Origin of the sequence: Providencia sp. PROV252 (assembly GCF_033676005.1) — a bacterium.
GTDB lineage: Bacteria > Pseudomonadota > Gammaproteobacteria > Enterobacterales > Enterobacteriaceae > Providencia > Providencia vermicola.
Window position 1 is genome coordinate 403,701 of record NZ_CP096294.1, and the last position, 57,671, is coordinate 461,371.

At 42.8% G+C, this 57,671-nt stretch carries 49 protein-coding genes, 1 tRNA gene, 3 rRNA genes and 1 riboswitch (2 of these 54 cut by a window edge); of the genes, 25 read left to right on the forward strand and 28 right to left on the reverse strand.

Translation table 11 applies throughout. The features are described 5' to 3' along the window. On the forward strand, positions 1-1,131 hold the 3' portion of the coding sequence (locus M1F05_RS01780) for a sulfatase-like hydrolase/transferase (RefSeq protein ID WP_206086822.1). Its footprint begins 429 nt before the window's first position; 1,131 of the gene's 1,560 nt are visible here — the last part of the coding sequence; the start codon falls outside the window, past its left edge; it ends in the stop codon at positions 1,129-1,131. Between the two features lie 124 nt (positions 1,132-1,255). Beyond that, positions 1,256-1,975 carry an oligogalacturonate-specific porin KdgM family protein gene (locus tag M1F05_RS01785; RefSeq protein WP_206086821.1) on the forward strand — a complete coding sequence of 240 codons (720 nt, stop codon included), beginning with the start codon at positions 1,256-1,258 and terminating at the stop codon, positions 1,973-1,975. 179 nt (positions 1,976-2,154) lie between these two features. Here M1F05_RS01785 and M1F05_RS01790 read toward each other — a convergent pair whose 3' ends face one another. The 11 genes from M1F05_RS01790 to agaR form a co-directional block, all read right to left on the reverse strand. Next, the gene (locus M1F05_RS01790) at positions 2,155-3,222 is read right to left on the reverse strand and encodes a glycoside hydrolase family 105 protein (RefSeq protein WP_206086820.1); all 1,068 of its coding nucleotides are present in this window, start codon (positions 3,220-3,222) and stop codon (positions 2,155-2,157) included. A 17-nt stretch (positions 3,223-3,239) separates the two neighbouring features. Next, complete coding sequence (gene kduD, locus M1F05_RS01795; RefSeq protein ID WP_206086819.1) at positions 3,240-3,995, reverse strand: 2-dehydro-3-deoxy-D-gluconate 5-dehydrogenase KduD; 756 nt, start codon at positions 3,993-3,995, stop codon at positions 3,240-3,242. A 67-nt stretch (positions 3,996-4,062) separates the two neighbouring features. Beyond that, positions 4,063-4,893 (reverse strand): 5-dehydro-4-deoxy-D-glucuronate isomerase, encoded by an 831-nt coding sequence (kduI, locus tag M1F05_RS01800; protein WP_206086818.1) that lies wholly within the window; start codon positions 4,891-4,893, stop codon positions 4,063-4,065. A 37-nt stretch (positions 4,894-4,930) separates the two neighbouring features. Continuing rightward, positions 4,931-6,103: an N-acetylglucosamine-6-phosphate deacetylase gene (gene nagA / locus M1F05_RS01805; protein ID WP_206086817.1), complete on the reverse strand. Its 1,173-nt coding sequence runs from the start codon at positions 6,101-6,103 to the stop codon at positions 4,931-4,933. Next, the gene (gene agaF, locus M1F05_RS01810; protein WP_206086816.1) at positions 6,100-6,531 is read right to left on the reverse strand and encodes a PTS galactosamine/N-acetylgalactosamine transporter subunit IIA; all 432 of its coding nucleotides are present in this window, start codon (positions 6,529-6,531) and stop codon (positions 6,100-6,102) included. The genes nagA and agaF overlap by 4 nt, the downstream gene beginning before the upstream one ends. A 62-nt stretch (positions 6,532-6,593) precedes the next feature. Continuing rightward, positions 6,594-7,481, reverse strand: a complete 888-nt coding sequence (locus M1F05_RS01815; protein WP_206086815.1) for a PTS system mannose/fructose/sorbose family transporter subunit IID — start codon at positions 7,479-7,481, stop codon at positions 6,594-6,596. Beyond that, positions 7,471-8,241 (reverse strand): PTS N-acetylgalactosamine transporter subunit IIC, encoded by a 771-nt coding sequence (agaW, locus tag M1F05_RS01820; protein WP_094962833.1) that lies wholly within the window; start codon positions 8,239-8,241, stop codon positions 7,471-7,473. The genes M1F05_RS01815 and agaW overlap by 11 nt, the downstream gene beginning before the upstream one ends. 48 nt (positions 8,242-8,289) lie before the next feature. Further along, entirely contained in the window at positions 8,290-8,784 is a 495-nt protein-coding gene (agaV, locus tag M1F05_RS01825; protein WP_206086814.1) for a PTS N-acetylgalactosamine transporter subunit IIB, read from the reverse strand. A gap of 34 nt (positions 8,785-8,818) precedes the next feature. Further along, the gene (locus M1F05_RS01830; protein ID WP_206086813.1) at positions 8,819-10,003 is read right to left on the reverse strand and encodes an SIS domain-containing protein; all 1,185 of its coding nucleotides are present in this window, start codon (positions 10,001-10,003) and stop codon (positions 8,819-8,821) included. A gap of 8 nt (positions 10,004-10,011) precedes the next feature. Next, complete coding sequence (gene kbaZ, locus M1F05_RS01835; protein ID WP_206086812.1) at positions 10,012-11,295, reverse strand: tagatose-bisphosphate aldolase subunit KbaZ; 1,284 nt, start codon at positions 11,293-11,295, stop codon at positions 10,012-10,014. 51 nt (positions 11,296-11,346) lie between these two features. Further along, positions 11,347-12,123, reverse strand: a complete 777-nt coding sequence (gene agaR, locus M1F05_RS01840) for a transcriptional repressor AgaR (RefSeq protein WP_206086811.1) — start codon at positions 12,121-12,123, stop codon at positions 11,347-11,349. Positions 12,124-12,650: 527 nt separating this feature from the next. Between agaR and M1F05_RS01845 the strand changes: the two genes are divergently transcribed. The 6 genes from M1F05_RS01845 (at position 12,651) to M1F05_RS01870 (ending at position 20,244) form a co-directional block, all read left to right on the forward strand. Further along, positions 12,651-13,886 (forward strand): anaerobic sulfatase maturase, encoded by a 1,236-nt coding sequence (locus M1F05_RS01845; RefSeq protein WP_206086810.1) that lies wholly within the window; start codon positions 12,651-12,653, stop codon positions 13,884-13,886. Between the two features lie 23 nt (positions 13,887-13,909). Beyond that, a complete protein-coding gene (locus M1F05_RS01850; protein WP_318825969.1) occupies positions 13,910-15,517 on the forward strand; it encodes a sulfatase in 1,608 nt (535 codons plus the stop codon). A 63-nt stretch (positions 15,518-15,580) separates the two neighbouring features. Next, on the forward strand, positions 15,581-17,047 hold the full coding sequence (locus M1F05_RS01855; protein WP_206086808.1) for a DUF2264 domain-containing protein: 1,467 nt from the start codon (positions 15,581-15,583) through the stop codon (positions 17,045-17,047). Between the two features lie 115 nt (positions 17,048-17,162). Beyond that, entirely contained in the window at positions 17,163-18,017 is an 855-nt protein-coding gene (locus M1F05_RS01860) for a tagatose bisphosphate family class II aldolase (protein ID WP_206086807.1), read from the forward strand. Between the two features lie 88 nt (positions 18,018-18,105). Then, entirely contained in the window at positions 18,106-18,684 is a 579-nt protein-coding gene (locus tag M1F05_RS01865; protein WP_206086806.1) for a DJ-1/PfpI family protein, read from the forward strand. A 258-nt stretch (positions 18,685-18,942) separates the two neighbouring features. Further along, complete coding sequence (locus M1F05_RS01870) at positions 18,943-20,244, forward strand: uracil/xanthine transporter (RefSeq protein WP_206086805.1); 1,302 nt, start codon at positions 18,943-18,945, stop codon at positions 20,242-20,244. A 54-nt stretch (positions 20,245-20,298) separates the two neighbouring features. Here the strand turns inward: M1F05_RS01870 and thiH are convergent, their stop codons facing one another. The 13 genes from thiH to M1F05_RS01935 all read right to left on the reverse strand — a co-directional run bounded on the left by thiH (position 20,299) and on the right by M1F05_RS01935 (position 32,544). Further along, a complete protein-coding gene (thiH, locus tag M1F05_RS01875; protein WP_206086804.1) occupies positions 20,299-21,420 on the reverse strand; it encodes a 2-iminoacetate synthase ThiH in 1,122 nt (373 codons plus the stop codon). Beyond that, positions 21,417-22,187 carry a thiazole synthase gene (locus M1F05_RS01880; protein WP_206086803.1) on the reverse strand — a complete coding sequence of 257 codons (771 nt, stop codon included), beginning with the start codon at positions 22,185-22,187 and terminating at the stop codon, positions 21,417-21,419. Before M1F05_RS01880 ends, thiH begins: the two co-directional genes overlap by 4 nt. 2 nt (positions 22,188-22,189) lie before the next feature. Beyond that, positions 22,190-22,390: a sulfur carrier protein ThiS gene (gene thiS, locus M1F05_RS01885; RefSeq protein WP_206086802.1), complete on the reverse strand. Its 201-nt coding sequence runs from the start codon at positions 22,388-22,390 to the stop codon at positions 22,190-22,192. Beyond that, entirely contained in the window at positions 22,378-23,136 is a 759-nt protein-coding gene (locus tag M1F05_RS01890) for a HesA/MoeB/ThiF family protein (RefSeq protein WP_206086801.1), read from the reverse strand. The genes thiS and M1F05_RS01890 overlap by 13 nt, the downstream gene beginning before the upstream one ends. A gap of 74 nt (positions 23,137-23,210) precedes the next feature. Next, the gene (gene thiE, locus M1F05_RS01895) at positions 23,211-23,876 is read right to left on the reverse strand and encodes a thiamine phosphate synthase (protein ID WP_206086800.1); all 666 of its coding nucleotides are present in this window, start codon (positions 23,874-23,876) and stop codon (positions 23,211-23,213) included. Next, complete coding sequence (thiC, locus tag M1F05_RS01900; RefSeq protein ID WP_206086799.1) at positions 23,860-25,845, reverse strand: phosphomethylpyrimidine synthase ThiC; 1,986 nt, start codon at positions 25,843-25,845, stop codon at positions 23,860-23,862. Before thiC ends, thiE begins: the two co-directional genes overlap by 17 nt. Positions 25,846-25,992: 147 nt before the next feature. After that, a riboswitch (TPP riboswitch) is annotated at positions 25,993-26,104 on the reverse strand. After that, the gene (locus M1F05_RS01905) at positions 26,105-27,091 is read right to left on the reverse strand and encodes a hypothetical protein (RefSeq protein WP_318825970.1); all 987 of its coding nucleotides are present in this window, start codon (positions 27,089-27,091) and stop codon (positions 26,105-26,107) included. Between the two features lie 139 nt (positions 27,092-27,230). Next, a complete protein-coding gene (locus M1F05_RS01910) occupies positions 27,231-27,893 on the reverse strand; it encodes an HAD family hydrolase (protein ID WP_206086797.1) in 663 nt (220 codons plus the stop codon). An 18-nt stretch (positions 27,894-27,911) separates the two neighbouring features. Then, positions 27,912-28,928, reverse strand: a complete 1,017-nt coding sequence (locus M1F05_RS01915) for an ABC transporter ATP-binding protein (protein ID WP_206086796.1) — start codon at positions 28,926-28,928, stop codon at positions 27,912-27,914. Continuing rightward, positions 28,928-29,752, reverse strand: coding sequence for an ABC transporter permease (locus M1F05_RS01920; protein WP_206086795.1), 825 nt, complete (start codon positions 29,750-29,752; stop codon positions 28,928-28,930). Before M1F05_RS01920 ends, M1F05_RS01915 begins: the two co-directional genes overlap by 1 nt. Then, positions 29,742-30,644 carry an ABC transporter permease gene (locus tag M1F05_RS01925; protein WP_206086794.1) on the reverse strand — a complete coding sequence of 301 codons (903 nt, stop codon included), beginning with the start codon at positions 30,642-30,644 and terminating at the stop codon, positions 29,742-29,744. The genes M1F05_RS01920 and M1F05_RS01925 overlap by 11 nt, the downstream gene beginning before the upstream one ends. After that, complete coding sequence (locus M1F05_RS01930) at positions 30,644-31,459, reverse strand: alkaline phosphatase family protein (protein WP_206086793.1); 816 nt, start codon at positions 31,457-31,459, stop codon at positions 30,644-30,646. The genes M1F05_RS01925 and M1F05_RS01930 overlap by 1 nt, the downstream gene beginning before the upstream one ends. Positions 31,460-31,491: 32 nt before the next feature. Next, positions 31,492-32,544: an ABC transporter substrate-binding protein gene (locus tag M1F05_RS01935; protein ID WP_206086792.1), complete on the reverse strand. Its 1,053-nt coding sequence runs from the start codon at positions 32,542-32,544 to the stop codon at positions 31,492-31,494. A gap of 265 nt (positions 32,545-32,809) precedes the next feature. On the opposite strand from M1F05_RS01935, the gene nudC reads away from it, so the two are divergent. The 6 genes from nudC (at position 32,810) to M1F05_RS01965 (ending at position 37,397) form a co-directional block, all read left to right on the forward strand. Continuing rightward, complete coding sequence (nudC, locus tag M1F05_RS01940; RefSeq protein ID WP_206086791.1) at positions 32,810-33,601, forward strand: NAD(+) diphosphatase; 792 nt, start codon at positions 32,810-32,812, stop codon at positions 33,599-33,601. Between the two features lie 92 nt (positions 33,602-33,693). Further along, complete coding sequence (hemE, locus tag M1F05_RS01945) at positions 33,694-34,758, forward strand: uroporphyrinogen decarboxylase (protein ID WP_206086790.1); 1,065 nt, start codon at positions 33,694-33,696, stop codon at positions 34,756-34,758. A gap of 117 nt (positions 34,759-34,875) precedes the next feature. Beyond that, positions 34,876-35,547 (forward strand): deoxyribonuclease V, encoded by a 672-nt coding sequence (nfi, locus tag M1F05_RS01950; RefSeq protein ID WP_206086789.1) that lies wholly within the window; start codon positions 34,876-34,878, stop codon positions 35,545-35,547. Positions 35,548-35,621: 74 nt separating this feature from the next. Then, positions 35,622-36,209, forward strand: coding sequence for a YjaG family protein (locus M1F05_RS01955; RefSeq protein WP_206086788.1), 588 nt, complete (start codon positions 35,622-35,624; stop codon positions 36,207-36,209). Positions 36,210-36,408: 199 nt separating this feature from the next. Further along, the gene (locus tag M1F05_RS01960) at positions 36,409-36,681 is read left to right on the forward strand and encodes an HU family DNA-binding protein (RefSeq protein ID WP_206086787.1); all 273 of its coding nucleotides are present in this window, start codon (positions 36,409-36,411) and stop codon (positions 36,679-36,681) included. 89 nt (positions 36,682-36,770) lie between these two features. After that, a complete protein-coding gene (locus M1F05_RS01965) occupies positions 36,771-37,397 on the forward strand; it encodes a DUF1481 domain-containing protein (protein WP_206086786.1) in 627 nt (208 codons plus the stop codon). Between the two features lie 210 nt (positions 37,398-37,607). On the opposite strand, the gene purD is transcribed toward M1F05_RS01965, so the two are convergent. Both purD and purH read right to left on the reverse strand, forming a co-directional pair. After that, positions 37,608-38,891: a phosphoribosylamine--glycine ligase gene (gene purD / locus M1F05_RS01970; protein WP_206086785.1), complete on the reverse strand. Its 1,284-nt coding sequence runs from the start codon at positions 38,889-38,891 to the stop codon at positions 37,608-37,610. 17 nt (positions 38,892-38,908) lie between these two features. Beyond that, positions 38,909-40,498, reverse strand: a complete 1,590-nt coding sequence (gene purH, locus M1F05_RS01975; protein WP_206086784.1) for a bifunctional phosphoribosylaminoimidazolecarboxamide formyltransferase/IMP cyclohydrolase — start codon at positions 40,496-40,498, stop codon at positions 38,909-38,911. Between the two features lie 285 nt (positions 40,499-40,783). On the opposite strand from purH, the gene M1F05_RS01980 reads away from it, so the two are divergent. From M1F05_RS01980 to aceK, 9 genes are all read left to right on the forward strand, one after another. Beyond that, positions 40,784-40,942, forward strand: a complete 159-nt coding sequence (locus tag M1F05_RS01980; RefSeq protein WP_184957435.1) for a hypothetical protein — start codon at positions 40,784-40,786, stop codon at positions 40,940-40,942. A gap of 356 nt (positions 40,943-41,298) precedes the next feature. After that, a 16S ribosomal RNA gene (locus M1F05_RS01985) occupies positions 41,299-42,838 on the forward strand. A gap of 132 nt (positions 42,839-42,970) precedes the next feature. Further along, positions 42,971-43,046, forward strand: a tRNA-Glu gene (locus M1F05_RS01990). Between the two features lie 338 nt (positions 43,047-43,384). Beyond that, positions 43,385-46,291: ribosomal RNA gene (locus M1F05_RS01995) — 23S ribosomal RNA — on the forward strand. A 142-nt stretch (positions 46,292-46,433) separates the two neighbouring features. After that, positions 46,434-46,549, forward strand: a 5S ribosomal RNA gene (rrf, locus tag M1F05_RS02000). Together the 16S, 23S and 5S rRNA genes with 1 tRNA gene alongside form the textbook arrangement of a ribosomal RNA operon. A gap of 820 nt (positions 46,550-47,369) precedes the next feature. Next, positions 47,370-48,299 carry a homoserine O-acetyltransferase MetA gene (gene metA / locus M1F05_RS02005; RefSeq protein ID WP_206086207.1) on the forward strand — a complete coding sequence of 310 codons (930 nt, stop codon included), beginning with the start codon at positions 47,370-47,372 and terminating at the stop codon, positions 48,297-48,299. A gap of 363 nt (positions 48,300-48,662) precedes the next feature. Continuing rightward, the gene (aceB, locus tag M1F05_RS02010; protein ID WP_206086208.1) at positions 48,663-50,261 is read left to right on the forward strand and encodes a malate synthase A; all 1,599 of its coding nucleotides are present in this window, start codon (positions 48,663-48,665) and stop codon (positions 50,259-50,261) included. Between the two features lie 56 nt (positions 50,262-50,317). Continuing rightward, complete coding sequence (aceA, locus tag M1F05_RS02015; protein WP_206086209.1) at positions 50,318-51,625, forward strand: isocitrate lyase; 1,308 nt, start codon at positions 50,318-50,320, stop codon at positions 51,623-51,625. Positions 51,626-51,730: 105 nt separating this feature from the next. Continuing rightward, positions 51,731-53,470 (forward strand): bifunctional isocitrate dehydrogenase kinase/phosphatase, encoded by a 1,740-nt coding sequence (aceK, locus tag M1F05_RS02020; protein WP_206086210.1) that lies wholly within the window; start codon positions 51,731-51,733, stop codon positions 53,468-53,470. A 67-nt stretch (positions 53,471-53,537) separates the two neighbouring features. On the opposite strand, the gene M1F05_RS02025 is transcribed toward aceK, so the two are convergent. Further along, positions 53,538-54,179, reverse strand: a complete 642-nt coding sequence (locus M1F05_RS02025; protein ID WP_206086211.1) for a bifunctional 4-hydroxy-2-oxoglutarate aldolase/2-dehydro-3-deoxy-phosphogluconate aldolase — start codon at positions 54,177-54,179, stop codon at positions 53,538-53,540. 26 nt (positions 54,180-54,205) lie between these two features. Continuing rightward, positions 54,206-56,032 carry a phosphogluconate dehydratase gene (edd, locus tag M1F05_RS02030; protein ID WP_375084293.1) on the reverse strand — a complete coding sequence of 609 codons (1,827 nt, stop codon included), beginning with the start codon at positions 56,030-56,032 and terminating at the stop codon, positions 54,206-54,208. A gap of 349 nt (positions 56,033-56,381) precedes the next feature. Here edd and M1F05_RS02035 point away from each other — a divergent pair, with 349 nt between their 5' ends. Continuing rightward, positions 56,382-57,161: an N-acetylmuramoyl-L-alanine amidase-like domain-containing protein gene (locus M1F05_RS02035; protein WP_206086213.1), complete on the forward strand. Its 780-nt coding sequence runs from the start codon at positions 56,382-56,384 to the stop codon at positions 57,159-57,161. Positions 57,162-57,619: 458 nt separating this feature from the next. Next, a protein-coding gene (locus M1F05_RS02040; protein ID WP_225820633.1) for a helix-turn-helix domain-containing protein crosses the window boundary here: on the forward strand, positions 57,620-57,671 show its 5' portion. 218 nt of this gene lie beyond the right edge of the window; 52 of the gene's 270 nt are visible here — the first part of the coding sequence; the start codon lies at positions 57,620-57,622; the stop codon falls past the right edge of the window.

Consider the following 57,671-nt stretch of genomic DNA (forward strand, 5'->3'; position numbering starts at 1 on the left):
GGTTATATTGGTAAATGGCATTTAGATGCGCCATACGCCCCTTTTATTGAAAGTTATAACAACCCGATGGAAGGGCGTTATTGGAATGAATGGGCAGCGCCAAATCGCCGCCATGGCTTTGATTTTTGGTACTCCTATGGGACATATGACCTGCATATGAAGCCAATGTATTGGGCTAACGATACGCCACGTGAAAAACCTGTTTATGTCGACCAATGGGGACCAGAACATGAAGCGGATATGGCCATAAAATTCTTACAGAATAAAAATGGGCAATATCGTGACAATACAAAGCCATTTGCGCTGGTTGTTTCAATGAACCCCCCACATTCACCGTATGACCAAGTTCCACAAAAATATCTCGATGTCTATAAAGGAAAAACATCACAAGAGTTAAATACTCGGCAGAATGTTAAATGGGATACGGAATACCAAGAAGGTTACGGCCCTCAATATTTTAAAGAATATCTGGCAATGGTAAACGGCGTCGATGAACAATTTGGTCGTATTGTTGATGAGCTTGAAAAACAAGGGCTTGCAGATAATACACTAGTCGTTTTCTTTTCGGATCATGGGAGTTGTCTTGGTGCAAATGGCCAACCGACGAAAAATAACCCATATGAAGAATCGATGCGTGTTCCGATGATGTTCCGCTTGCCAGGTAAAATTAAACCAGGACAAGATGATGCATTAATGTCAGCACCAGATATCTATCCAACGATCCTAGGCTTATTGGGGTTAGAGCAGTGGATCCCTGGCTCAGTTGAAGGCAGTAACTTAGCTGAGCGTGTCGTTACTGGTGAAGGTGAAGTCGCCAATTCTCAACTTTATTTATTTATTCCTTATGGTGAACCTTCGTTTGGTAAACGTGGCGTAAGAACGAAAACACATACATTGGTTATTGACCGCCAAGATGGACAACCTTTGAAATATACGCTTTATGATAATGTAAACGACCCTTATCAAATGAAAAATGTGGCAGACGAAAATAAGCCAATTATTGATGAATTAATTAAAGATGAGCTCATACCATGGTTAGAAAAAACGGGTGATTCTTGGAGACCAACAGAATTCATTACAGCAACAACAAATAAATTAAATAAAAAAGTTTCAGCTTGTGAAGTTAAATAAATCATTTTTTGCCACCTAATAAACTAGGTGGCATTAATTTAAAAAAATGAAAATATTATTCTCTAATAAAACAGGGAATCACTATCCTCGTGCTTAAATAGTACACAGCTTTGGAATAAAGATAATGAAAAAATTAATTATTGCTAGTGCAGTATTACTTTCAATTTCATCACAATATGCTCTTGCAAATAACTATAAAACAACAATTGAGTATCGCCATCAATATTTAGATGCATCAGGAAAAAGTGGAGATAGAATTAAGGCTTTTTTGGATACAGGGAAAAATATTGGATTTGAACTAGATGCTCGTTATGGGAATAAAGATGGTGCCTATGATGCAATGAAAATTGATGGCTCCGAATTCTCAGCATTTTATTATAAAAAATTGAACCCAAATTTAGTGGGACTAGTTGGTGCTTCTCTTGATTTTGATAAATTAGGTCTAGTGTATGTTCCTTATGTTCGTTTAAATTATACATTCGATAATGGCATTCGTTTACAAGGCCGTTATAAATGGAAAGTATGGGATTATGGTCAAGCAGGAGAGAATGGCAGTAATTATCACTCTAAGATCCAAGAGTTTGATAGTTGGATCGGCTACAAATGGGGTAATTTAGATTTACAATATCAGTTAGATTTAATGTGGGAAATGGCTGACAACGCTCAACCTCTTTATAATGATAAGAAATTCGATTATCAACACAATGTTCGTCTTCGTTATGATATCAAAGCTGATGATGGTGCTTTGTGGCGCCCATTTGTTGAAGTGGGTAATGTAAAAGAAAATAGATTTTCAAGTGACCGACAAACACGTTTCCGTGTGGGTATTCAATATACCTGGTGATATCACTTTCTATTAAATAGCTATATGCCCACGAGTGATCGTGGGTTTTTTTATTGCTGGCTATGTAAATAAAAGTGGAAGAATGATACGAAAAACAGTAAGAAAAATGGCCAATAAATTGGCCAAAAATAAATTAATGAAATGACAACTTGAGCAATGGTAAATTGGGTTGTAATAAATTAAATTTTGAGTTGAATAACTTCACTTGCTGCTAATAAATAGGCTCCAGCGCCATAATCCATATTATGGTCATACTGGACATCTCGTGGGTTGAATGCTGGAAGCTGCACCCAACCTAACATCCCATTGGGATGAATACAGCTTTGTAGTGCGCACCATGATTTTTCGAGCAAAGGCAGGTAGTGTGTTTCTTTCAGTAAACCTTGGTTTAAGCCCCACGCTAAGCCATAGCAAAATAATGCAGTGGCACTACTTTCGGGAGCTGGAAAGCTTTGGGGATCCAGCAAACTGGTACGCCAGAAACCATCTTCTTGTTGGTATTGAATGACAGTTTCTATTAGCTGAGTAAATAAATCCACATACTGCTGACGAGCAGGAAAATCATCAGGTAAAGATTGTAAGATGCGCGGGATAGAAGCTATAACCCAGCCAATACCTCGACTCCAAAATACTTTTTCACCATTTTTTTCACGCAACTCACCACCTTTGCCATCAGGAATATAGCGATAATCACGATAAATTAAGCCAGTTTCAGGATCTCGTAAATGTTCTATCGCATCCCAATAAGCAGTATGCATATAATCTAAATAACGGCTGTCATTTGTATGTGCAGATAATGCTGCAAAAGCGGGAGGAGCCATGAAAAGAGCGTCACACCACCACCAGTCCTCTCGACCTGGTTTTGGCTCAACTAACATAAGGTTGAATGCGTTAATAGTGGGCTCAAGGACTTCTGGATGATCAAATTGTGAGCTTACGGCTAAATAGGCTTGGGTACAGACATGGTCATCGGCAAATCGCGGGTTAGGTCCTGTACGAAATCCTGTATGTAATGTGTAATCCAATACACCAGCGAGATATTCGTTATCCTGTGTTGCTTGCCATGCAGCAGCAACACAAGACCACAGAACACCACGTTCCCAGTCCGTATCTTTAATAAAACGGGTTTTGCCACTACGACGAAGCACACTGCGTACTTGGTTTTTTGATTGATAACGGTAAACCCGTTTCATATCGTCTAAAACTGTATTACGTTGTAATGGTTTTGGTAATGATGATTGTTCCATTCTTTTCTCCAGATGGGTTAGCGAGCTAACCAGCCACCATCAACCGCAATGGTATAACCATTAATATAGTCACTTGCTTTGGAGGCTAAAAAGATGGCAGGTCCCGCCAAATCCTCTGGTGTTCCCCAACGGCCTGCTGGAATACGTTCTAAGATAGCTGCGTTGCGATCTGCATCAGCGCGCAGTGCCGCCGTGTTGTCTGTTGCCATGTAACCTGGGGCAATTGCATTCACATTGATATTGTATTGGGAAAGTTCAGTGGCAAGTGCTCGAGTGAGCCCCATGACAGCTGACTTACTTGCCGTGTATGATGGAACTCGAATACCACCTTGGAACGAGAGCATTGACGCAATGTTAATAATTTTCCCGCCATTACCTTGTTTCACGAATTGGCGCGCAACGCGTTGAGATAAAAAGAATAAGGTTTTTTGATTAATATTAATCACATCGTCCCAATCTTTTTCACTAAACTCTAATAAGTCTTCACGGCGAATAATACCTGCATTATTGACAAGGATATCAACATGGCCCATGGCGGATACTGCATCATCAACCAAAGTTTGTAACCCATCTTGTTCCATTAAATTCATGATAATATAGTGAAATTTACGGCCTAAAGCTTCAACTTGAGCACGTGTTTCAGGGGCATCTTGGATACCAACCCCGACAATATCCGCGCCTGCTTGGGCTAAACCAATTGCCATCCCTTGACCTAAACCGGTATTACATCCAGTGACAATCGCAACTTTTCCTGTTAAATCAAATAAGTTCATCTGTGCCTCACTTACGATGTGACAGTACTGCCACATCGTTTTTTATTATGTTAAAAAGATAAAAGGGTTATTTCAGATCTTTCATCGCGACATGGTCCATATCGTGGAATACCTGGTTTTCCCCAACCATTCCCCATATAAATGTATAAGCCGCAGTTCCCACGCCTGAGTGAATAGACCAGCTTGGACTAATGACGGCTTGTTCATTACGAACAACAATGTGACGTGTTTCGGAAGGCTCACCCATATAATGGAAAACAACGTTGTCTTCTTTCATATTAAAATACAGATACACTTCCATACGGCGCTCATGGGTATGGCATGGCATGGTATTCCATAAGCTACCGGGTTCGAGTACTGTCATGCCCATTGATAATTGGCAGGTTGGTAAAATAGATGGGTGTAAGAATTTATAAATGGTTCGAACGTTACAATTTTCAACATTACCCAATTTTTCTGGTGAAGCTTGTTCGATAGTAATTTTGCGTGTTGGATAGGTATGGTGTGCAGGAGCACTGTTGATGTAAAAACGTGCAGGGGTAATGGCATCGTTACTGATAAACTCGACAGATTTAGCACCCATACCAATATAAATAGCTTCTTTTGGTGCGATATCATAAGTTTCGCCATCAACGATAACTTGACCTGCCCCCCCAATATTAATTGCACCTAGTTCACGACGCTCAAGAAAGAACTCAACGCCTAATGCTTTTCCTGCCATAAGAGCGAGTGGCTTTTGTGTTGGAACAATGCCGCCCACAATAATGCGATCGATATGGCTATAAGTGAGATTCATTTCCCCTTCACGGAACAAGTTCTCGATCAGGAACTGTTTGCGTAAGCCTTCAGTATCAAGTGTTTTTGCATGCTCACTGTGAATTGGTTGACGAATTTCCATTATAAATACCTCATGATTTACTGATAGGTAACCAACCTTAATGGTCGGTATCCCCGAATACAGAGTGAACGTGTTCACCTCTGATGAATGTGTCTGTTAGATAAAAATTATTATCAACAACGGCAAAATTAGCTTGAGCCCCAACTCGGATGTAGCCAAATTGGTCATCAATTCCAAGGTATTGAGCGGGGACCGATGTGGCCATTTGTACAGCTTCCCACTCAGGAACATGAGCGAGTTGCACCATATTGCGCAGTGCGTTATCAAGGCTGCACGTACTACCAGCAAGAGAACCATCTGCAGTGCGAGCTTGCCCTTGGGTGACTTTCACCGTCTGTGCCCCTAGGGCATAATCACCATCTGGTAGCCCTCCAGCTCGCATGCAATCCGTGATTAACGCTAGCTGTTGGTAACCTTTCATTCGATAAGCCAACTGCATCATGACAGGGTGAACATGAATGCCATCGGCAATCAGTTCCGCAAGGACATCGTGGTACAACACTGCGCCACAACAACCAGGCTCTCTATGATGTAAACCCGTCATGCCGTTATAAAGATGCACGCCACAATCTGCACCATGTGAAAATGCGAGGCGGGTTTGTATAAAATCGGCAGCAGTATGTGCAACACTGGTTTTAATACCGTGTTGTACTAACCAATCAATAACCTCAATAGCGCCTTCTGCTTCAGGTGCAACAGCTACACGCAAAAGGGTGTGGTTAGCACATTGCACAAGGTCTTCCAACTCATGAATGCTCGGCGCCTTTAAGTACTTAACAGGATGTGATCCTCGATGACGTTCAGTGAAGTAAGGGCCTTCTAAAAAACTGCCGACTAATTGGGCGCCTGATGTTTGCGGCTTGGTGATAAATTCACACACTTGGATTAGTGCGCGTTTGATATCATCCATGGGGGCGGTGACGGTCGTTCCCACCCAAGCCACAACACCTGTTTTGACTAATGCATCAGCAATGGTTTGCAACCCTTGTTGGCTTGCATCCATGACGTCTGCACCAGCACGGCCATGAATATGGATATCAACAAATCCTGGTAGTAAGGAGCGGCCTTCAAGACGAATGACTGGGCAGTGTTCGGGGGCGGTATCCGTAATTTCCTGTATAATACCGTTACACACTCGAACATATTGCTGATAGCGAATTCCCTCTGGAGTAAAGGTGCGATCCGCTAAAATGGCATATTGCTGCTTCATAGGCCATCTTCTTCAAATTCAGGTGCTGATATCATAGTCAGTTGCTGACGTAGGTCTTGAATACTGCTAGTGCCAATATCGTGTAAGATAGAAAGAAGTTCTTTTGTATCAACGCCTTCACGCTCTAATGCCGCATTGACGATCATCGGCAGATTAACGCCAGCTAAAACTTCAACGGATTTATCTTCCATCATAATTGCCATAGCGCGATTACAAGGGGTTCCACCAGGAAGGTCGGTGAGAAAAAGCACATGTTCACAATTCATGGTGTCCATTGCTGCTCGCATTTGTTGTTCCAATTCGTTGGGAGAAAGGGTCTCAACAAAATCAATAAACACCATATTTTCCTGTTCACCTGCGATGGCTTTAACTGCGGAAGCCATGCCACTTGCAAAATTAATGTGTCCAGAAACAATCAAACCAATCATTTACAACTCCTTGCTGGTGGGTAATTTAGTTACCCACCTAAAAACAATTTAATACGATTCTGTTACATCACACCAAGTACATGGCCAATAACACCGAAGGCTAAGACAGAGAAGATAAGTACTGGCGGTTTTGCCCAGAAACCAGTCCCTTTCACCATTTTGAACATCAAAAAGACAAGGCACAGAGGGAGCAAGTTAGGCATGATTTTGTCGAACAAGGCGGTTTGTAGTTCGACCACCTTGCCACCCACCTCGACTGCGGCGGTGGTTTGTACCTTTATGAAAGTGGCGGAAAGTGCTCCAATCACAAAAATACCCATGATGTTAGCGGCTTTAGCCAGTTTTTCTGTTGCATCGCTCATGTTAACCATCGCTGCAGTACCTGCGCGATAGCCCATGAACATCAAGCCGAAATAGACAAAAAAGTGAACAATTTGGTACAAAAAGAAGAAAACGAATGGGCCAGCAATTGAGCCTTCCATTGCGATAGATGCACCTAACGCTAAAGTCAGTGGCATCAATGTCATATGGTCGATAGCATCGCCAATTCCACCTGTTGGGCCCATACCCGCTACTTTCATGACGTTAACAGTAGAAGGCTTCTCTTTGTTTTCTTCCATGGCAACAGCAGTACCAAGTAAGAAAGTAAATAATTTTGGACTCGCATTAAAAAACTGTAAGTGGTTTTTCAGTGCGGTTGCATAATCACGTTTGTTATTACCATGAATTTTGCGTAGTGCTGGGATGATGGAGAATGCAAATCCTCCCCCCTGCATACGTTCAAAGTTAAAGTTACCCTCCATAAATAGCCCGCGAAAAGCACAACGCCATAGATCGCCTTTCGTGATGACTTTGCGGACAGTGGTATCTTGATACTCATCAATGCCATCAACGTAGGATTCCGCTGGTAAGTTTTTGGTTTCTACTGCAGTTTTGTTATCAGATACCATCTTCAAAATCCTCATTTTGTTGTGAGTTATTCTTGTTGTTGTTACCGCTGAAGAAGTAATACAGTGCCGCTGCAGATGCACCGAGTATTGCTACGGCCATAATTGGTAGTTTGAGATAAGTGGTCATAACGAAACCAACAAAGAACACGCCAGCCACTTCTTTTGACCACATGATTTTTAACAGCATAGCGAAACCAATTGCTGGAACCATTTTCGCCCCAATACCTAAGCCTTCGAGGAGCACTTTTGGCGTGTTTTCATCAATCCACTGTGCTGCGTGTTCACCAAAGTAAACTGTTACAAAGGCGACGATCGCATAGAGTAAAGAACGAACGGTAATTGTGGCGATTAATAATCGGGAGATCCCAGCTGCATCCGCTTTTTCCGCGTAGCGATCAGCTTTCCCCATGGTGAATGCGGTGATAGCGAAAAACCCGATAATGATCATTTGCATGAGAACGGCAATTGGCATTCCGATCCCCATAGCTACCGCTGGTGACTGGTTAGTCATGATGGCAAATGCAACAGCAGCGATAGTTCCTAAAGTGACATCAGGTGGCTGAGCCCCAGCATTTGGAACAAGCCCAAGCCAAGCTAATTCTAATGTTGCACCTGCAATTAAACCGACTTGCATATCACCCATAATCAGGCCAACTACAGGCCCTGTGATCAGCGGGCGGTGGATATTGAGTGCAACGTCATACTTATCTATACCGCAAAAGAAGGCCCATAAAGCCACAAGAGAAGCTTCATAAATCATAATAGTTTTCCTTAAACGCCTTAGTGTTAAGTTGTTATTTCACTCTGCCTATGCTGATGCGAGAGTCAGAACATTAACGGGGGTTTGATCGGGAGTATTTTGAATCGTGCAAGCTACTCCTTTGTTAACAAGCCGACGAAATGCATCTAAGTCGCTTTCATCCACTGACACCGTTTTGGCAATTTGGCGCTTTCCTTCATGGAAATGCATATTACCGACGTTGCAGTGAGTGATAGGAACGCCGCCTTCGACAAGACGAGCAACATCTGTTGGGTTATTGCAAAGAATAAAGATTTTTTGACGAGGAGATGCTTTGTGAATGACATCAATGGTTTTTTCAATAGAGAAAAACCGGACGGCATATTCTCCACCCGCGGAGGCTTTCATTCCTGCTTGCATAAAAGCGGCGTTAGGGCCATCCGCAGCATCGTCATTAGCAACAAGAATTAAATTTGCTTCAGTGTGTTTACCCCAAGTGATTCGAATTTGCCCATGTAATAAACGCTCATCGATTCGGGTCCAGACAATATTTGGTGCGTGCATATAATTGCTCTCTTATTATTAGCTATATTTATCATTAAGAAGGTATGACGCCATCTTCTTGATATGAGAACGGGTAAATAGTGACACCTTGAACAACTCGATTAATTTCTCCAGTTGGAGATGGGTTATCAGGTGTATTCCCCAGTGCAATGGAACTATGGAATGCAAAGGCCTGTGCTAACATTAAATAAGGAAAAAACAGGGCTGAGTCTGAGCATTTCTCCATTTTTTTAATATAAACAAAACTTTCTTCTATTTGTGTGTCATCAGAAGAGGAGGTGACCGCGATCACTTTTGCTGAAGCATTATCGTGAATTACCTCTCTTAATAAGTCAGTTTCATACTGTCTGGTGTATTTATCGTTTGACAGAAACAGCACGACCAACGTTTCTTTATTGACGATAGATTTCGGTCCATGGCGAAAGCCTAAAGGAGTATCGAAGTTAGCAACGACCTTACCAGCCGTTAATTCCAACATTTTTAAGGCGGCTTCTTGTGCTAATCCTTGTAGGCCACCACTACCTAAATAAATGACTCGTTTAAATTTACCTGCATAATCTTCTCGGATACGACGGTTAAATTGGGTATAACTGTCGTGATAATCTTGGAAATAAGGTTTAATTTCGTTTAAATAGAAGGATTCGGTTAAGAAGATACACAGTGCAGCCATCATCATGGATGAAAAGCTTGACGTCATTGCTAATGAACGGTCATTTGACTCTTCAGGCATTAAAATGGCTAATGCATGGGTATTATTTTGGCAATAACGATATAGCTGTCCTTGTTCGTTACAGGTTAAAACTAAGTGATAACATTGAGTTAAGCATTTTTCTGCCACATCGAGGGCGGCAACACTTTCGGGGCTATTGCCCGAGCGAGCAAAAGAAATGAGTAACGTTGGTACGTCTTCCGCTAAATATTCTTTTGGGTCGGCAACTAAATCCGTGGTGGCAATGGCATCTACGCGACGTTTTAAATGGCCTGTTAGAACAGGGGCAAGAGCGCGCCCTGCAAAGGCTGATGTTCCAGCACCTGTCATGATAATCCGTGCGTTTGATGCCTGAAGTACTTTAGCTAAAAATGCATCAATTTCAGCGCGTTGCTTTTGTATTAGCTGGTTTGTTTTTTCCCAACACTCAGGTTGTTGTTCAATTTCTTTTGCTGTCCAGAATGCGTTTAGCTTTTCGAGTTCAGGTGTTTGATAGCTTAAATATTCCATGTCAAACCTCAGTGACTAAATTTACATGCATCGGCATATACCGAAAGTACGTCGCGAATTTTTGCAAAAATAAAGGACTTCGCTGAGCCGTCGATCATGCCTTCTCTCAATTGTTGGAATTGATGCGGCATGTATTGGCTTAAAAGTGGTAAAGGGATCGGTTTTGAAGATAAGTTAGCCATCAGTGTTTCTATGGCTTGGTTAATTTCTTTATCAGGCCAGTAATAACGAATTCGGTCACTAAAGCTATAAACGCGTGCAAACGCTTGCTGCTGGGCATCACCATGGTAGTACTTTTGCCAAAATTCGGGCTCACGGCACATCAGCTGTTCCATTTTCTCTTTTAAGTGGGAACACTGTTCCGTCGGGAACATTTCATCCTCAATTTCACATAGAGAATAGAGTGCTTCTCGCATAGCAAATGTTAAAGCAGGGCCAACTTTTAAAATGGCAAAGTGGTCTTGAACGAGCTGCTTATAGGCATCTGGTGTTTGGTAATCGGTTGAGTGTGCTTCAAAAACGAGGTGAGGATAGTCATTAACAACTTTACTCAAGGCTTGTGCTTTTTGGGGTTGGTAATCAATAACATGAATATGGTCAAACTCCACGCCAGGTTGAACGACTAGGCCAATAACACGTGTCCAGCAATCACTGATACCTGCTTTTTCGAATGCTTTCGCATGGCAGTCTAATGTTTTCTTCGCGGCTTGTGGGGCTGTCACTTCAACGCCTTCAAGATCTTCAGTTGCTCCACCAGGTACAGGAACTTCTGTACCAATAACATACACGATATCGCTGTAACCGAATTTTTCTTTGGCGGTCTTTTCTGCAATAACGGCGAGTCGGGCGGCACGTTGTGCAACAATTTCATCCGTGAGTGGAACGGGATCATCTGCACAGGACATACTGCAATCAAGGTGGATTTTCTTGAACCCTGCGGCAACGTAATGCTCAATTAAGACATCCGCATTATTCATGGCATCAGCGGCATTAAGCCCTTGCCAACGATTAGGACCTAAATGGTCACCACCAAGAATTAACTTATTCAGAGGGAAATTGATTTTTTCTGCTTTTTCAACTACATAATTGAAAAAATCAGCCGGAGTCATACCCGTATAGCCACCAAATTGGTCAACTTGATTCGATGTGGCTTCAATTAAAAGAAAGGAATCATTATCCAGCGCTTGGTGCAATGATGCTTCAATCACAAATGGGTGGGCTGAGCAAACAGAATAAATACCATTCTGTTTACCAAGTTTATTTTGCTGAACAATCTTTTCTAAAGGATGCATTAATACTAACTCCACAATCAACACGGTTGTATTGTTAATGGAGTTAGCGAATTATTGCTCTTTATCGACGATGACTACTTCAATTTTATGGTTTTTCAACTCTTGGACATATTCTTCAGGAATGCCAGAGTCTGTCACCAAAACATCAATATCAGCGAATTCACGGATCATATGACAACTGCGCTTACCAAATTTCGTAGAATCAGCAACCGCAATAACTGTTTCCGAGATTTCACACATTAACCGGTTAAGGCTAGCTTCCTGTTCATTGTGTGTTGTGATACCAACGCGTAAATCGAATCCATCAACCCCAAGAAAAACCTTGTCAAAACGATAATTTCTGAGGCTATTTTCTGCTTGTGAGCCAGAAAACGATAAAGCATTTTTGCGCAATGCGCCGCCAGTCATTAGTACATCAACGCCTGCGGCTGTTGCTAACTCCATTGCGACATCTAAACCGTTAGTCATGACAACGACGTTATCCCGCGACTTTAAGTGTGTCGCAATTTCCCGTGTCGTTGTCCCCGAGTCTAAAATGATCGTGTCGCCATCATTAATGAGCGCGGCGGCGGCTTCCCCTATTAATGTTTTTGTGCCCGCATTCTGCCCACGCTTTTCGTGGATGCTTAGTTCAGCAATAAACCCAGTATTCGGAATTGCTGCCCCATGGGAGCGGACCACATAACCATTCTTTTCAAGAAAGCTTAAATCGCTACGGATGGTGACACTTGAAACTTTAAATATTTCGGCTAAATCTTCGACTCGTGCTTTACCTTGTTGGTTAATCATGTCGAGGATTTCCATACGCCGTTCAACTGCCGCTTTCACTTTCGTCTCCTTACGAAGCCAAATGATTTGTTTTCATTTGATTTCGAATTAAGTTTACTACGCTAAAAAATACCGACAACGAAAAAAAACAAAACTTTTGATCTCTTTCACAAAGTTTCGATTTGCGTGTTGTTTGCTTACGGATATTTTCAAATTTTAAATATCATATCTTCGAATAAGAAAGTATCCAATCAATAAAGTATCAATAATTGTACTTTTACTGAGCAAACTCGGTGTTTTGCATAAATATTAGCAATATTTGCAAAAAATTCGCGGAATATAAGCTCAAAAATCGGCATAAAGTGTGAAGGTGATATTTAAATTTCGAAAGGAAGAGAAGTTTCTTTAAATCAAAAACAAAAGTCAGCGGTTTACTGTATGTTATTTATACTCTCTTCAATTGTTCTAACTCAAACTACTTTCTTTCAAATTCTTTCATTTTGCTGTTTTGTGATTTCAATCTCTTTTGATTTTTCGTGTTTTGGGTAATGCTATAAAAATAACCTGACTGTTTCGGATTAATTTAAATGCCTGCAAACCAACCCACTTACTTTCATATGATGGCGAAACCCACGAGTTATCGCTGCAATATTAAATGCGAATACTGTTTTTATCTGGAAAAAGAAAATGTGTTTCACGAGCAACCTGCGCAAGACCAACATGACGTTATGCCTGATAACGTGCTACGTCGTTATATCAAAGACTATATCCAGTCCCATGCAGGTGAGCAGGTCGATTTTTCATGGCAAGGTGGTGAGCCAACACTTGCAGGGCTCGAATTCTTTGAGCGAGTTGTAAAATATCAAAAGCAATATGCCCAAGGAAAAACCATCACAAACAGTGTGCAAACTAATGCGATAGCGATTAATCGGCAATGGGCGCAGTTTTTTGCAGATCATCATTTTTTAATCGGTGTATCTATTGATGGTTTAGAAGCAGTTCATGATAAATATCGAATTTCCGTTAATGGCAACCCAACTTTTGAGCGTGTTAAAAAAGCAATTCAGCTTTTGATTGAATATGGTGTTGAATTTAATACCTTAACCGTTGTTAATGACCAAAATTGGCGGAAAGGGAAAGAAACGTACCGTGCTTTGAAAGCATTGGGTTCCACGTTTTTTCAGTTTATCCCTATTGTTGAGGTGGATAGGCGCTTTCCTCATATCCAAGGTGGCCATTATGCACCTGGGCCAAATGCCGTAATGGCACCTTTTTCAGTGCCCGCTGAAGGTTATGGGCAGTTTATGGCTGATGTTTTTGATGAATGGATCCATCAAGGAGATATTGGCAAAGTTTATATTCGTCTATTTGATAGCTTATTAGGGACTTGGATGGGCTATCCAGCATCAACCTGTGTGCAATCTAAAACGTGTGGGCAAGCGCTGATTATTGAATCTAATGGGGATGTCTATTCCTGTGACCACTATGTGTACCCCGCAAATCGATTAGGTAACGTACAACAACACTCCCTTTCTCGTATTGTCTCCTCTAAGCAGCAAGTCCGTTTTGGGCAAAATAAATATGACAAGCTAACTAATCTTTGCCAGCGCTGTGAGGTTCAAAGCCTTTGTTATGGTGGTTGCCCTAAGCACCGGATCACGGCGATAGAAGGTGAAAAATATCGCCATAATTATTTATGTCATTCATATAAAAAGATTTTTCATCATACCGCTTTAGGTATGCAGTTAATGCGCCAAGCGATATCACGTGGCGCTTTAGCCAGTGATGCACTGGGTGCAATACAGCATGCTTACAAGCAATAATCATATTATCTGGAGATATTTTTGTGAGATTACCTTCTATGAAGAGAAGCCTGCTAGCTGGATTGATAGCAGCGAGTAGCCTAGTGCCTCCCATTGCGGCGAATGCGGGCGGGACACCAGAAAAGCCGAATGTTTTATTGATTATCATGGATGACTTAGGAACAGGGCAGCTCGATTTTGTGCTTGATAGTCTTGATGTCAAAGAACTTGCACAGCGCCCGTCACCACAGCGTTATCAGGGTGATATTAATCAGATGGTGGAAGCAGCAAGAGTGGCAATGCCAAATGTTGCGGATATGGCTGCTGGTGGAATTAAGATGACCAATGCATTTGTTGCTCATCCTGTTTGTGGCCCATCACGAGCGGGTATTTTTACTGGGCGTTCTCCTGCGAGCTTTGGCACTTACAGTAATGATGATGCGATGTTAGGTATTCCACAAGACATCAAACTATTACCGGCACTATTCCAAGAAAATGGTTATGCCACAGCTAGTATCGGGAAATGGCATAATGCGAAGGTCTTGAAAAAACCTAAAATTGCATCAGAAAAGCAAACTCGTGATTATCACGATAATATGATTTCGACACCAGAGCCTGGTTTTTCACCTCATGAAAGAGGTTTCGATTATGCGTATAGTTTCTATGCATCGGGAGCGGCACTTTGGAACTCTCCGGTAATGTGGCGAAATGGTGAAAATGTGCCAGCGTCTGGCTATACCACGCATTTACTAACGGATGAAACTATTAATTTCATTGATGGGCACAAAGATAAACCTTTCTTTATCAATCTTTCATACAGCGTACCACACATCCCATTAGAAGAAGCCTCGCCAGCGAAATACATGGATAAATTCAACACGGGTAATGTTGAAGCCGACAAATATTTTGCTGCATTAAATGCGGCTGATGAGGGAATTGGCAAAATTATCAACACGCTAAAGGAAAATGGTGAATTAAATAATACGCTAATTTTCTTTATTTCTGACAATGGCGCGGTGCATGAGTCGCCAATGCCAATGAATGCGATGGATAAAGGCTTTAAAGGACAAATGTTTAATGGTGGTGTACGTGTTCCATTTGTCGCTTATTGGCCAGGGCATATTCCAGCGGGTAAACAGAGTGATGCGATGGTCTCTGCGATTGATATCTTACCAACTGCATTACAAAACGCAGGGATCTCCATACCTGATAGCATGAAGGTTGAAGGCAAAAATATTATGCCACTCTTAATGGGTAAAACAGAAAAGTCACCACATGACTACCTGTATTGGACAGGGCCAGGGACGAAACATTACAGCGAAGAAAACCAAGATTTTTGGCATGGCTACCATGAATGGATCACTTATCAACGCAAAGAAATTCCAAACAACCCAAATTTAGAAAAACTATCGAAAGGTTCATGGGCGATCCGTGATGGGGAATGGGCACTTTATTTTTATGATGATGGTTCTAACCAGCTTCAATTATTCAATGATAAACAAAACCCAGCCGAATCGAATGATTTAGCGGCGCAATATCCAGAAAAAGTAAAAGAGTTAAAATCTGCTTATTATCAATGGGTTAAAGATAAGCCTAAACCCGTTGTATGGGGGCAAGATCGTTACCAAGTTCTGATTGAATCAGCAAAATAAACACAAGATTTTATTTTAATCTGCGCGCAAGGATGCGCCTGTTTGCATCATAGAGAAATACGTATGACAATACCGACTGAACGCCCAAAGCTGCCTTATGAACACCCTGATATCAAAATTTATCAGAAGTTATTCAAAGAGAATATCATTCGAAGATTAATTAGAAAGTCAGCCTATCAATGTAACGATAACCACATCACCAAAGCCTTTCAAGATGAAAATCAACCCCTTTCAGTTCTTTGCGAATTATTAGTACGCTATACCACGGAAGCTTTTGTTCATTATCAAACATGGGGTTACTCCCACGCTTACTACCCTGGTAGCCCAGGCCAGCAAACAGTGCGAACTGATGCCCTAGAAGGGGTTAGTAGGGTACTACCTTTACTTGCTTCATGGCTAGTTCACAGCCAAAAAGCAACATTGAATGGGTTAAATTTAGCATCAATTGACCTTTCTGAAATCATCAAAAATGCATTTTTACATGGTACAGACCCTACTCATAAAGGCTATTGGGGAAGGCTTGAAAATTATGACCAAAAAATTTGTGAATCTGCAGATTTAGCGCTGACTCTCTGGTTGAGTCGTGAGTGGGTATGGGAAAAATTAGATAACCTTGCGCAACAACGAATTATTGAGTGGTTTGAACAGGTTAATCATTGCGATATCGTTGATAATAACTGGCACCTTTTCCCGCTTACTGTGCAATTTGTGCTCCAAGCTCTCACTGGTCGAGATGCCATTGCAACGTGGCGGTATGAAAGAGTAAAACAATTTTACGTGGGTGATGGCTGGTTTCGAGATGGCGCGAAAGGTAACTTCGATTATTACAATGCATGGGGATTTTACTACTCATTATATTGGCTAAACCAAATTTGCCCAGACTTCGATGAAGAATTCATTCGTAGTTCACTAAATCAGTTTAACCATCATTATCGTTATTTTATGACACCACAAGGGATCCCCTTTTTTGGCCGCAGTGCATGTTATCGCCTCGCGGTGTCCGCACCTTTACTTGCAGGCGTTGATTTAGGTGGTGATGCAGTGAGTGTGGGTGAGGCTAAAAATGCACTAGAAAGCACTTTACGTTATTTTATTGGCCATGGTGCTTTAAAAGCAGGAGCGCCAACTCAAGGTTTATTTGGTTATGATGCCCGCTTAGTCGATAATTATAGTGGTCCTGCGAGTAGTTTTTGGTCATTACGTGCAGTGATTATTGCTTTGTATTGTGGCAACCGCATTCAACTTTGGGATAGCCCTAGCAGTCCGCTGCCAATTGAACACTCAGACTTTCATTTCGAAATATCGTCCATTGCAGCAACGGTTATTGGTGTGAAAGAAACACAAGAGGTTACTGTGATATTTCGTGAAGATTACCTCAAACAACAATCTCCTCTGACACGTCGCTTAGAAAAGCAGTTATGTTCTCAGAAAGTAGTTGAAATGCTATTAGGTCAATCAAGGCGCCCTAAAAACAATCTGTTACGTAAAGGAGTCACGAGTTATAGCTCTAAAATGGCTCACTACTTCTAGCCTTTCTTTCATTTGCTTTCAGTGCGAAAGGGATGGAAATGTGATTTAGATCTTTTACCTTTCCTATTCTTTCGTTTAATATTAATCGAAATAAATCGAAAGTTAAGAGGCGACTATGTACTTGGTATCTACCCGTAATATGTTGAACAAAGCCCAACTGGGAGGCTATGCAGTTCCCGCATTTAATATTCACAATTTGGAGACCATTCAAGTTGTTATGGAAACTGCCGCAGAAATGGCGTCTCCCGTTATTTTAGCGGGGACACCGAGTACATTTTCTTATGCAGGAAGTGACTACTTGATTGCTATTTGTCAGCAAGCGGCTGAGCGCTATAAAGTCCCAGTCGCTTTACATCTCGATCATCATGAAGATATTCCAGATATTTTCCAGAAAGTCTCTGCGGGGGTGCGCTCTGCGATGATTGACGCTTCTCATTTTCCGTTTGATGAAAATATTCAAATCGTTAAACGGGTTGTTGATTTCTGTCATCAATGGGATTGCACAGTAGAAGCGGAGCTGGGGCGTTTAGGCGGACAAGAAGATGACTTAGTTGTTGATGCCGCGGATGCGCTTTTTACTGACCCTGATGCCGCCGTTACTTTTATTCAAAGAACGGGTATTGATTCATTAGCCGTTGCAATCGGAACAGCTCACGGTATGTACAAAAGTGAGCCACATCTGGATTTCGCTAGGCTAGAAGCAATCCGTAAAAAAACAGATGTGCCTTTAGTGCTTCATGGTGCTTCGGGGATCCCTGATGCGGATGTTAGGCATTGTATTGAGCTTGGAATTTGTAAAGTCAATGTCGCAACAGAACTCAAAATCGCATTTTCTGATGCAATTAAGCAGTATTTCATTGAAAACCCAGAAGCGACAGATCCCCGTCATTATCTGGTTCCCGGAAAGGCGGCGATGAAAGCGGTTGTGATGGATAAAATTCGTGTTTGTAAAAGTGATGGAACACTTTAATAAGCCAAAATAATCTGAATTTGTTTGATGTATAAACCAAATTTGTTGTTGATGATACGCAGTAGATCTTTTTAAAAAAAGGAATGTTATGAAACAAGTTGCTGTTTTACTCGCTGATGGTTTTGAGGAAGGAGAAGCGGTCGTTTTCATTGATGTCATGCGCCGGTTAGATATTCATGTAGATGTGCTGTCTTGCATGGATACGCTTGTTTTAAATACGTATTTTGGTACTAAAATTAGTGCAGATCATCTTTTAGTCGATAAGCTAGCCCATAGTTATGATGCGGTGATGATGCCTGGGGGGCCAAAAGGAACTGATCGCTTGTATGCGAATGAAAAGGTGGTTGATTTTCTTCGTCGGCATATACATGAGGATAAATATATTTGTGCACTATGCTCTTCAGGCGCAAAGGTATTAGCCGCACACGAGTTACTGGAAGGGAGATACTACAGTACAGGCGACAAGCTGGCTGAAAAATTTAATGATGGTATTTATCTTGATCAGGATGTTGTTGTTGATGGAAAGTTTATCAGTGCAAAAGGGCTTGGTGTGAGTTTTGAATTTGCATTTACAGTTGCAAAACATTTATTGGTCGACAATATTGATAAAGTGGATTGGCAAGCTAAGCATATTTATTTTAAACACTGGCCGCTTTCCTATCTATAATTTTTATTGGTAACTACGTACTTTTATATCGGCAATAAAGGTAATAAATAAAGCGGGAATAATATTTTCCCCCGCTTTATTTTTATCAACTAGTCGAATGAAAATAAAAATAGAGAATTAATAGCGTATGAAGCTATTTTTTATAATGATAAGAATAAATGATGATTTATAAATATCATAACAATTAGATTTAAATTAGAAATTTTCCGTTATAAACATTAAGCTGGTCAGATATATAATCACCAGTAAGGAATGAAAATGCGGAATATTGCTATTACAAAAAATAATATTATTTCTGGCTTTCAATGGTTCTTTTTTATCTTTTGTAATACGGTTGTTATTCCCCCGACGTTACAGTCTGCTTTTCATTTGTCACCACAAACCACGTTTGTTATTACTCAGTATGCTTTTTTATTAACAGCTTTAGCTTGCTTGTTGCAAGCATTTATAGGCCATAAACGCTCCGTGATGGAGGGGCCAACAGGGTTGTGGTGGGCAACAATTTTAACCGTAACTTTGTCAGAATCTATGCAAGGAACTCCTCTTGAGACGATTGGATGGAGTTTAGCCATGGGGATTTTTCTGTCTGGGATTATTACTATTCTTATTGGCCTAAGCGGTCTTGGTGGTTGGTTAGCGGGTTTGTTCAAGCCTGGTGTGCTGGTGGTCTTTATGTTTTTACTTGGCGCGCAACTGGTCACTATTTTTTTAAAAGGAATGTTAGGGCTACCCTTTGGTGTTGGCAGTGAAAATATTACAGTTAATTATCCTGTATTCTTTTTGGCGCTCGCAGTACTGATATTTGTGATAGGGGTAATTGTGTATTTACCCGTGAATATTAGCAAATATGCATTATTGATTGGAACAATCATAGGGTGGGTTGCCTATAGTGGGTTATTTGGTAGCACGATATCATCTGTTTCATCAGGGGAATGGGTATTATTTCCATTAGGCCGCTCTGATGAAATTAATATAAGCATTGTGATAACAGCGATTTTGGCTGGGATATTAAACACATCAAATACGTTTGGAGCAATGCGCGGAACGGATGTTTTTTACCCTAATTCATTACCCGTTAAGTCCTTATATCGGCGTAGTTTTATGATGTCAGGAGTTGTAACAATATTAGCAGCGCCGATAGGCGTAGTGCCTTTTTCACCGTTTGTTTCATCAATTGGTTTAATTACTCAAACAAAAGACTGTTCACGTATCTCTTTTACTATTGGCAGCCTTATTTTCTTATGTGTGGGCGGGGTTGCAGTATTGACTCAATTTTTCCGCTCTTTGCCGTTAGCCATTGGTAGCGCGGTTATGTTAGCAACTTATTTGCCGTTATTATTTTCGTCATTTTCATTTCTGACGGATATGAAATTAAATGCACGTAATATTTATCGCCTCGCATTACCTATTTTTATTGGCATTTTTTTGATGTCAGCACCTGCTGCGGTACTAAATTCGTTACCAACAATGTTTAGTTCTTTACTGGGTAATGGGTTACTTATAGGCATTATATTGGCTCTTATTTTAGAAAATACGATCAAGTGGGATAAAATCTCCTAAATAATAAAAGAGCACTAAGCGGTTGTGCAGCTAATGCTCTTTTTCAGTAAAATTCTAACGGCCTAAATAACCATCCCAATCTTTCCAAACGGGCTGTAAACCGGCTTGCACAAGTGCATTCGCTACTTGTGCGGCACTGCGGTTATCATTTGGGGAAAATTGTTCTAGCTCTTCTTTGGTATCTGCATAACCCCCTGGTTGGGTTTTTGAGCCTGCGCTGACATTATTAATCGCGAGTGGTACTACATGGTCGCGAAAGTACGGAGACTCACGAGTCGACAGTGAAAGCTCAACATTGGGGGCAAGTAACCGAAAGGCACAAATGAGTTGGACCAATTCCGCTTCATTCATCAGTGATGCAGGCTCAACGCCACCCGCACAAGGGCGCAAACGCGGAAATGAAATGGAATAGCGGCTTTGCCAATAATATTGCTGTAAATACAGTAAATGCTCGGCCACCATGTAGCAATCGGTGCGCCAACTATTAGATAAACCAATTAATGCCCCAAGACCAATTTTATCCACACCAGCTTCACCAAGTCGTTCAGGGGTGGCTAAACGCCAGTGGAAATCTTGTTTTTTACCCTTGAGGTGATGCAACTGGTAGGTTGGCTCATGGTATGTTTCTTGATACACCATCACACCATCTAAGCCCAATGTTTTCAATTCCTTATATTCGTCAGTGCTTAATGGTTGCACTTCCATCATCAACGAACTGAAATAAGGGCGAATGATAGGCAAAGTATGGCGGAAATAATCCATCCCTACTTTACTTTGGTGTTCCCCTGTGACTAACAATAAGCTATCAAACCCAATTTTGCGGATCGTTTCGCACTCATTGATTATCTCAGCATCATTGAGTGTTTTGCGTTTGATTTTGTTACTCATCGAAAAACCACAGTAAGTACAATCGTTTGCGCATAGATTGGATAAATAAAGAGGAACGTAAAACCCAACCGCATGACCAAAACGTTGGCGGGTGAGTCTTTGTGCTTTTTGTGCCATTGCCTCGACATAAGAGCGTCCAGCAGGGGAGAGTAGCGCCATAAAATCATCGAGGGTGAGGATATCACTCGCTAAAGCGTGTTCTACATCGTGGGCGGTTTTGCTATTGATTCGCAGTGTTGTGTCGTCCCAATCCAATGTACTTAAGCGCTCTTGGAAACGGGGGATCATGATAATGCCTCCAAAAAGCTGGTGAGTGGGCTGGAAGCTTGGGCTTGTTGCTTCGGTGCAGCTAATCCACTTTGATAAGCTAGTTCAGCGGCCTCGACGGCAAGTTTAAAGGCTTTCGCCATTAAAATGGGGTGCTTGGCAACGGCAATCGCGGTATTCACCAACACCGCATCAGCCCCCATTTCGATAGCCTCTGCGGCGTGGCTCGGTGCGCCAATCCCTGCATCGACAATAACGGGCACGGTGGCTTGCTCGATAATAATCCGCAGCATCTCTTTAGTGGCTAAGCCTTTATTGGTGCCGATAGGCGCACCTAATGGCATGACTGCCGCGCAGCCAACTTCTTCAAGACGGCGGCACAGTACAGGGTCTGCACTACAATAAGGTAATACCACAAACCCTTCTTTGACGAGCTGCTCCGCGGCGAGCAGGGTTTCGATAGGATCGGGTAATAAATAGCGCATATCAGGGTGAATTTCGAGTTTGACCCAGTTGGTGCCCAGTGCCTCTCGAGCAAGGCGGGCAGCAAATACCGCTTCTTGGGCGTTTTTTGCCCCCGATGTATTGGGTAAAAGCTTTACGCCAAGCTCTTGAAGAGGTTGTAAAATACCATCATCCTGTCCACGCAAATTAATTCGTTTCATGGCCATGGTGACTAATTGGCTACCTGAGGCTTGAATGGCATCTTGCATTAGCCTGGCATTGGCAAACTTTCCTGTTCCTGTAAATAGACGTGATTGAAAGGTAAAATCGGCGATTTTTAACATTGTTAGCCCCCAGCGATAGCTTGAAATAACAAGATATTGTCTTGGTCATTAATGAGATGAGAATCCCACTGACTCTTTGGAATGATCACTTGGTTGATAGCCAGCGCTGTGCCAGCGCTGGAGCGGCCTAGCGTCTCAAATAACTGGTTGACAGTCAGCGGGGCATCAAGCGCCATAGTTTGGTCATTAATTAGGATATGCATGCTTCTTCCCGACAAACTGGACATTGCAGCGAAGGCGTTAACTGCAAAGTGTTCCACTGTTGTTGTTTTCCATCGAACAAGCGTAGTTTTCCGCTTAAAGATGAAGGCAACCCGACAAGTAATTTAAGGGCTTCAAGTGCTTGTAGCGTACCGATAACACCAACGACAGGCCCTAATACTCCCGCTGTGCGGCAGTTTCGCTCAGGTTCATCTTGATCGGGGTAAAGGCAGGCGTAACACCCTGAACTAAACGGCGGTTCGAGCACCATTAGCTGTCCACCAAAGCCCACTGCGCTACCGCTAACGAGTGGCGTGTTGGTCATGACACAGGCGGCATTGACGGCATGGCGTGTTGCCATGTTATCGCAGCAATCAAGCACTAAATCGACCTGCTCAACGAGTGGGATTAATGTTTCAACTTCTAGTTTTTGCACAACTGCTCGTGTTTTCACGAGCGGGTTGAGTTGATGAAGCCTCTTTGCTGCAAGTTGGGCTTTTGACTGTTCGATATCATCAGTATTGTAGAGCACTTGTCTTTGTAAATTAGAGACATGCAGGTTATCGTGGTCAGCAAGCCATAATTCGCCAACGCCTGCACTAGCTAAATAGAGGGATGCGGGAGAGCCTAACCCACCTAAACCGACAATCAGCACTTTGCTATTTTTCAGTTTTTGTTGCCCTTCAGGGCTAATGTCTTCAAGTAATAGCTGGCGGCTGTAACGCATGAATTCTTGGTCACTTAACATGATTAAATTCCTCGAATTATCAACCGTGTGTCTATTTCACTAAATACACGGCTAATTATTTGATTGTGAATTAATTAACAAGCGCGATGACGCTCAATTAAATTCAGTAACGTTTCAGTGGCTGCCCGCCAATCATCGGCTTTGGTAATTGCACTGACCAGTGCCACACTGCCAACACCTGTTGCTAAAACAGCAGGTACGCGCTCAATGGATATTCCACCAATGGCGACAGTTGGGTAATCAGGTGTTGCCTCAACCATCGCTTTTAGCGTTTCCAATCCTTGAGGAGATGACGGCATCTCTTTGGTTTGTGTGGGGAAAATATGCCCCATTGCAATATAAGAGGGGCGCACGGATTTGGCGATGGCTAACTCATGTTCATCGTGGGTTGAAATGCCTAACCGAAGCCCTGCTTGGTGGATTGCCAGCAAGTCAGTGGTTTCCAAATCCTCTTGACCAAGGTGTACGCCGTAAGCGCCAAACTCCACAGCTAAGCGCCAGTAGTCGTTGATAAATAACCGTGCGTTATGTTTTTTACCCAAAGCAATAGCTTTTTGGATATCATCGCGTACATCAGCATCCGCTTTGTCTTTGATGCGTAATTGAAGGGTGGAAACACCTGCACTAAGCAGGCGTTCAATCCATTCAACGGAATCAACAACAGGGTAGAGACCGAGGTATTGCTCGGTTTCGGGAAATGGCGATGTTGGCGTAATAATAGGATTAGGCGATTTTTTCATTATCAGCGACCTCTGCATTCACAATTTCTGCGCCATGGTATAGCTCGCTACCGTGGGCTCGGAAGGCTTCAGACATCTGTTCCATACCCGCTTCTTTTTCGTTTGCTTCTTTTTGGGCTGCGTAATCACGTACTTCTTGGGAGATTTTCATCGAACAGAATTTCGGCCCACACATTGAACAGAAATGGGCAATTTTCCCCGAAGCTTGTGGCAAGGTTTCATCGTGATATTTACGTGCGGTTTCGGGGTCTAATGCCAAGTTAAATTGGTCTTCCCAACGGAATTCGAAACGTGCTTTTGACATGGCATTGTCGCGAATTTGTGCACCTGGGTGGCCTTTGGCAAGGTCAGCTGCGTGCGCTGCAATTTTATAGGTGATAAGCCCTTGTTTAACATCGTCTTTGTTCGGCAGGCCCAAATGCTCTTTTGGTGTGACATAACAGAGCATTGCACAACCAAACCAGCCGATCATTGCTGCACCAATGCCTGAGGTAAAGTGGTCATAACCTGGTGCAATATCGGTTGTGAGCGGCCCTAAGGTATAGAATGGGGCTTCGTGGCAATGCTCCAACTCTTCCGTCATGTTGCGGCGGATCATCTGCATCGGTACGTGGCCGGGGCCTTCAATCATCACTTGGACATCATATTCCCACGCAATTTTGGTTAACTCACCAAGGGTATGAAGTTCGGCAAATTGTGCGGCATCGTTTGCATCTTGGATGGAGCCTGGGCGCAAGCCATCACCTAATGACAAGGAAACGTCGTAAGCGGCACAAATTTCACAAATTTCGCGGAAGTTTTCGTACAGGAAGTTTTCTTGGTGATGAGATAAACACCATTTTGCCATGATAGAACCACCGCGCGAGACAATGCCCGTCAAGCGTTTAGCGGTCATTGGTACGTAACGCAGCAAGACTCCAGCATGGATAGTAAAGTAGTCAACGCCTTGCTCGGCTTGTTCTAATAACGTATCGCGGAACATTTCCCACGTCAGGTTTTCCGCTACGCCATTGACTTTTTCAAGGGCTTGGTAGATGGGAACTGTGCCGATGGGGACTGGGCTATTACGTAAAATCCATTCACGGGTTTCATGGATGTAGCGGCCCGTGGACAAATCCATTACGGTATCTGCGCCCCAGCGCGTTGACCAAATCAGTTTTTCCACTTCCTCTTCGATGGATGAAGTGACCGACGAGTTGCCGATATTGGCGTTCACTTTCACCAAGAAGTTACGGCCAATAATCATCGGCTCAGATTCAGGGTGATTGATATTGGCTGGGATGATGGCGCGACCCGCGGCGACTTCTTGGCGAACAAACTCAGGCGTGATATTTTCGGGTAAATTAGCCCCAAAGCCTTGCCCTGGATGTTGTTGCAGCAAAACCTCACCACGAATACGTTCACGACCCATATTTTCGCGGATGGCGATAAACTCCATTTCTGGGGTAATGATGCCTTTACGAGCGTAGTGAAGTTGGGTGACGCATTTGTTGGTTTGCGCTTTTAATGGGTGTGGGCGGTTGTTAAAGCGTAAGTGGTCGAGACCCGCATCAGCGAGACGCTGTTGTGTGAAGTCAGAACTTAAGTTTTCGACTTCGGTGGTGTCTGAACGTTCGTTTATCCACGGTGCGCGAATTTTTTTCAGGCCTTTGTGAACGTTGAGTTCTGATGTTGGGTCGCCGTAAGGGCCTGAGGTATCGTAGATAGGAACGGGTTCGTTATCTTCAAATTGCGGGTTATCTTTGTCGCCACCAATGAGGGTTTGCGAAAGCTGGATTTCTCGCATCGGGACTTGAATATCGTCTCTTGAACCTTGGAGATAAATACGTTCAGAATTCGGAAATGAAACACCAGAAACGGTGTTAATAAAGTTTTCAGCGGCGTCACGTTGGGCCTTACGCGTGCGAGCAGGTGCAGCTTGTGGGGATAAATCAGCGGTCGGTATAACATTATTTGTAATATTGGACATAGCAATTTCCTGACATTGTCACGGCTATGATGCAAAGCGCACCAAGCGGGTTTATCGAAAGAAAGTTGCTTGTCAGGAGTTCGGAGGAGTAATAAAAAAGACGTTGCGTTTAAATTTTCACCAAAAGGAAAAGGTCAAAAATGGCGCTGAGTGATTACTCTTGTTCCCTTCGCGGGTATTAACCCGATCAGGTTCCGCGGATCCCGAATTAACGGTCTCAGCCTGATGCTATGCATGCTAGGCACTCCGACAAGAGATTTCAGTATAAGCTTTCCTCGTCATTCTTCAAGCGATAAGTGCGTTGGCTGCACTCGGCTCCCCAAGTCACATACTTGTGTATGCTCCTTGGGATATCCTCGTTTACCGCCTTCTTCTCACTTGAATTATTTAGAGGAAAGAGGAAATTAAAGTGGAATAAGGTTATTTCCTCGTCATTCTTCAAGCGATAAGTGCGTTGGCTGCGCTCGTCTCCCCAAGTCACATACTTATGTATGCTCCTTGGGATATCCTCGTTTACCGCCTTCTTCTCACTTGAATTATTTAGAGGAAAGAGGAAATTAAAGTGGAATAAGGTTATTTCCTCGTCATTCTTCAAGCGATAAGTGCGTTGGCTGCGCTCGGCTCCCCAAGTCACATACTTGTGTATGCTCCTTGGGATATCCTCGTTTACCGCCTTCTTCTCACTTGAATTATTTAGAGGAAAGAGGAAATTAAAGTGGAATAAGGTTATTTCCTCGTCATTCTTCAAGCGATAAGTGCGTTGGCTGCGCTCGGCTCCCCAAGTCACATACTTGTGTATGCTCCTTGGGATATCCTCGTTTACCGCCTTCTTCTCACTTGAATTATTTAGAGGAAAGAGGAAATTAAAGTGGAATAAGGTTATTTCCTCGTCATTCTTCAAGCGATAAGTGCGTTGGCTGCGCTCGGCTCCCCAAGTCACATACTTGTGTATGCTCCTTGGGATATCCTCGTTTACCGCCTTCTTCTCACTTGAATTATTTAGAGGAAAGAGGAAATTAAAGTGGAATAAGGTTATTTCCTCGTCATTCTTCAAGCGATAAGTGCGTTGGCTGCGCTCGGCTCCCCAAGTCACATACTTGTGTATGCTCCTTGGGATATCCTCGTTTACCGCCTTCTTCTCACTTGAATTATTTAGAGGAAAGAGGAAATTAAAGTGGAATAAGGTTATTTCCTCGTCATTCTTCAAGCGATAAGTGCGTTGGCTGCACTCGGCTCCCCAAGTCACATACTTATGTATGCTCCTTGGGATAATTCTATTTATCTCCTTCCTCTAGCACGAATAATTTAGAGGAACCTTTGAAAGGCAAGTTAGTTAAAACCTAAAACCTAAAAAATTGATATCAAGGTTCGGATAACAATAAGGTTTATAAATCCCACTGATATTGCGGCCAATTATTTTCATTGGCGGCTTGGAGAAGTCGGTGGTCGCCGTTGACAATAAACGTTTCGTCGGCGAATTGGCACATCGGGAGGTCGTTAGCAGAGTCGGTGTAGAAGTATACATACGCATCGGTGATTGGCTGGTGGCGAACCCAATTCATAAGGCGTTTAACCTTACCTTCCTTAAAGGTTGGAATACCATCAATTTCGGTCGTATAGCAGCCATTTTGCTGCTTAATATCAATGCCCATGGCGACATCGGCATTGAGTTGAGCCGCGATCTTTTTGACAATAAATGAAACGGTTGCAGAGATCACAATAATCGGGATCCCCTTGGCGCGGTAGCGGGCGATCGTTTGACTCGCTTCAGGGTAGATCTTTGGTAAAACCACGCTTTGCACGAAATCATCCAGCCAGATATCCACTTGTTCCGTTTTGATATTAGCGAGGGTTTGCAGGTTAAAATGCAGGTAAGTCGGCATATCCAAAGTGCCTGCATTATACTGCGCCATCATGGCTTTATCGGCTTCCACAAACTGCGGGTCACTGATGATTTGCTTATCCCACAGGTATTGTGTCCACAATACGCTGCTATCCCCTTGAATCAACGTATCATCTAAGTCAAAAATGGCTAATTGGTTTTGCATTATATTCCTATCGTATGATTAGCTAAGTGCGCGAATTTCATTTTTATTAAACATTAACTCAAGGCGGGTGCCAGGTTCAAATAAACGTTCAGAAGAGCGATTGAGTAGGTCGACGGTCATATCTCCTACAGGGGTATTCACGCTATAACGAATAATATTGCCAAGCAACTGATGATCTAAAATCACGGCATCCACAGGGTGAGAAATATGTGTACCATATTGGCGACCCGCTTCTTTCACATAAATAGATTCAGGGCGGATGGCGAGTGTACCCTGTAAATTTAACCCTAACATGGTATTGGCTTTGTGAGCATCCACCAAATTGTAGTGCCCCATAAAACGAGCAACAAACTCGTTCGCTGGCTGGGTATAAATATTCTCTGCCGTATCACTTTGTACGATCTGCCCTTTATTCATCAAAAAGATCCTATCAGACATGATCATCGCTTCGTCTTGGTCATGGGTGACAAAAATCGTCGTTAGCCCAAGTTCCCGCTGAATATGTCGAATTTGCTGGCGCAAATGCTTACGAATGCGTGCATCAAGGGCGGATAACGGCTCGTCGAGTAATAAAATTTGCGGTTTCATTACTAGCGCCCTTGCTAGTGCCACGCGTTGGCGCTGTCCGCCTGACAATTGGTGGGGAAATTGCTGCTCTTTACCTTGTAATTCAACCAGTTCGATTACTTCTGCAACGGCTTTGGTTCTTTCGTTGCTATCGATTTTACGTATTTTTAAGCCGAAGGCGATATTGTCTGCGACGGTCATATTGGGGAATAGCGCATAGCTTTGAAACACCATGCCCACACCGCGTTGTTGGGCAGGTTGGTGAGTAATATTTTTGTGGTTAATATAAAGCTCACCACTATTAGGTTGCTCAAGGCCTGCAATACTGCGTAATAACGTTGATTTCCCGCAACCACTTGGCCCTAATAGGGTGATAAATTCGCCTTTTTCAATGGTAAATTGAATATCGGCGAAGACCTGATTTGACCCGAAAGATTTCGTTAAGTTTTCAGCAATAACATAGCTCATCATTCATCTCCTGAACGATTTAAACGCATTGCTAACCACGTCAGCAATAACGTAAATAAGAAGTAAGACATCACTAGTGCAGAAGTGAAGTGCCCACTGGTTTGGCGCATATTGAACAAGTAGATTTGCAAGGTCTCATAACGTGTTCCCACTAAAATATTGGCAAACACAAACTCACCCATCAAAAATGAAAATGAAATTAATAATGAAACCAACATGCCTTTGCGAATATTTGGCAGCACAATCATCATGAAAGCATTAAAGGTATTTGCCCCCAGCAAATGTGCCGCATCCATTAGGTCATGTAAGTTAATCCCTTGAAAACTATTGGCGAGGGCGCGGTACATAAATGGCAGTGTGATGGTGAAATAGGTGCCAATTAAGATCCATGGAGTGCCCACTAACATAAATGGTTCATCCGCGAAAATTTGCAATAAACCGACGGACGACACCACGGGGGGGATCGCAAAAGGGAGGATAATCAATAAATCCATTAGCCCTTTTAGCTTGGGAAAGCGATAAAACACAGCAAATGTCATCGGTAAAATGACCAAGGTACTGATTAACAGCGTGCCAAAACAGATAATCAACGAACGGCCAAATGCCATTAAAAACCGCGGGTCTTGCCACAATTGCAGATACCATTTAATGGACAAAGCATCGGGTAACACGGTTGCGCCCCAAGAACTGGCGATGGAATACACAAACGTAGCAATAATAGGCAGTGCTAATAAGCTGGCAACACTGATTAGCACTAACTTATGAAACCATAATCCAGAGTTCTTATTGGTTATGGTAGGGCTAATCACATTGTTATTTTGCATGGTAGCTCCGCTTGATTAACCAATGATGGATACCCGTGATAAACCCTAAGATCGCGATAAGTAGGACAGATAACGCCGCCGCCATATTTGGCTCGAGGAATAAATCACCAGACACTAAACTGGCAATACGGATGGTCACAAGGTTGTAGTTACCGCTGGTTAACGCATAGGTACTGGCGTACGCACCCATCGCATTGGCAATTAAGATAATAAAAGTGCCAAGTAAAGCTGGGGAAAGCACTGGAATAGCGACTTTCAACCAATAGGTTAATTTGCTGGCCCCCATGGTTTTTGCCGCATCTTCCCACTCAGGTTTGAGGGCATCAAAGGCAGGGTAGAGCAACAATACACCGAGTGGAATTTGAAAATAGACATAAAGCAGCATTAACCCGCTGGCGCTGTAGATATTAAAATCTTCGATAATCCCCCACGCTTTGAGCTGCAAAGTGATTGCGCCATTAAAGCCCAAAATAATGATAAACGCGAAGGCCAGCGGAACGCCGCTAAAGTTACTTGCCATAGTGGTGAATGAAATCATCATTCGGCGCACCTTGCCTTGCATCTTGTAGATAGAAAAGGCGGTAACACTAGCGATAAACAAACCGATCACGCTACAAATCAACGATAACCATAAGGTATTTTCGAAGGCTTGCAGGTAAAAATCATTGGTAAACACATCAAAGTAATTACCTAAGGACCAGGCTTCTTCATAGATAAAACTGTTGATAAACACCCAAATCATCGGGGCGAGTTGAAATAGGCCAAACAATACAAAAAAGGGCAACAAGAGTAATGCTGCGCGCCAATGAAAACGGGCAAAGGTTTTTTTTAACATGGCCATTTTCCCCAGCTGTGGTTGGGCTTGCTCGTAGGGCGCAGTCAGGTCAGCCATCATGCATCTCCTTGTAATAGCGCATCACACACAGGCTTGTCGAGCGGGTCGATACCCAATAAACGGCATACTGTGCCACAAATGTCAGTTTGCTGAATATCACAAGGCTGATGGGCAAATTTTGAACCCATAACAAACAGCGGAACCCAGCACTCTTCGGGGAGTGTACCGCCATGGCTACGGTCATTGTTCATGCCATGGTCACTAGTGACAAGAATTTGATAGCCTTGCTCAATCCATGTTGGGATGTAATTCGACAAAATAATATCGGCATGACGAGCTGCATTGCGGTATTGCGGTGAATCAAACCCGAACTTGTGCCCTGTATCGTCAATGTTCATCGGGTGAATCAACAAGAAGTGAGGATCAAATTGGTTACGCAAATACTCTGCATCCAGCAAGAGATGGTCATCGGGGTAGCTGTCTGCTTGGTAAAAACAGCCGTGCTGAATAGTGAGCAATTCATCGTGCGTAAAGCGGTCGCGAGTCGCCACGAATGGTGCGCGGTTATATAGCTCGCTCACCCAATAATAAGCGGCAGCTGCTGTGGTTTTGCCTGCAAGACGTGCGAGAGAGAAAATGCTGTCAAAGTGGGATAAACGTACAACCTCATTGTTGACGATCCCGCTTTTCACTGGCGGCACACCTGTTAAAATGCATTCATACAACGGGCGGGACATGGAAGGGAGTTCGCACTCCAATTGATAAAGTGTTGCGCTATCGGCTTTGATAAGTCCATTGAGATAGCCCATGCACTGATGGGCTACTGAATAACTTAAGCCGTCTAGGACAACAAGTATGACTTTTTCAGACATCAGACTTTTATTCCTAAATTCAACAAATTCAATTACTGCTGGTGGATCAGAACTTGTTGTTGCCACATTTTTGGTAAATTACGCGATGATTTTTCCCAGCCGTCAGCATCTTTGATTGGCTGAACATTTTTATACTGTTCTTCTGGTAGTAATTTTGCTTTAACATCATCAGGTAATGTCAGATATTGGGCACGAATTGGACGAGCATAGCCTTCTGCCAGGTTCAACTGACCTTTATCACTGAAAATAAATTCACGTGCTAACTTGGCCGCATTTGGGTTTTTTGCAAATTTATTGATGATAGTGGTGTAGCCAGAGATCACTGAGCCATCGGATGGAATGACAACAGTAAAACGATCTCGGTTGATCTGATCGCGATAATTCAAGGCGTTAAAGTCCCATAAGATCCCAACTTCCACTTCACCTTTTTCAATATTTGCAACGGTAGGGTCATTGACTGATAGGCGCTTTTGCTTAGCTAACTCAGCAAACAATTCAATGGCAGGTTTAAGGTTATTTTCATCACCACCGCGGGCAAATGCAGCGGCTAAAACGGCATTGTTGGCTTGTGCTGCAATGCCAACATCACCTACGGTGACTTTGTATTTGCCTTTTAATAAGTCGTCCCAACTTTTTGGTGCATCTTTAACTAAGTCATTATTAATCATAAAGGCAATTGAACCAGTATAGGCTAATGCCCAGTTGCCATCTTTATCTTTTGCCCAATCAGGAATTTGTGACCATGTGGTGGGTTTATAAGGCTGGGTGACTCCTTTTTGTACCGCTACAGGGCCAAACGATGCGCCTACATCACCAATATCTGCCGTTGCGTTATTTTTTTCGGCGGCAAATTTGGCAATTTCTTGTGCGGAACTCATATCCGTATCTTGGTGTTTTAAGCCATATTGCGTGGCTAAATCTTGCCAAGTTCCTTTCCAGTTTGCCCAAGAATCAGGCATCCCAACGCTGTAAACTTGCCCTTCTTTTTTCGCTGCATTGATTAACTCTGTTAAATTAGCATCAGCAGCAAATGTCATACTGGATGCGGTCAGTGATAGTAAAATCGCAGGAACGATAGCTTTCATTGTTTTCTCACTTTTGAGGAACGGTGAACCAGATTGGTTACTGAGCATCCTAATTTTAATTAGTGACAGTGAGTTGACCGTTTTATGACAGTTTTTAGACATTTTAAGGGATGAATTGTCTAAAAACTGTCAAAATTGACAGAGATAGGAAATGAAACAAACGTTTGAATGACATTGTGTCAAAGAAGTGTATTGTGTGATTCGAGACTGATTTTTTATCGACAACCTTTTTATCAACAACAAAAAGCTAAAAAAGATAGAGAAAATGAATAAATTAACGTTAGTAGGAACAGAAAGTGGCTGGTGGTTCGTCTGTTTCGCTGGTCGATTGTGGTTACCGAAAGGGGATATTCCACGCGGCAGTGCTAAAGACTATTCATTAGAAGGTAAAAGTGCGACACCAATCGGTGAATGGCAAGGGGAAATTGTCTGGCTGATCGCAGAAAAAATGCCATCAGATATGGCGTCTCCGCGGGTTGTTGCAGCGCAAGATGAAGGCTTATTCCGCCTAGCTGGGCGCGGCGTACAACTGGCTGAATTCTATCGTTCCCACCGCTATTGTGGTTACTGTGGTACGGCAATGCGCCACAGTGCAACAGAATGGGCGTGTTTGTGTGATCATTGCCATGAGCGTTATTACCCGCAAATTGCCCCTTGTATTATCGTAGGGATCCGTCGTGATGACCATATTCTCTTGGCGCAGCACCGTCGTCATTCCCAAAACCCATTATTTACCGTATTAGCAGGTTTTGTTGAGGTGGGTGAAACATTAGAAGAAGCCGTTATGCGCGAAGTCATGGAAGAGAGCCAGATAAAAGTGAAAAATATTCGCTATGTCTCTTCACAGCCATGGCCTTTCCCTCATTCCTTAATGATGGGCTTCCTTGCGGATTATGAGAGCGGTGATATTCAGGTTGATCCAAACGAGTTAGTCAGCGCAAATTGGTATCATTACAATGACTTACCGCTTATCCCTCCAGGGGATACTATCGCAAGGCGTTTAATTGAGGACACAGTAGCGTTGTGTCGTCAAAGTGAGTACGAATCGGACAAGTAGCAGTGCGCTGATATTGTTGCCTTTTACATGTTACAATAGCCATCTTTGCTTATAGCCATTTGCGGCGGCCACTAATAATAATGGAGTAAATAATGACTGAGTTAAAAAATGACCGCTATCTACGTGCTCTGCTACGTCAGCCTGTAGATGTGACCCCGGTATGGATGATGCGTCAAGCGGGGCGTTATTTGCCTGAATACAAAGCAACGCGCGCCGAGGCTGGTGATTTTATTGCGCTGTGCAAAAATACTGAGCTTGCGTGTGAAGTGACATTGCAGCCATTACGTCGTTTCCCATTAGACGCCGCAATTTTATTCTCTGATATCCTAACTATCCCTGATGCCATGGGACTTGGACTGTATTTTGAAACAGGCGAAGGTCCACGTTTTCAAAAGCCTATCTCCTCTGTGGCGGATGTAAAAAACATCCCAATTCCCGATCCTGAAATGGAGCTGGGGTATGTGATGGATGCTGTTCGTGCCATTCGTAAAGCCCTTGAAGGGAGCGTGCCACTAATTGGTTTCTCTGGAAGCCCATGGACATTAGCTACTTACATGGTAGAAGGCGGTAGTAGTAAAGCCTTCACTAAAATCAAAAAAATGATGTATGAAGACCCGAACACACTGCATTTATTATTGGATAAACTGGCGGATAGCGTCATTTTATACTTAAATGCGCAAATTCGTGCGGGCGCACAATCCATCATGATTTTTGATACATGGGGTGGTGTATTAACTAAACGTGATTATTTACAGTTCTCTTTGAACTATATGCATAAGATCATTGATGGATTAATTCGTGAAAACGATGGCCGTCGTGTGCCAGTTACCTTGTTCACCAAAGGTGGCGGACAGTGGTTAGAAGAAATGGTTGCAACTGGTTGTGATGCATTAGGCCTTGATTGGACAACAGAAATTGCCGATGCGCGCCGCCGTGTTGGTGATAAAGTTGCGCTGCAAGGTAATATGGATCCGTCTATGTTGTATGCGCCACCTGCACGTATTGAAGACGAAGTGCAAAATATCCTGTCTGGTTTTGGTCACGGCGAAGGGCATGTTTTCAACTTAGGTCATGGCATCCATCAGGATGTGCCACCTGAACATGCAGGCACATTTGTTGATGCGGTTCACCGTTTCTCTCGCCAATATCATCAGTAGTCATCATTTCTTGATGTTCTTGATGTTCTTGATTTGTGGTGTATTTATAGAACCTTGTAAGTACACCATTATCATCTATGATTAAGAATAATTAAGTATCGAAGCATTGGATGCGCTATGGTTTTAGATACTCAACAGCTACGAAAAGAACAAACTAGCCAAGCCTCAAAAATCATTTTGCAGGATGAGTTTCCATCATTGAAACTGATTGGTGGGGCGGATGTGGGCTTTGAACAACAAGGCACAATTACCCGTGCAGTGATAGTTGTGTTGTCTTGGCCGCAGTTAGAACTCGTTGAGTATCAAATAGCACGAATCCCGACTCAGTTACCTTATATACCTGGGTTACTTTCTTTTCGTGAAGTGCCTGGTCTAATGGCTGCGTGGGAAAAAATACAGCACAAGCCTGAATTAGTCCTCGTGGATGGGCAAGGTATTGCTCACCCAAGGCGCTTTGGCGTGGCTTGCCATTTTGGTTTACAGGCCAATGTTGCAACGATAGGCGTTGCAAAAAGTCGTTTATGTGGTGATGCAGCTGAATTAGACGACTCTCCCGAAAGTGTTCAGCCATTAATGGCAGGGAAAAATCAACTCGGTTGGGTATTGCGGAGCAAAAAACGCTGCAAACCATTATATGTTTCGCCGGGGTATAAAGTCGGTTTTTCGTCTTCCTTATCGTGGGTTAAGCAGTGTCTAAAGGGTTATAGGTTGCCTGAACCAACACGTTTTGCTGACGGAATTGCATCAAATCGAACGTTTTTTAAGCGAATGAATGAGAAAATCAGCTAATTATCAGCAAAATATGTGGCATTGACAGATTTTCAGGTAAACTGCGAAGTATTAAGATTGATGAGTCAGAAATTATGTTAAGAAATCCCATTCATTTGAGGTTGGAAAAATTAGAAAGCTGGCAACATACAACTTTCATGGCAAGTTTATGTGAAAGAATGTATCCCAACTTTCAGATGTTTTGTCAGCAAACTGAATTTGCCGATGCAAAAGTTTATCGTTCCATCCTTGATTTAGTTTGGGAAACTTTGGTCATTAAAGATAGCAAAGTCAATTTCGACAGTCAGTTAGAGAAATTAGAAGAAATTATCCCATCAGCAGATGATTTCGATATGTATGGTGTGTATCCAGCTATTGATGCCTGTATTGCATTAGGTGAAATCATTCACTCAAAATTGAGTGGGGAAACCCTTGAGCACGCAATATTGGTTAGCGAAGCCTCCATTCGTACGGTTGCCATGCTCGAAATGACTCAAGCAGGGCGGGAAATGACAGATGAAGAACTTAAAGAAATTCCTGCGATTGAAGAAGAGTGGGATATCCAGTGGGACATTTTCCGTTTACTGGCAGCTTGTGAAGAGCGCGACTTAGAGTTAATTAAAGGATTAAAATCTGACCTTCGCGAAGCGGGGGTGAGCAATATAGGTATTACTTTAGGCTAATTTTTACGCTTTCGTTATCGAAAACGTGACTTAGCGCAGTAATGCTGAGTACTAAGACTTCACATTTGCCCCTACTCTGGTCTACATTTAGGGGCGAGAAGAAGTGGCTATCGGGGGCGTGTATCAGGGGCTGTCAATTTGGCATATCCGACGCACTCGATGCTTTGCAAACGATAAACACACTGTGTAAGGATAATTTATGAACAAGACTGAATTAGTTGATGCTATCGCAGAATCAGCAGACCTGACCAAAGTTCAGGCAAAAGCAGCTTTAGAATCTACTCTGAATGCTATTTCTGAAACGCTGAAAAAAGGTGACAGTGTACAACTGGTCGGTTTCGGTACTTTTAAAGTTAGCCACCGTGCTGCTCGTACTGGTCGTAACCCACAAACTAAAGCAGAAATCCAAATTCCTGCGACAACTGTACCAGCTTTCTCTGCCGGTAAAGCACTGAAAGAAGCTGTAAAATAAGTACATTGTATACTCGAATTATCAGAGGGGGTAAGAAACTACCCCTTTTGTTTATTCAAAAAGGGTTGCTGGTATTGGGAGCTCTCTCAATGCTAAGCGCCTGTTCCTCGAATGCACCAAAGCTTCCAGAGTTTAGTGCAAGTGGTTTTATTGCCGATGATGGCGTCATTCGTATGTGGCGGCTGAATGATGCAAAAAGCCAACCCCTTGTCCTGATGATGGTTTACAGTCCTTATAAAGGCACTGATACTTCCGTTAATTTCTTCGAATACCGTTCTGGTAATCTCTGGCAAATTCGCAGCCAAATCTTGAACCAAAAAGGTGGCGATATTACGGAACAGCTACGCTTCGATAAAAATAATGATGTTATTTTTATGCAGCGTGCTCAGGATGGTACTAAAACACCTCTTTCTACCGATGAAATCACGCGTTGGCGCTTTGAAGCAGCTCGGGTACTTGAGACCAACACCGCGCTTATCGTGGGTGGCGTTAAACTTTATCAAGGGCGTTGGCAGCAAGGTAAAGTGACGACTTGCGAAGGTGATGTGAGAGACGTGACTTTCGAACCATATGCTGAAAACTGGTTACAAAGCCGTGCGAAAGTGTGGCATTCTCAGCTGAATTTGGCGTGGTTGGAGTCTTCCGAGGGAAATCAGCTTTTGATGGTGGCGGATACGGATTTTTGCCGCTGGCAGCCTTCTAAAGATTCACTCTAATTTCACCGCTCGTCGTCTTTCAAATCCTAGCGTTGTTGGCTTCGGTGACTTAACCCAATCACATAGTTATCTATGCTTCTGGGCATAAGTAACCTTGCCGCCTAGCTATGCTTCGAAATACTTAGAGCCATTGGCTGCTAGTAAAAACAAACAACAATAAAAAAGCTGATAAAAGTTTCCTCTTATCAGCCTGTCGATTATTGGATTTTATTACTTAATACGTGCGATGGCGCGGTAGCCGATATCGTTGCGATAAAAGCTATCATTCCAGTGAATATTCTTAGCGGCTTCATATGCTTTAGTTTGGGCTTTCTCGATATCATCACCCAACGCGGTCACGCATAGTACACGGCCACCAGCAGTAACGACATCACCATCTTTCATGCGAGTGCCTGCATGGAACACTTTGCTATCAGCGGCTTCAGTGGTTGGCAATCCAGAAATAACATTACCGTTACAGTAATCCCCAGGGTAACCCCCAGCAGCAATGACAACACCTAAAGCAGGGCGCTCATCCCACAGTGAATCTTTGCCTGCCAGCTCACCGTTCGCGCCGGCTAAACACAGTGCGACTAAGTCTGACTGTAAACGCATCATGATAGGTTGTGTTTCAGGATCGCCAAAGCGGCAGTTAAATTCGATAACTTTTGGATTGCCCGCTTTATCAATCATTAACCCTGCGTATAAGAAGCCTTGGTAACGATTACCTTCCTGATCCATGCCTTTAACAGTAGGATAAATCACTTGCTGCATCACACGTTGATGAATTTCATCTGTGACAACCGGAGCGGGAGAGTAAGCCCCCATTCCGCCTGTATTGAGACCCGTATCACCATCACCAACACGTTTATGGTCTTGGCTAGTGGCCATTGGGATGACATTCTCACCATCGACCATCACGATAAAGCTGGCTTCTTCACCATCAAGAAACTCTTCAATCACAATACGGTGTCCTGCATCGCCAAAGGCATTACCTGCTAACATATCTTGAACAGCGTCTTTTGCTTCTTGAAGTGTCATCGCGACAATAACACCTTTGCCCGCCGCTAAGCCATCAGCTTTAATCACGATAGGTGCGCCGACTTTATCTAAATACGCTAACGCGGGTTCCACTTCTGTGAAATTTTCATAAGCCGCAGTCGGAATATGATGGCGAGCTAAAAAGTCCTTAGTAAATGCTTTTGAACCTTCAAGTTGTGCAGCCCCTTTTGTTGGGCCAAAAATTGTTAAGCCTGCCGCTTTAAATGCATCGACAACGCCAATCACTAAAGGGGCTTCAGGACCGACAATCGTTAAATCGATTTGTTTTTCTTTGGCGAACTGCAGCAGGCCATCAATATCAGTAGCAGAAATATTCACATTTTCGATAGCAGACTCAAGTGCTGTTCCTGCGTTACCTGGTGCAACATAAACTTTTTTTGCTAAAGGCGATTGCGCCGCTTTCCACGCTAATGCATGTTCACGGCCACCACCGCCAATAATTAATATATTCATGAATAATCTCCTAATAATTAGTGACGGAAATGGCGCATATTAGTGAAAATCATCGCAATACCATGTTCATTTGCCGCAGCAATGACTTCTTCGTCACGAATTGAGCCACCTGGTTGAATAACACAAGTCACACCAACGGCGGCAGCCGCATCGATACCATCGCGGAATGGGAAGAAAGCATCTGAGGCCATCGCACAGCCTGCAACTTCTAAACCTTCGTCGGCCGCTTTGATCCCCGCAATTTTAGCTGAGTACACACGGCTCATTTGGCCTGCACCAATCCCGATGGTCATGTCATTTTTAGAATAAACAATCGCATTTGACTTAACGAATTTCGCGACTTTCCAGCAGAATAAGGCATCTTTTAGTTCACGTTCAGTAGGTTGGCGTGTCGTAACAACGCGTAGTTCTTCTTTTTCTACCATGCCTAAATCACGGTCTTGGACTAATAAACCACCGTTAACACGTTTGAAATCTAAGCCTGCAACGGGTTTATTCCATTCACCGCAAACAAGTACGCGAACATTTTGTTTGGTTTCAAGAATCGGTAATGCATCATTTGCTACTGAAGGTGCAATAATGACTTCAACAAATTGACGTTCAATAATAGCTTGTGCAGTTGTTTTATCTAACTGACGGTTAAACGCGATGATACCGCCGAACGCAGAGGTTGGGTCAGTTTTGAATGCATTATCATAAGCTGCATGAATATCTTTGCCGATAGCGACACCACAAGGGTTCGCGTGTTTTACAATCACACAGGCAGGCTCATCGAATGACTTCACACATTCCAGAGCAGCATCGGTATCGGCGATATTATTATAAGAAAGCGCTTTGCCTTGAATTTGCTGTGCGGTTGCAATCGATGCTTCTTTTGGGTTTTCTTCTATATAGAAAGCGGCATCTTGGTGGCTGTTTTCGCCATAACGCATATCTTGTTTTTTGATAAAGTTTAAATTCAATGTGCGAGGGAAACGACCAGAAGGCTGCGTGGTATCACCATAATAAGGGGCAACTAACTCGCCAAAGTAGTTCGCTATCATGCTGTCGTAAGCGGCGGTGTGTTCAAACGCTTTTATGGCCAAGTCAAAACGGGTTGCCCAATTCAGCGAATTTTGGTGACCATCCATTTCATCAATAATAGTTTGGTAGTCATTGCTGTTGACTACGATCGCAACGTCTTTATGATTTTTAGCCGCAGAGCGCACCATGGTTGGGCCCCCGATATCGATATTCTCAACCGCATCTTCTAGTGTGCAGTTTGGTTTTGCTACTGTTTGAGCAAAAGGGTATAAATTCACAACAACCATATCAATAGGCGAAATATCATGTTCTTGCATGATTGCGTCATCAGTGCCACGACGCCCTAAAATGCCACCATGAACTTTCGGGTGCAACGTTTTTACGCGGCCATCCATCATTTCAGGGAATCCCGTGTAATCTGAAACTTCAGTCACGTTAAGACCTGATTCTGCGAGGAGTTTCGCAGTACCGCCAGTTGATAGAAGTTCAACACCACGTTCGGAAAGCGCTTTAGCGAATTCAACAACCCCTGTTTTATCAGACACACTAAGCAGGGCACGACGAATAGGACGAAGCAGTTGCATGAGATAGATCCCTTGGATTTGAATAAATAAGGCAATACGAATATCAATGAGTGAAAAGCCACTGGCTTTTCTTATATACCTATTTATAAAAGCGGAATTTGATTGCTTCTTCAATAGCGATATATAAGTCACTAACAATTTCAGAACATAAAAACAAAATCAATGCTGAAATTTCGCGCTAATTGTAACGCAAACGTTTGCGTAATGCGCGATAAATTTTAAATTATTTTCGCTTTGTGGGTAACTTGGTGGATAAGTCAGTATAAGTAGGGGTTTTGCTGTGGAATGCAGCAGTTGAATAAAAAAATGCAAAAAAGGGGTTGCCAGATTTTTCTGACTCCCTATAATGCGCATCCACTGACCGGGAACAAGACAACGCAAAGCGCGGTGAACACTGAAACGGCAGCGAGAGATTCTGAAAAGAAAAAGCAAAAAATTGCTTGACTCTCACGGAGGAAAACGTATTATACGCCTCCTCGCAGCAACGACCCAGAAGGTCAAATTTCACGACGAAATGCTGCAACGCTCTTTAACAATTTATCAGACAATCTGTGTGGGCACTCACAGGACACTATCAAAAAAATATTTGATTTTAAGTCTTGAAGAGTGACTAACACGTTAATTCATATATATGAAATAAGGTAGTAACGCTTATTTTGGAAGGATAACGCGAAGGCAAGCAGAGATAACCCGAGACAGTACTTAGGTACGGCGAGGGGAAGCGATGCGAAGCCGACAAAGTTAGCCGAACAAAAGAACGTTACGGTCAGTAAGACATTCTTTGAGCATCAAGCTACTTTTAATTGAAGAGTTTGATCATGGCTCAGATTGAACGCTGGCGGCAGGCCTAACACATGCAAGTCGAGCGGTAACAGGGGAAGCTTGCTTCTTGCTGACGAGCGGCGGACGGGTGAGTAATGTATGGGGATCTGCCCGATAGAGGGGGATAACTACTGGAAACGGTAGCTAATACCGCATAATCTCTAAGGAGCAAAGCAGGGGAACTTCGGTCCTTGCGCTATCGGATGAACCCATATGGGATTAGCTAGTAGGTGAGGTAATGGCTCACCTAGGCGACGATCCCTAGCTGGTCTGAGAGGATGATCAGCCACACTGGGACTGAGACACGGCCCAGACTCCTACGGGAGGCAGCAGTGGGGAATATTGCACAATGGGCGCAAGCCTGATGCAGCCATGCCGCGTGTATGAAGAAGGCCCTAGGGTTGTAAAGTACTTTCAGTCGGGAGGAAGGCGTTGATGCTAATATCATCAACGATTGACGTTACCGACAGAAGAAGCACCGGCTAACTCCGTGCCAGCAGCCGCGGTAATACGGAGGGTGCAAGCGTTAATCGGAATTACTGGGCGTAAAGCGCACGCAGGCGGTTGATTAAGTTAGATGTGAAATCCCCGGGCTTAACCTGGGAATGGCATCTAAGACTGGTCAGCTAGAGTCTTGTAGAGGGGGGTAGAATTCCATGTGTAGCGGTGAAATGCGTAGAGATGTGGAGGAATACCGGTGGCGAAGGCGGCCCCCTGGACAAAGACTGACGCTCAGGTGCGAAAGCGTGGGGAGCAAACAGGATTAGATACCCTGGTAGTCCACGCTGTAAACGATGTCGATTTGAAGGTTGTTCCCTTGAGGAGTGGCTTTCGGAGCTAACGCGTTAAATCGACCGCCTGGGGAGTACGGCCGCAAGGTTAAAACTCAAATGAATTGACGGGGGCCCGCACAAGCGGTGGAGCATGTGGTTTAATTCGATGCAACGCGAAGAACCTTACCTACTCTTGACATCCAGAGAATTTAGCAGAGATGCTTTGGTGCCTTCGGGAACTCTGAGACAGGTGCTGCATGGCTGTCGTCAGCTCGTGTTGTGAAATGTTGGGTTAAGTCCCGCAACGAGCGCAACCCTTATCCTTTGTTGCCAGCGATTCGGTCGGGAACTCAAAGGAGACTGCCGGTGATAAACCGGAGGAAGGTGGGGATGACGTCAAGTCATCATGGCCCTTACGAGTAGGGCTACACACGTGCTACAATGGCGTATACAAAGAGAAGCGACCTCGCGAGAGCAAGCGGAACTCATAAAGTACGTCGTAGTCCGGATTGGAGTCTGCAACTCGACTCCATGAAGTCGGAATCGCTAGTAATCGTAGATCAGAATGCTACGGTGAATACGTTCCCGGGCCTTGTACACACCGCCCGTCACACCATGGGAGTGGGTTGCAAAAGAAGTAGGTAGCTTAACCTTCGGGAGGGCGCTTACCACTTTGTGATTCATGACTGGGGTGAAGTCGTAACAAGGTAACCGTAGGGGAACCTGCGGTTGGATCACCTCCTTACCATTGAAGTGTTTTTGTGAAGTGCTCACACAGATTGTCTGATAGAAAGTAGAGCAATAGGCTATACGTGGGAGACTTATTCGCAAGAATAGGGCTTACATGAAAAGCGCAAAAAGTTTTTGTGATTTTCGTGTCCCCTTCGTCTAGAGGCCTAGGACACCGCCCTTTCACGGCGGTAACAGGGGTTCGAATCCCCTAGGGGACGCCAATTGCGCCGATATCGAGTGAAAGACGATGTCCCCAATAATGATTAAGCCAATTATGTAGATAGTTGGTTTAACAATTATGCTCTTTAACAATCTGGAACAAGCTGAAAATTGAAAACAACACACATTGTTTATCGCTTAAACAATGTGAGAGTCTCTCAAAAATCTCAACTTGAATGATGTTTCTCTGAAGCATCGAGTCGACGAGCGAAATGAGTTCGAGGCGGCCAGCGCACAGCCAGCGCAGCGTACTTAAGGTACGTGAGCATGGCGAGCACTGCCCAACGAAGGAATCATGAAGCACAGTCACTCGTTATCAGAAGACACCTTCGGGTTGTGAGGTTAAGCGACTAAGCGTACACGGTGGATGCCTAGGCAATCAGAGGCGATGAAGGACGTGCTAATCTGCGAAAAGCGTCGGTAAGGTGATATGAACCGTTATAACCGACGATATCCGAATGGGGAAACCCAGTGCAATTCGTTGCACTATCGTTTGATGAATACATAGTCAAACGAGGCGAACCGAGGGAACTGAAACATCTCAGTACCTCGAGGAAAAGAAATCAACCGAGATTCCCCTAGTAGCGGCGAGCGAACGGGGAGCAGCCCAGAGTCTTAATCAGCATTAGCATCAGGAGAACAGTCTGGAAAGGCTGGCAGTAAAGGGTGATAGCCCCGTATCCGAAGGTGTTGGTGTTGTGAACTCGACGAGTAGGGCGGGACACGTGTTATCCTGTCTGAATATGGGGGGACCATCCTCCAAGGCTAAATACTCCTGATTGACCGATAGTGAACCAGTACCGTGAGGGAAAGGCGAAAAGAACCCCGGCGAGGGGAGTGAAATAGAACCTGAAACCGTGTACGTACAAGCAGTGGGAGCACCCTTTGGGGTGTGACTGCGTACCTTTTGTATAATGGGTCAGCGACTTATATTCTGTAGCAAGGTTAACCGTATAGGGGAGCCGTAGGGAAACCGAGTCTTAACTGGGCGAATAAGTTGCAGGGTATAGACCCGAAACCCGGTGATCTAGCCATGGGCAGGTTGAAGGTTGGGTAACACTAACTGGAGGACCGAACCGACTAATGTTGAAAAATTAGCGGATGACTTGTGGCTGGGGGTGAAAGGCCAATCAAACCGGGAGATAGCTGGTTCTCCCCGAAAGCTATTTAGGTAGCGCCTCGTGAACTCATCTTCGGGGGTAGAGCACTGTTTCGACTAGGGGGTCATCCCGACTTACCAACTCGATGCAAACTACGAATACCGAAGAATGTTATCACGGGAGACACACGGCGGGTGCTAACGTTCGTCGTGAAGAGGGAAACAACCCAGACCGCCAGCTAAGGTCCCAAAGTCATAGTTAAGTGGGAAACGAAGTGGGAAGGCTCAGACAGCCAGGATGTTGGCTTAGAAGCAGCCATCATTTAAAGAAAGCGTAATAGCTCACTGGTCGAGTCGGCCTGCGCGGAAGATGTAACGGGGCTAAACTATGCACCGAAGCTGCGGCAGCGATATTTAGATATTGTTGGGTAGGGGAGCGTTCTGTAAGCCTGTGAAGGTGTACTGTGAGGTATGCTGGAGGTATCAGAAGTGCGAATGCTGACATAAGTAACGATAATGCGGGTGAAAAACCCGCACGCCGGAAGACCAAGGGTTCCTGTCCAACGTTAATCGGGGCAGGGTGAGTCGACCCCTAAGGCGAGGCAGAAATGCGTAGTCGATGGGAAACGGGTTAATATTCCCGTACTGGTGATAATTGCGATGGGGGGACGGAGAAGGTTAGGCTGGCCGGGCGACGGTTGTCCCGGTTTAAGGATGTAGGCAGGTGAATTAGGCAAATCCGGTTCACTATATGCTGAGGTCTGATGACGAGTCACTACGGTGGCGAAGTAGCTCATACCCCGCTTCCAGGAAAAGCCTCTAAGCTCTAGATTATCATTAATCGTACCCCAAACCGACACAGGTGGTCAGGTAGAGAATACTCAGGCGCTTGAGAGAACTCGGGTGAAGGAACTAGGCAAAATGGTGCCGTAACTTCGGGAGAAGGCACGCTGGCATTAGGTGAAGTGGTTTACCCATGGAGCTGAAGCCAGTCGCAGATACCAGCTGGCTGCAACTGTTTATTAAAAACACAGCACTGTGCAAACACGAAAGTGGACGTATACGGTGTGACGCCTGCCCGGTGCTGGAAGGTTAATTGATGGGGTTATCCGTAAGGAGAAGCTCTTGATCGAAGCCCCAGTAAACGGCGGCCGTAACTATAACGGTCCTAAGGTAGCGAAATTCCTTGTCGGGTAAGTTCCGACCTGCACGAATGGCGTAATGATGGCCAGGCTGTCTCCACCCGAGACTCAGTGAAATTGAACTCGCTGTGAAGATGCAGTGTACCCGCGGCAAGACGGAAAGACCCCGTGAACCTTTACTATAGCTTGACACTGAACATTGAGCCTTGATGTGTAGGATAGGTGGGAGGCTTTGAAGCGTGGACGCCAGTCTGCGTGGAGCCAACCTTGAAATACCACCCTTTAATGTTTGATGTTCTAACGTTGCCCCGTTATCCGGGGTGCGGACAGTGTCTGGTGGGTAGTTTGACTGGGGCGGTCTCCTCCCAAAGAGTAACGGAGGAGCACGAAGGTTGGCTAAGCATGGTCGGACATCATGCGGTTAGTGCAAAGGCATAAGCCAGCTTGACTGCGAGAGTGACGGCTCGAGCAGGTACGAAAGTAGGTCTTAGTGATCCGGTGGTTCTGAATGGAAGGGCCATCGCTCAACGGATAAAAGGTACTCCGGGGATAACAGGCTGATACCGCCCAAGAGTTCATATCGACGGCGGTGTTTGGCACCTCGATGTCGGCTCATCACATCCTGGGGCTGAAGTAGGTCCCAAGGGTACGGCTGTTCGCCGTTTAAAGTGGTACGCGAGCTGGGTTTAGAACGTCGTGAGACAGTTCGGTCCCTATCTGCCGTGGGCGTTGGAAGATTGAAAGGGGCTGCTCCTAGTACGAGAGGACCGGAGTGGACGCACCACTGGTGTTCGGGTTGTCATGCCAATGGCATTGCCCGGTAGCTAAGTGCGGAAAAGATAACCGCTGAAAGCATCTAAGCGGGAAACTTGCCTTGAGATGAGTCTTCCCTGACCCTTTAAGGGTCCTAAAGGAACGTTTAAGACTAAGACGTTGATAGGTTGGGTGTGTAAGCGTAGCGATACGTTGAGCTAACCAATACTAATGAACCGTGAGGCTTAACCTGACAACACCGAAGGTGTTTTAGAGAGACGAGATAGTTTTCAAATGTGGGTGAGAAGCCGAAAGGTGACGGACACAGCAGCTTGTTCAAGATTGATGTTCTGGTTTAGCGAAGAAATGTGCTGAACGGGAACGAACCGAATTTGTCTGGCGGCAATAGCGCGGTGGTCCCACCTGACCCCATGCCGAACTCAGCAGTGAAACGCCGTAGCGCCGATGGTAGTGTGGGGTCTCCCCATGTGAGAGTAGGGAACTGCCAGACATTAAATTAGTGAGAAAGCCACCCAATGGGTGGCTTTTTTGCGTTTGGGGAATGGGGCCAAGAAAAGGCCGAGATGACGAAATAAATAACGCAAGCTAAGCGAATCAATAATCCCCTCAGCAACCAATCGTTGTGTTACCCGTGTTCTGTGTTTCTGTGTTCACGTCATTATGACTTGTGATTAAAACGTAGAAATTCTTCTAAGCTTATCAATAATCTACTTAGCAACTCATCGTTGTGTGATCCGTATTCTGTGTTTACGTCGTTATGACTTGTGATTAAAGCGGAGAAATTCTTGTAAGCTTATCAATAATCTACTTAGCAACTCATCGTTGTGTGATCCGTGTTCTGTGTTCACGTCGTTATGACTTGTGATTAAAGCGGAGAAATCTTTGCAAGCTTATCAATAATCCTTCTCAGTAACTAACATTACTGTGTTTTTTACTTCTTATTAGATTATGGTGAAGTAGATGACAATATTTTGATTTTTCTAGTTAATGAATTGATTTTATTATTTTTTATTAATTAATTTGAATTGGTAGACCCTTTTGGTTAAGGGAAGAAGAAGATTAGATTAGCTCTAATTAATATCAAAAGTGTATAAGTTAAATCAGTATCTATAAATTATCATGAGTAGATAAAAAATATATAAAATCAGCTAGTTGCGTCTCTGCTATATTTGAAAAGAAATCAAGACAAGTCACTTGGCATGAAATTATTTCAATCACCCTTGAAATACTCGACAAGGTGCTTAACATTGGTTAGATTATTTAGCATTCTAGAAGTCTAAACGTATAAAAGTGTAAAAAGGGGATGAACGATGCCGATTCGTTTACCAGACGAGTTACCTGCTGTGAATTTCTTGCGCGAAGAAAATGTTTTTGTCATGACAACGACAAGGGCTAGCCTTCAGGAGATCCGTCCCTTGAAAGTATTAATATTAAACTTAATGCCCAAAAAAATAGAAACTGAAAACCAGTTCCTAAGGCTATTGTCGAATACACCTTTACAGGTTGATATTCAACTATTGAGAATTGACCAAAGAGAGTCAAAAAATACACCGATAGAGCATTTGAATAATTTTTATTGTGATTTTGAGGATATTAAAGGACAAAATTTTGATGGTTTAATTGTCACTGGAGCTCCTTTAGGTTTAGTGGAATTTGATGATGTGTGTTATTGGAGCCAAATTGAAAAAGTGATTACATGGGCTAAAGATCATGTGACTTCAACACTTTTTGTTTGCTGGGCGGTACAAGCAGCATTAAAAGTGCTTTATGATTTGCCAAAATGGACACGTGCAGAAAAACTTTCGGGTGTTTATCAACATGATACATTAGAGCCACATGCATTACTAACTCGGGGATTTGACGCCTCATTTTATGCGCCTCACTCACGGTATGCTGATTTTCCTGAGGAGCTTATTCGAGAGTATACGGACTTGGAAATACTAGCGAGTTCTGAAGAAGCTGGAGCTTACTTATTTGCGTCTAAAGATAAACGCCTTGCTTTTGTTACAGGGCACCCTGAATACGATAAAGATACGCTTGCTCAGGAGTATTGGCGTGACTTTGATGCGGGGATATCTCCAGAGATCCCATGTAATTATTTTAAAAATAATGATCCAAACAACCCGCCATTGATCAGTTGGCGGAGTCATGGGCACTTACTTTTTTCTAATTGGTTGAATTATTATGTGTACCAGATCACACCTTTCGATCTTAGTCACATGGAGCCGACTTTAGACTAAAAAAGAATCATTATTTTGCTGGTTTTTTAATAATCATTAGGAATGTGGGACTTTATTAATTTTTATGGGGTTAAATTCCAGTTAAAAGATCATTTACAGTATAAAAGCAGCTACTTTGTAGCTGCTTTTTTGTTTTTCGGACAAACTATTCTAATTATAAATCGTTTGATAATTACTTTATTTAACAGATAGTTAACATATTTTATTTTAATAACGAAAATAAAAACCTAAAAAAATTTATAAAAAAACTCATATTTATCATTTAGTTATTAGTGTTTTTCATTAAAATGGAAATCGTTTTTGATTTATTTTGTTTTTGAGATTAAGCTTAATTCATAAACAAATATGAATGAGGGTTGCTCAATGGAACACCAATTATTAGCATCAGATTTAATATTTACTAAAGGAATAGCTGATCGAGATAATCGAGTATTACATAATGATTCTATTGAATTTCTTGTTCATTTAGTTGAGGTTTTTTTACCTCGCAGAAATCAATTACTGAAAGAAAGGCTGGAAAGACAGGCAAAAATTGATGCAGGTGAATTGCCAGGTTTTATTTCGGAATCGAATTCCATAAAAAATGAAAATTGGAAAATACAAAATATTCCAGAAGACTTACGTGATCGTCGTGTTGAAATTACAGGCCCTGTGGAACGCAAAATGGTTATTAATGCCTTGAACGCTAACGTTAAAGTTTTTATGGCAGATTTTGAAGATTCTCTTTCGCCTTCTTGGGAAAAGTTAATTGATGGGCAGATCAACTTAAGTGATGCTATTAACGGTGATATTTCCTATACCAATGAGAATGGTAAGGTTTATCAGCTTAAATCAGATCCTGCTGTATTAATTGCCCGCGTCAGGGGTTTGCACCTCGATGAAAAGCATGTGTTATTTGGTGACACGCCAATTCCTGGCGGGTTATTTGATTTTGCACTGTATTTTTTCAATAACTATCAAGCATTGTTAAAAAAAGGCAGTGGTCCTTATTTTTACATTCCAAAGCTAGAATCTTGGCAGGAAGCGAAATGGTGGAGTGATGTTTTTAGTGCTGCCGAAGACTTTGCAGGATTACCTCGAGGAACAATTAAAGCAACGGTTTTGATTGAAACATTACCTGCCGTATTTCAAATGGATGAGATCCTTTATCACATGCGCCACCATATTGTTGGATTAAATTGTGGACGCTGGGATTATATTTTCAGTTATATCAAAACATTAAAAGAGCACTCTGATAGGGTGTTGCCCGACCGGCAAGTCGTCACAATGACCCAAGACTTTTTAAGTGCATATTCTCGTTTGTTAATTAAGACGTGCCATCGTCGCGGGGCGTTTGCCATGGGGGGGATGTCTGCATTTATTCCGAGTAAAGATGAAGAAGAAAACCAGACGATTCTAGCCAAGGTAAGAGCTGATAAAGAATTAGAAGCAATAAATGGCCATGATGGCTCCTGGGTAGCGCATCCAGGTTTAGCTGATGTTGTCATGGCGGTTTTTGATAAGACACTTGGTGAGCGGGCTAACCAACTTGATGTGTCTCGTGATTCTGACCCAGAAATCACCGCTGAGCAGCTTTTAACACCTTGTTCTGGTGAAAGAACTGATGCTGGAATGAGAGCGAATATCCGCGTTGCAGTGCAGTATATCGAAGCTTGGATATCGGGTAATGGCTGTGTCCCTATTTATGGACTAATGGAGGATGCGGCAACAGCTGAAATTTCAAGAACCTCTATTTGGCAATGGATAAGGCATGGTAAATCCTTGTCAAATGGTGAAAAGGTAACCAAGGTTCTTTTCGAAGAGATGTTAGATGAAGAGCTTCAGGTTATCCAAAAAGAGCTGGGAGATAAGCGCTTTCAAAGTGGGCGTTTCAGAGAGGCGGCAGATTTAATGAGGCGCATTACAACGCAAGACGAGCTCATTGAGTTTCTGACTATCCCTGGATACCAATTATTAGACTAATAATTGCAAATATAACATTCGATAAACCCTACATATTTTTATAAAGGAAGTGGATCATGACGACATCGCGCTTAGAGCAAATTGCCCAATTAGAAAATGAATGGAAAAAACCACGTTGGAAAGGTATTACACGCCCGTATTCGGCTGAAGACGTTATTAAGTTACGTGGTTCAGTTAATTTGGAATATACATTAGCACGTAAAGGCGCTGAACGTTTTTGGGAACAGCTGCACGGGAAATCTAAAAAAGGCTATGTTAATGCACTTGGTGCATTAACGGGCGGGCAAGCTTTGCAACAAGCAAAAGCAGGCATTGAAGCGATTTATTTGTCAGGTTGGCAAGTCGCTGCTGATGCAAATACTGCTTCGAGTATGTATCCAGATCAGTCACTTTACCCTGTTGATTCCGTACCTTCAGTTGTGCAGAAGATTAATAATACTTTTCGTCGAGCTGACCAAATTCAATGGGCTAATGGGATTGGGCCAGATAACAAAGAATATATTGATTTCTTTTTGCCTATTGTTGCGGATGCCGAAGCGGGTTTTGGTGGAGTACTAAACGCCTTTGAATTAATGAAGAATATGATAGAAGCGGGTGCGGCGGCTGTACATTTTGAAGACCAACTTGCGGCAGTGAAAAAGTGTGGTCATATGGGGGGAAAAGTTTTAGTGCCGACCCAAGAAGCTATCCAAAAATTGGTTGCTGCAAGGCTAGCTGCGGATGTGTCTGGGGTTCCAACTATTTTAATTGCTCGTACAGATGCGGATGCTGCTGACCTTTTGACTTCCGATTGTGATGAGTATGATGCAGGTTTTGTGACGGGAGAACGTACATCAGAAGGCTTTTTCCGTACTAATGCGGGTATTGAGCAAGCGATCAGTCGTGGCTTAGCTTATGCACCATATGCTGACCTTGTTTGGTGTGAAACATCAAAACCTGACTTAGAAGCTGCAAGGCAATTTGCGAATGCTATTCATGCGAAATACCCTGGAAAGCTACTGGCTTATAATTGCTCTCCATCGTTTAACTGGAAGAAGAACTTAGATGATGCCACGATTGCCCGCTTCCAAGATGAACTCGCAGCTATGGGTTATCGCTTCCAGTTTATTACATTAGCAGGTATCCACAGTATGTGGTTTAACATGTTTGACCTTGCACATTCTTATGCGCAAGGAGAAGGAATGCGCCATTATGTAGAAAAAGTTCAGGAATGTGAATTTGCGGCAATGAATAAGGGGTATACCTTCTCTTCACACCAACAAGAAGTGGGGACAGGCTATTTTGATAAGGTGACAACTGTTATTCAAGGTGGAACTTCTTCAGTGACGGCTTTAACGGGGTCAACAGAAGAAGAGCAATTCTAGTCAGTATTTTCTTTATTCGGTGTTTCTGTTTATTTGATGTATCGGTTAACTTTCAGGCACGTTAAGTGCCTGTTTTTTCTTTAAAGAAATAAATGGGGGGTCAATATGATCCTGACAACTGAGCAGATCATCGCCCAAACAATCTTGCAGGGATTTGATGCGCAATATGGGCGCTTCCTTGAAATAACATCGGGGGCTCAAGAACGGTTTGAGCGGGCAGACTGGCATGCTGTGCAATCTGCGATGAAACAACGTATTCAACTATATGATCATCATGTTGGATTAGTTGTTGCTCAGTTACAATTTATGGGGTTAGTACAATCATTAACACCTGATAAATTGGCGTTAATCAAAAATGTTTATAAAACATTGTTACCTGATTATCCACGCTTTGAAATTGCAGAAAGTTTTTTTAACTCAGTATACTGCCGATTATTTCAGCATAGAGAACTGACCCAGGATAACTTATTTATCTTTACCTCGCAGCCAGCGAGGCGCTTTTCTTCTTCTCCGCGGCCTCTCGCGAGGGAATACCATGCGGATGATAATTTAGCTTCTTTGCTGTTTTCAATTTTGAGTGGGTTGCCATTAAGGTTACCTTGGAGAAATTTAAGTTTTGATATTCAATGTATTATAAAATCTCTTGAACATCAGTTTTTGAATGCTAATTTGCAAAAATGTAGCCTGCATATTGCAAATGAGCTGTTTTACCGCAATAAAGCAGCTTGGTTGGTAGGCAAAATTTATATTAACGATAAAGTGTATCCATTTTTATTACCAATTCATCAAGATGAACATGGCAAAATATATATTGATACTTGTTTAGTCACATTTGATGAGGTGAGTATCGTATTTGGTTTTGCTCGTTCTTATTTTATGGTATATGCCCCTTTTCCTGCAGCACTGGTGTTTTGGTTAAGGGAAATCCTGCCAAGTAAGTCGATTGCTGAGCTTTATATGGCGATTGGGTGCCAAAAACATGGGAAAACAGAATATTATCGAGAGTATTTAGCGTACATTAACTTTTCTAGAGAGCAATTTACCATTGCGCCAGGGGTTAAAGGGATGGTGATGTTGGTGTTCACTGCACCTGCTTTTGATCGGGTATTTAAAATTATTAAAGATACATTTGCACCGCAAAAAAATGTGACAAAAGAAAGGGTGCAAGAGTGTTATCGGATCGTCAAAGAACATGATCGAGTCGGGCGAATGGCGGATACCCAAGAATTTGAAAATTTTGTGATAAATAAAAGTGCGATTAGCCACGAATTAATGAGAGAACTGTTAAATGAAGCACCATCACAGATTGAAGATCTGGGGGACAAGATATTAATTCGTCATTTATATATGGAAAGAAAGATGGTGCCGCTGAATATTTACATGGATAACGCAAATGGTGAGCAGTTAAATAATGCATTGAATGAGTACGCCTGGGCAATTAAACAGTTGGCCGCTGCAAATATTTTCCCAGGGGATATGCTTTTTAAAAATTTTGGTGTCACACGGCATGGGAGAGTTGTGTTTTATGATTATGACGAAATTTGTTATATGACGGAGGTCAATTTTCGTCATATACCCGAAGCACAGTACCCTGAGCAGGAATTATCTGGGGAGCCGTGGTATAGCATCGGCGAGCATGATGTTTTCCCAGAGGAGTTTGCTTCATTTATTTGCCAAAATAGGCAAATTCGTGATTATTTACAGCAACATCATGCCGATTTGTTTTCAGCGGATTATTGGCAAACACGACAAAAACGCATTTTAAATGGTCATGTAGAGGATGTTTATGCATACCGTGAAGAATTACGTTTTTGCTATCAATTTAACGAATTACTACCTTGTTGAGTGATCGTATTATCCCTTGTAAGGCGAGTTAGATAGAGACTCGGTGATAGCCGAGTCGTTGATAAATTTAGGCTTGTATACCTTGAATTGCATCTTGAGCTAACTGTGTGATTTTTTCATAGTTCCCAGAGTTCAATGCATCTTCAGGGACTAACCATGACCCACCAATACAAAGCACGTTATCTAGAGCTAGATAGTCACGATAGTTAGTTAATGATATTCCACCAGTTGGGCAGAATTTTACTTGCGAAAATGGGCCTGTAATGGCTTTGAGTGCTTTAACGCCACCATTCGCTTCAGCGGGGAAAAATTTGAATTCTTTTAAACCATAATTCATACCAAGCATCAGCTCTGAAACGGTAGAAATACCTGGAATTAAGGGGATATTTCCTTGAACTGCGGCGGCTAATAGTTCTTCGGTTAAACCTGGGCTGATAGCAAATTGAGCACCTGCTTGGGAAACTTCCATGAGTTGTTTTGCATTAATGACAGTACCAGCTCCGACAATGGCCTCTGGTACTTCTTGAGCAATTAAACGAATTGCATCAATGGCACACTCAGTTCTTAGAGTCACCTCTAACACGTTGATACCACCATCAATAAGGGCTTTTGCGAGAGGTACGGCTTGTTCTAGTTTTTTGATAACAATGACGGGGACGACAGGACCTTGTTTAAGAATAGCCTCTGCTGACGTTTTCCAATTATTCATATTTTATTCCTATTAGTAAAAATAGATTAAAAATCAATACTGCAGGCGCCTTTTTCGGCATCAGATAAATTGCGTCTTAATGCACCGAAAAGCTCTCTGCCGCAACCCATATGCTTATCACTCAAGCCATGTTTACATACGGGACGTTTCGCGATTTCTTGCTCATCAATAAGGAGTTGTAGTTCACCAGTTAGCGCATTCACTCTGATCATATCTCCATCTTTGACTTTTGATAGGAGCCCACCAGTGTATGCTTCTGGTGTCACATGAATGGCAGATGGTACTTTACCTGATGCGCCTGAAAGTCGTCCGTCAGTCACTAGGGCAACTTTATAGCCCCTATCCATTAGCACACCAAGAGGTGGCATTAATTTATGAAGCTCTGGCATGCCATTAGCGGATGGGCCTTGAAAACGAACGACGATGATACAATCCCGATTTAAAGCTCCTGACTCAAATTGGGCGGCAATATCATTTTGATTATTAAAGACAACCGCAGGAGCCTCAATAATCTGATTTTCTTCAGGAACCGCAGATGTTTTCATCATTGCACGGCCTAAATTACCAGAAAGTAATTTTGTTCCACCATGATGGGAAAAAGGCTTATCAATTTGTGCAATGACTTCGGGATTATATGAATCTTTAGGGCCATCACGCCATTCTAAATGACCGTTATTTAGCCAAGGTTCTTGTGTATAACGGGAAAGGCCAAAACCTGCAACCGTGTTAACATTTTCATGTAATAGCCCTTTTTGTAGTAATTGATGAATTAATAATGCAACACCCCCTGCTGCTTGAAACTGATTGATATCCGCCTGCCCATTTGGATAAATACGGCAAATCAGCGGGACAATCTCAGAGAGATCAGAGAAATCATCCCAATTAATGATAATACCTGCGGCACGGGCAATGGCAACGAGGTGCATGGTGAGGTTGGTTGAACCTCCCGTTGCAAGTAGGGCAACAATACCATTGACGATCACTTTTTCATCAACTAAATGCCCGATAGGTAAATATTGGCCTGATTGTTCAGTTAAACGAGTGATTTGTTGTGCAGCTGCGTTTGTTAATGCATCACGTAGGGGCGTTTCGGGAGGAACAAAAGATGCGCCTGGTAAATGTAAGCCCATGACTTCCATAACCATTTGGTTTGAGTTAGCTGTTCCATAAAAAGTACAAGTTCCAATACCATGATAGGATGCGGCTTCGGCTTCTAATAATTCGCTTCGGCCAACTTTCCCTTCAACATATAGCTGGCGAATACGCACTTTCTCTTTGTTGGGTAACCCTGTAGACATGGGACCTGCGGGAACAAAAATCGCGGGAAGGTGGCCAAATGATAAAGCACCAAGCATTAAACCAGGCACAATTTTGTCACAAATGCCTAAATATAGTGCACCATCAAACATATTGTGAGATAAGCCAATTGCTGTTGACATTGCGATGACATCACGACTGAGCATAGATAGTTCCATACCATCTTGCCCTTGAGTCACGCCATCACACATGGCAGGAACGCCAGCTGCGACTTGTCCGATAGAGCCTGCATTAAGTAATGCTTTTTTTAATTGTTCTGGGTAGTGATCGTATGGACGATGCGCAGACAACATGTCGTTATAAGAATTAATAATGGCAATATCCGCCCGAGTCATACTTTTGAGTATTTGTTTTTCTTCTGTCTGACAGGCAGCAAAACCGTGAGCGAGGTTACCACAAGCTAACGAAGCGCGATGAACAGTTGTGGTACGAGCCTGTTCAATTTTGCTCAGATAAGCGGCACGTGTTTGTGCTGAACGACAAATAATGCGTTGAGTGATATGTGCCAGTTCATCATGGATAGTGGTTAATGTCATGGTTTCAGAGATACTTTTGCTCATGATAATTGCTCCATAAGGCGGATAAAAAATAATGATTTCTACTTGGTTTTAGATTGTGTCTTGTTCATTCAGCAGCCGTTATTTTTTCAAAATCAAACATTGTTACCGGTAACATTGTTTAGCTAAAAAGTTTAAATAGCAATCATCAAAGTGAAAATTAAACACTAACTGTGACTTTAATCAAAATTAGCCAATCAACAGCTCTGTGCAGAAAAAGAGCAAATCGCATGCTATAGTGATAAAAATAAAGGTGTTAATGGCTGATTGATGCTATTTATACGATGATTGAGTTAAATGTAGCGGATAAAAATACAAGAGTCTTCGAATGCTAAAACACGTTGTTATTGTTGTAGTGTGGTTATATGCATCCATTGTGAATGCACAGGTAGCGCTATCCGCAGGGTCGTATACGGTTTTGATGAATATACTCAGCCAGCAACGTGAATTAAGTCAACATCATCAGCAAGCAGAAAAAGTTGAAATGATTACTCAGTCTTTAATAGGCACACCGTATAATAAATATACGTTAAATCAATCTCGGGCCACCATAGAAACACTCGTTGTGAACTTAAAAGCGATGGATTGTATGACGTTTATTGAATATACAGAGGCATTCAAACGCTCTGAAAGTTATGAGCAATTTATAACAAACTTAACAGATATTCGTTATGTTGATCAGAATATTAGCTTTACTAATCGGCGTCATTTTTTTTCGGATTGGGCACAAGAACCTAACCCAATCGCTTGGGATATTACTCAACAAATCAGTCCACATGCGGTAATGGTAAATAAAAGACTTAATTTGAATAACCAGGGTAGTTTTTTTATTGCAGGGGTGTCTGTAAAAGACAGGCTAATCCACTATATACCAGTGAGATTTGTTGATAATAATGTCATTAATCATTTAAAAACAGGGGATTACATTGGTATTTATTCTAAAAAAAGTGGGTTGGATGTCTCACATGTCGGTATCATTATTAAACAAGGAGATAATACTTTATTTAGAAATGCATCGTCACTAAAAGGAAACTTAAAAGTCAGTGATACCGAGTTAAAGCATTATTTAGCAGGAAAACAGGGCATTATTATTTTTAGGGCAAAATAGATTAATTATCAAATCATAAGGATTAAAATAATAGCTATTTAATCATTTTTGCTGATTATTTGTCATAAATAAAAGGGAGTTTCATTTAGGTAGCAATTAAACAGTTAGTTTCACTATTTTTAAAAAATGAAATTAAATTAAGAATATGAATTGGTATGTATTTTTATTAGTTACTAATTATTACCAGTAACATTAAAAGTGTAAAAGGATATTAAATTATCGATTTGATCAATAAAGTATCACAATATATTTTAAATGCATTAAATTTAAAAAAAGCTTTTATAAAGCAATAGATTGCTTTATAAATAATACGAAAGTCTCTTTTTTTTGTATATAAAAAACAGGTTTACCTATCAATTTCTGTTATTTTGATTGTTCATAACTATTTTAAATGTATTCGATTAATTTTATAATGATTAATACTAGCTAAATTTTATTTTCTTATTTAGGAGATGGTTATGCATATCGTTAACAAGAAAAATATTTATGCATTATTGGGAAATCATTTAC

Bases quoted from the DNA above. Each gene is read 5' to 3' on its own strand.
- M1F05_RS01785 (WP_206086821.1), top strand. From the start codon at position 1,256: ATGAAAAAATTAATTATTGCTAGTGCAGTATTACTTTCAATTTCATCA.
- M1F05_RS01790 (WP_206086820.1), bottom strand. From the start codon at position 3,222: ATGGAACAATCATCATTACCAAAACCATTACAACGTAATACAGTTTTA.
- kduD (WP_206086819.1), bottom strand. From the start codon at position 3,995: ATGAACTTATTTGATTTAACAGGAAAAGTTGCGATTGTCACTGGATGT.
- kduI (WP_206086818.1), bottom strand. From the start codon at position 4,893: ATGGAAATTCGTCAACCAATTCACAGTGAGCATGCAAAAACACTTGAT.
- nagA (WP_206086817.1), bottom strand. From the start codon at position 6,103: ATGAAGCAGCAATATGCCATTTTAGCGGATCGCACCTTTACTCCAGAG.
- agaF (WP_206086816.1), bottom strand. From the start codon at position 6,531: ATGATTGGTTTGATTGTTTCTGGACACATTAATTTTGCAAGTGGCATG.
- M1F05_RS01815 (WP_206086815.1), bottom strand. From the start codon at position 7,481: ATGGTATCTGATAACAAAACTGCAGTAGAAACCAAAAACTTACCAGCG.
- agaW (WP_094962833.1), bottom strand. From the start codon at position 8,241: ATGATTTATGAAGCTTCTCTTGTGGCTTTATGGGCCTTCTTTTGCGGT.
- agaV (WP_206086814.1), bottom strand. From the start codon at position 8,784: ATGCACGCACCAAATATTGTCTGGACCCGAATCGATGAGCGTTTATTA.
- M1F05_RS01830 (WP_206086813.1), bottom strand. From the start codon at position 10,003: ATGGAATATTTAAGCTATCAAACACCTGAACTCGAAAAGCTAAACGCA.
- kbaZ (WP_206086812.1), bottom strand. From the start codon at position 11,295: ATGCATCCTTTAGAAAAGATTGTTCAGCAAAATAAACTTGGTAAACAG.
- M1F05_RS01845 (WP_206086810.1), top strand. From the start codon at position 12,651: ATGCCTGCAAACCAACCCACTTACTTTCATATGATGGCGAAACCCACG.
- M1F05_RS01855 (WP_206086808.1), top strand. From the start codon at position 15,581: ATGACAATACCGACTGAACGCCCAAAGCTGCCTTATGAACACCCTGAT.
- M1F05_RS01860 (WP_206086807.1), top strand. From the start codon at position 17,163: ATGTACTTGGTATCTACCCGTAATATGTTGAACAAAGCCCAACTGGGA.
- M1F05_RS01865 (WP_206086806.1), top strand. From the start codon at position 18,106: ATGAAACAAGTTGCTGTTTTACTCGCTGATGGTTTTGAGGAAGGAGAA.
- M1F05_RS01870 (WP_206086805.1), top strand. From the start codon at position 18,943: ATGCGGAATATTGCTATTACAAAAAATAATATTATTTCTGGCTTTCAA.
- thiH (WP_206086804.1), bottom strand. From the start codon at position 21,420: ATGATCCCCCGTTTCCAAGAGCGCTTAAGTACATTGGATTGGGACGAC.
- M1F05_RS01880 (WP_206086803.1), bottom strand. From the start codon at position 22,187: ATGTTAAAAATCGCCGATTTTACCTTTCAATCACGTCTATTTACAGGA.
- thiS (WP_206086802.1), bottom strand. From the start codon at position 22,390: ATGCATATCCTAATTAATGACCAAACTATGGCGCTTGATGCCCCGCTG.
- M1F05_RS01890 (WP_206086801.1), bottom strand. From the start codon at position 23,136: ATGTTAAGTGACCAAGAATTCATGCGTTACAGCCGCCAGCTATTACTT.
- thiE (WP_206086800.1), bottom strand. From the start codon at position 23,876: ATGAAAAAATCGCCTAATCCTATTATTACGCCAACATCGCCATTTCCC.
- thiC (WP_206086799.1), bottom strand. From the start codon at position 25,845: ATGTCCAATATTACAAATAATGTTATACCGACCGCTGATTTATCCCCA.
- M1F05_RS01910 (WP_206086797.1), bottom strand. From the start codon at position 27,893: ATGCAAAACCAATTAGCCATTTTTGACTTAGATGATACGTTGATTCAA.
- M1F05_RS01915 (WP_206086796.1), bottom strand. From the start codon at position 28,928: ATGAGCTATGTTATTGCTGAAAACTTAACGAAATCTTTCGGGTCAAAT.
- M1F05_RS01920 (WP_206086795.1), bottom strand. From the start codon at position 29,752: ATGCAAAATAACAATGTGATTAGCCCTACCATAACCAATAAGAACTCT.
- M1F05_RS01925 (WP_206086794.1), bottom strand. From the start codon at position 30,644: ATGGCTGACCTGACTGCGCCCTACGAGCAAGCCCAACCACAGCTGGGG.
- M1F05_RS01930 (WP_206086793.1), bottom strand. From the start codon at position 31,459: ATGTCTGAAAAAGTCATACTTGTTGTCCTAGACGGCTTAAGTTATTCA.
- M1F05_RS01935 (WP_206086792.1), bottom strand. From the start codon at position 32,544: ATGAAAGCTATCGTTCCTGCGATTTTACTATCACTGACCGCATCCAGT.
- nudC (WP_206086791.1), top strand. From the start codon at position 32,810: ATGAATAAATTAACGTTAGTAGGAACAGAAAGTGGCTGGTGGTTCGTC.
- hemE (WP_206086790.1), top strand. From the start codon at position 33,694: ATGACTGAGTTAAAAAATGACCGCTATCTACGTGCTCTGCTACGTCAG.
- nfi (WP_206086789.1), top strand. From the start codon at position 34,876: ATGGTTTTAGATACTCAACAGCTACGAAAAGAACAAACTAGCCAAGCC.
- M1F05_RS01955 (WP_206086788.1), top strand. From the start codon at position 35,622: ATGTTAAGAAATCCCATTCATTTGAGGTTGGAAAAATTAGAAAGCTGG.
- M1F05_RS01960 (WP_206086787.1), top strand. From the start codon at position 36,409: ATGAACAAGACTGAATTAGTTGATGCTATCGCAGAATCAGCAGACCTG.
- M1F05_RS01965 (WP_206086786.1), top strand. From the start codon at position 36,771: ATGCTAAGCGCCTGTTCCTCGAATGCACCAAAGCTTCCAGAGTTTAGT.
- purD (WP_206086785.1), bottom strand. From the start codon at position 38,891: ATGAATATATTAATTATTGGCGGTGGTGGCCGTGAACATGCATTAGCG.
- purH (WP_206086784.1), bottom strand. From the start codon at position 40,498: ATGCAACTGCTTCGTCCTATTCGTCGTGCCCTGCTTAGTGTGTCTGAT.
- M1F05_RS01980 (WP_184957435.1), top strand. From the start codon at position 40,784: ATGCAGCAGTTGAATAAAAAAATGCAAAAAAGGGGTTGCCAGATTTTT.
- metA (WP_206086207.1), top strand. From the start codon at position 47,370: ATGCCGATTCGTTTACCAGACGAGTTACCTGCTGTGAATTTCTTGCGC.
- aceB (WP_206086208.1), top strand. From the start codon at position 48,663: ATGGAACACCAATTATTAGCATCAGATTTAATATTTACTAAAGGAATA.
- aceA (WP_206086209.1), top strand. From the start codon at position 50,318: ATGACGACATCGCGCTTAGAGCAAATTGCCCAATTAGAAAATGAATGG.
- aceK (WP_206086210.1), top strand. From the start codon at position 51,731: ATGATCCTGACAACTGAGCAGATCATCGCCCAAACAATCTTGCAGGGA.
- M1F05_RS02025 (WP_206086211.1), bottom strand. From the start codon at position 54,179: ATGAATAATTGGAAAACGTCAGCAGAGGCTATTCTTAAACAAGGTCCT.
- edd (WP_375084293.1), bottom strand. From the start codon at position 56,032: ATGACATTAACCACTATCCATGATGAACTGGCACATATCACTCAACGC.
- M1F05_RS02035 (WP_206086213.1), top strand. From the start codon at position 56,382: ATGCTAAAACACGTTGTTATTGTTGTAGTGTGGTTATATGCATCCATT.